General features: G+C 42.7%; 57 protein-coding genes and 3 pseudogenes (2 of these 60 cut by a window edge). 13 read left to right on the forward strand and 47 right to left on the reverse strand.

What is annotated here, in order from left to right; translation table 11 throughout:
• The 5 genes from ACSLGF_RS05095 to ACSLGF_RS05115 form a co-directional block, all read right to left on the reverse strand.
• Nucleotides 1-52 carry the 5' end (the start) of a YueH family protein gene (locus tag ACSLGF_RS05095; protein ID WP_456003084.1) on the reverse strand. The gene continues 197 nt to the left of window position 1, outside the view, so 52 of the gene's 249 nt are visible here — the first part of the coding sequence; it begins with the start codon at nt 50-52; the stop codon falls past the left edge of the window.
• Nucleotides 53-146: 94 nt separating this feature from the next.
• Nucleotides 147-368 (reverse strand): spore germination protein, encoded by a 222-nt coding sequence (locus ACSLGF_RS05100; RefSeq protein WP_456003086.1) that lies wholly within the window; start codon nt 366-368, stop codon nt 147-149.
• Nucleotides 369-469: 101 nt separating this feature from the next.
• Nucleotides 470-691, reverse strand: coding sequence for a spore germination protein (locus tag ACSLGF_RS05105; protein ID WP_456003088.1), 222 nt, complete (start codon nt 689-691; stop codon nt 470-472).
• A gap of 66 nt (nt 692-757) precedes the next feature.
• Nucleotides 758-1,861, reverse strand: coding sequence for an AI-2E family transporter (locus tag ACSLGF_RS05110; protein WP_456003090.1), 1,104 nt, complete (start codon nt 1,859-1,861; stop codon nt 758-760).
• A gap of 183 nt (nt 1,862-2,044) precedes the next feature.
• Complete coding sequence (locus ACSLGF_RS05115) at nt 2,045-2,281, reverse strand: YuzF family protein (protein ID WP_099681761.1); 237 nt, start codon at nt 2,279-2,281, stop codon at nt 2,045-2,047.
• A gap of 179 nt (nt 2,282-2,460) precedes the next feature.
• Here ACSLGF_RS05115 and ACSLGF_RS05120 point away from each other — a divergent pair, with 179 nt between their 5' ends.
• Complete coding sequence (locus ACSLGF_RS05120; protein ID WP_456003092.1) at nt 2,461-3,945, forward strand: esterase/lipase family protein; 1,485 nt, start codon at nt 2,461-2,463, stop codon at nt 3,943-3,945.
• On the opposite strand, the gene ACSLGF_RS05125 is transcribed toward ACSLGF_RS05120, so the two are convergent.
• The 8 genes from ACSLGF_RS05125 to ACSLGF_RS05160 all read right to left on the reverse strand — a co-directional run bounded on the left by ACSLGF_RS05125 (nt 3,942) and on the right by ACSLGF_RS05160 (nt 15,475).
• The gene (locus tag ACSLGF_RS05125; protein ID WP_456003094.1) at nt 3,942-4,475 is read right to left on the reverse strand and encodes an HD domain-containing protein; all 534 of its coding nucleotides are present in this window, start codon (nt 4,473-4,475) and stop codon (nt 3,942-3,944) included. The two genes, ACSLGF_RS05120 and ACSLGF_RS05125, sit on opposite strands and share 4 nt — an antisense overlap.
• Nucleotides 4,476-4,782: 307 nt before the next feature.
• Nucleotides 4,783-5,526, reverse strand: a complete 744-nt coding sequence (locus tag ACSLGF_RS05130; RefSeq protein WP_456003276.1) for a (S)-benzoin forming benzil reductase — start codon at nt 5,524-5,526, stop codon at nt 4,783-4,785.
• 99 nt (nt 5,527-5,625) lie between these two features.
• Nucleotides 5,626-6,111, reverse strand: coding sequence for a type VII secretion protein EssA (essA, locus tag ACSLGF_RS05135; RefSeq protein ID WP_456003096.1), 486 nt, complete (start codon nt 6,109-6,111; stop codon nt 5,626-5,628).
• Nucleotides 6,101-8,995, reverse strand: coding sequence for a type VII secretion protein EsaA (gene esaA, locus ACSLGF_RS05140; protein WP_456003098.1), 2,895 nt, complete (start codon nt 8,993-8,995; stop codon nt 6,101-6,103). Before esaA ends, essA begins: the two co-directional genes overlap by 11 nt.
• Nucleotides 8,992-13,467: a type VII secretion protein EssC gene (essC, locus tag ACSLGF_RS05145; RefSeq protein WP_456003100.1), complete on the reverse strand. Its 4,476-nt coding sequence runs from the start codon at nt 13,465-13,467 to the stop codon at nt 8,992-8,994. The genes esaA and essC overlap by 4 nt, the downstream gene beginning before the upstream one ends.
• Before the next feature lie 51 nt (nt 13,468-13,518).
• A complete protein-coding gene (essB, locus tag ACSLGF_RS05150) occupies nt 13,519-14,832 on the reverse strand; it encodes a type VII secretion protein EssB (protein ID WP_456003102.1) in 1,314 nt (437 codons plus the stop codon).
• 14 nt (nt 14,833-14,846) lie between these two features.
• On the reverse strand, nt 14,847-15,086 hold the full coding sequence (locus tag ACSLGF_RS05155; RefSeq protein ID WP_003213579.1) for an EsaB/YukD family protein: 240 nt from the start codon (nt 15,084-15,086) through the stop codon (nt 14,847-14,849).
• 95 nt (nt 15,087-15,181) lie between these two features.
• Nucleotides 15,182-15,475 carry a WXG100 family type VII secretion target gene (locus tag ACSLGF_RS05160; RefSeq protein ID WP_003213769.1) on the reverse strand — a complete coding sequence of 98 codons (294 nt, stop codon included), beginning with the start codon at nt 15,473-15,475 and terminating at the stop codon, nt 15,182-15,184.
• A 404-nt stretch (nt 15,476-15,879) separates the two neighbouring features.
• Between ACSLGF_RS05160 and ACSLGF_RS05165 the strand changes: the two genes are divergently transcribed.
• The 3 genes from ACSLGF_RS05165 (at nt 15,880) to ACSLGF_RS05175 (ending at nt 19,068) form a co-directional block, all read left to right on the forward strand.
• On the forward strand, nt 15,880-17,109 hold the full coding sequence (locus ACSLGF_RS05165; RefSeq protein ID WP_456003104.1) for a PucR family transcriptional regulator: 1,230 nt from the start codon (nt 15,880-15,882) through the stop codon (nt 17,107-17,109).
• A gap of 109 nt (nt 17,110-17,218) precedes the next feature.
• On the forward strand, nt 17,219-18,355 hold the full coding sequence (gene ald, locus ACSLGF_RS05170) for an alanine dehydrogenase (protein WP_099727066.1): 1,137 nt from the start codon (nt 17,219-17,221) through the stop codon (nt 18,353-18,355).
• A gap of 116 nt (nt 18,356-18,471) precedes the next feature.
• A complete protein-coding gene (locus ACSLGF_RS05175; RefSeq protein WP_456003106.1) occupies nt 18,472-19,068 on the forward strand; it encodes a biotin transporter BioY in 597 nt (198 codons plus the stop codon).
• A 175-nt stretch (nt 19,069-19,243) separates the two neighbouring features.
• Here ACSLGF_RS05175 and ACSLGF_RS05180 read toward each other — a convergent pair whose 3' ends face one another.
• Both ACSLGF_RS05180 and ACSLGF_RS05185 read right to left on the reverse strand, forming a co-directional pair.
• The gene (locus ACSLGF_RS05180) at nt 19,244-20,572 is read right to left on the reverse strand and encodes a Na+/H+ antiporter family protein (protein ID WP_456003108.1); all 1,329 of its coding nucleotides are present in this window, start codon (nt 20,570-20,572) and stop codon (nt 19,244-19,246) included.
• A 141-nt stretch (nt 20,573-20,713) separates the two neighbouring features.
• The gene (locus ACSLGF_RS05185; RefSeq protein ID WP_456003110.1) at nt 20,714-22,204 is read right to left on the reverse strand and encodes a leucyl aminopeptidase; all 1,491 of its coding nucleotides are present in this window, start codon (nt 22,202-22,204) and stop codon (nt 20,714-20,716) included.
• Between the two features lie 328 nt (nt 22,205-22,532).
• Between ACSLGF_RS05185 and ACSLGF_RS05190 the strand changes: the two genes are divergently transcribed.
• A complete protein-coding gene (locus tag ACSLGF_RS05190; protein WP_099681780.1) occupies nt 22,533-23,009 on the forward strand; it encodes a divergent PAP2 family protein in 477 nt (158 codons plus the stop codon).
• Nucleotides 23,010-23,049: 40 nt separating this feature from the next.
• Here ACSLGF_RS05190 and ACSLGF_RS05195 read toward each other — a convergent pair whose 3' ends face one another.
• The 4 genes from ACSLGF_RS05195 to ACSLGF_RS05210 form a co-directional block, all read right to left on the reverse strand.
• A complete protein-coding gene (locus ACSLGF_RS05195) occupies nt 23,050-23,694 on the reverse strand; it encodes a 3D domain-containing protein (protein ID WP_456003112.1) in 645 nt (214 codons plus the stop codon).
• Nucleotides 23,695-23,793: 99 nt separating this feature from the next.
• A complete protein-coding gene (locus ACSLGF_RS05200; protein ID WP_456003114.1) occupies nt 23,794-24,114 on the reverse strand; it encodes a YuiB family protein in 321 nt (106 codons plus the stop codon).
• 81 nt (nt 24,115-24,195) lie between these two features.
• Entirely contained in the window at nt 24,196-24,321 is a 126-nt protein-coding gene (locus ACSLGF_RS05205; protein ID WP_456003116.1) for a YuiA family protein, read from the reverse strand.
• A 311-nt stretch (nt 24,322-24,632) separates the two neighbouring features.
• Nucleotides 24,633-25,850, reverse strand: a complete 1,218-nt coding sequence (locus ACSLGF_RS05210; RefSeq protein ID WP_456003278.1) for an NAD(P)/FAD-dependent oxidoreductase — start codon at nt 25,848-25,850, stop codon at nt 24,633-24,635.
• 391 nt (nt 25,851-26,241) lie between these two features.
• Between ACSLGF_RS05210 and yumC the strand changes: the two genes are divergently transcribed.
• Entirely contained in the window at nt 26,242-27,240 is a 999-nt protein-coding gene (gene yumC, locus ACSLGF_RS05215) for a ferredoxin--NADP reductase 2 (RefSeq protein ID WP_099727059.1), read from the forward strand.
• A gap of 46 nt (nt 27,241-27,286) precedes the next feature.
• Here yumC and ACSLGF_RS05220 read toward each other — a convergent pair whose 3' ends face one another.
• The 4 genes from ACSLGF_RS05220 to ACSLGF_RS05235 all read right to left on the reverse strand — a co-directional run bounded on the left by ACSLGF_RS05220 (nt 27,287) and on the right by ACSLGF_RS05235 (nt 29,513).
• Nucleotides 27,287-27,493 carry a hypothetical protein gene (locus ACSLGF_RS05220; RefSeq protein WP_099727058.1) on the reverse strand — a complete coding sequence of 69 codons (207 nt, stop codon included), beginning with the start codon at nt 27,491-27,493 and terminating at the stop codon, nt 27,287-27,289.
• Between the two features lie 223 nt (nt 27,494-27,716).
• Entirely contained in the window at nt 27,717-28,079 is a 363-nt protein-coding gene (gene erpA / locus ACSLGF_RS05225; RefSeq protein ID WP_456003118.1) for an iron-sulfur cluster insertion protein ErpA, read from the reverse strand.
• A gap of 73 nt (nt 28,080-28,152) precedes the next feature.
• On the reverse strand, nt 28,153-29,007 hold the full coding sequence (dapF, locus tag ACSLGF_RS05230; RefSeq protein WP_456003120.1) for a diaminopimelate epimerase: 855 nt from the start codon (nt 29,005-29,007) through the stop codon (nt 28,153-28,155).
• Between the two features lie 269 nt (nt 29,008-29,276).
• A complete protein-coding gene (locus tag ACSLGF_RS05235; RefSeq protein WP_230030790.1) occupies nt 29,277-29,513 on the reverse strand; it encodes a YuzB family protein in 237 nt (78 codons plus the stop codon).
• Nucleotides 29,514-29,768: 255 nt separating this feature from the next.
• Between ACSLGF_RS05235 and ACSLGF_RS05240 the strand changes: the two genes are divergently transcribed.
• The gene (locus ACSLGF_RS05240; protein WP_456003122.1) at nt 29,769-30,836 is read left to right on the forward strand and encodes an NAD(P)/FAD-dependent oxidoreductase; all 1,068 of its coding nucleotides are present in this window, start codon (nt 29,769-29,771) and stop codon (nt 30,834-30,836) included.
• A 50-nt stretch (nt 30,837-30,886) separates the two neighbouring features.
• Here ACSLGF_RS05240 and ACSLGF_RS05245 read toward each other — a convergent pair whose 3' ends face one another.
• Together ACSLGF_RS05245 and ACSLGF_RS05250 are read right to left on the reverse strand one after the other, a co-directional pair.
• Nucleotides 30,887-31,117, reverse strand: a complete 231-nt coding sequence (locus ACSLGF_RS05245) for a hypothetical protein (RefSeq protein ID WP_456003124.1) — start codon at nt 31,115-31,117, stop codon at nt 30,887-30,889.
• 100 nt (nt 31,118-31,217) lie between these two features.
• Entirely contained in the window at nt 31,218-31,547 is a 330-nt protein-coding gene (locus ACSLGF_RS05250; RefSeq protein ID WP_034317069.1) for a YuzD family protein, read from the reverse strand.
• A 120-nt stretch (nt 31,548-31,667) separates the two neighbouring features.
• Here ACSLGF_RS05250 and ACSLGF_RS05255 point away from each other — a divergent pair.
• Nucleotides 31,668-31,967: pseudogene (locus ACSLGF_RS05255) on the forward strand (NifU family protein).
• A 45-nt stretch (nt 31,968-32,012) separates the two neighbouring features.
• On the opposite strand, the gene ACSLGF_RS05260 reads toward ACSLGF_RS05255, so the two are convergent.
• From ACSLGF_RS05260 to yutH, 6 genes are all read right to left on the reverse strand, one after another.
• Complete coding sequence (locus tag ACSLGF_RS05260) at nt 32,013-33,983, reverse strand: S9 family peptidase (protein ID WP_456003126.1); 1,971 nt, start codon at nt 33,981-33,983, stop codon at nt 32,013-32,015.
• A gap of 313 nt (nt 33,984-34,296) precedes the next feature.
• Entirely contained in the window at nt 34,297-35,217 is a 921-nt protein-coding gene (thrB, locus tag ACSLGF_RS05265; protein WP_456003128.1) for a homoserine kinase, read from the reverse strand.
• Nucleotides 35,214-36,275, reverse strand: coding sequence for a threonine synthase (thrC, locus tag ACSLGF_RS05270; RefSeq protein WP_230030786.1), 1,062 nt, complete (start codon nt 36,273-36,275; stop codon nt 35,214-35,216). The genes thrB and thrC overlap by 4 nt, the downstream gene beginning before the upstream one ends.
• Nucleotides 36,275-37,576 carry a homoserine dehydrogenase gene (locus ACSLGF_RS05275; protein WP_099727048.1) on the reverse strand — a complete coding sequence of 434 codons (1,302 nt, stop codon included), beginning with the start codon at nt 37,574-37,576 and terminating at the stop codon, nt 36,275-36,277. The genes thrC and ACSLGF_RS05275 overlap by 1 nt, the downstream gene beginning before the upstream one ends.
• 225 nt (nt 37,577-37,801) lie before the next feature.
• Nucleotides 37,802-38,770, reverse strand: a complete 969-nt coding sequence (locus ACSLGF_RS05280; protein WP_456003130.1) for a 2-hydroxyacid dehydrogenase — start codon at nt 38,768-38,770, stop codon at nt 37,802-37,804.
• Between the two features lie 74 nt (nt 38,771-38,844).
• On the reverse strand, nt 38,845-39,885 hold the full coding sequence (gene yutH, locus ACSLGF_RS05285; protein ID WP_456003132.1) for a spore coat putative kinase YutH: 1,041 nt from the start codon (nt 39,883-39,885) through the stop codon (nt 38,845-38,847).
• A gap of 115 nt (nt 39,886-40,000) precedes the next feature.
• Between yutH and ACSLGF_RS05290 the strand changes: the two genes are divergently transcribed.
• Complete coding sequence (locus ACSLGF_RS05290; RefSeq protein ID WP_456003134.1) at nt 40,001-40,501, forward strand: phosphatidylglycerophosphatase A family protein; 501 nt, start codon at nt 40,001-40,003, stop codon at nt 40,499-40,501.
• A gap of 46 nt (nt 40,502-40,547) precedes the next feature.
• Here ACSLGF_RS05290 and ACSLGF_RS05295 read toward each other — a convergent pair whose 3' ends face one another.
• The 3 genes from ACSLGF_RS05295 to ACSLGF_RS05305 are packed head-to-tail and all read right to left on the reverse strand — an operon-like array spanning nt 40,548 to nt 42,063.
• The gene (locus ACSLGF_RS05295; protein WP_230030878.1) at nt 40,548-41,315 is read right to left on the reverse strand and encodes a TIGR01457 family HAD-type hydrolase; all 768 of its coding nucleotides are present in this window, start codon (nt 41,313-41,315) and stop codon (nt 40,548-40,550) included.
• 18 nt (nt 41,316-41,333) lie between these two features.
• Nucleotides 41,334-41,768 carry a DUF86 domain-containing protein gene (locus ACSLGF_RS05300; protein ID WP_456003136.1) on the reverse strand — a complete coding sequence of 145 codons (435 nt, stop codon included), beginning with the start codon at nt 41,766-41,768 and terminating at the stop codon, nt 41,334-41,336.
• A gap of 19 nt (nt 41,769-41,787) precedes the next feature.
• Complete coding sequence (locus ACSLGF_RS05305; protein WP_099727043.1) at nt 41,788-42,063, reverse strand: YutD family protein; 276 nt, start codon at nt 42,061-42,063, stop codon at nt 41,788-41,790.
• Nucleotides 42,064-42,183: 120 nt separating this feature from the next.
• Here ACSLGF_RS05305 and ACSLGF_RS05310 point away from each other — a divergent pair, with 120 nt between their 5' ends.
• Complete coding sequence (locus ACSLGF_RS05310) at nt 42,184-42,819, forward strand: YhcN/YlaJ family sporulation lipoprotein (protein WP_456003138.1); 636 nt, start codon at nt 42,184-42,186, stop codon at nt 42,817-42,819.
• Between the two features lie 39 nt (nt 42,820-42,858).
• On the opposite strand, the gene lipA is transcribed toward ACSLGF_RS05310, so the two are convergent.
• Complete coding sequence (gene lipA / locus ACSLGF_RS05315; RefSeq protein WP_456003140.1) at nt 42,859-43,755, reverse strand: lipoyl synthase; 897 nt, start codon at nt 43,753-43,755, stop codon at nt 42,859-42,861.
• 324 nt (nt 43,756-44,079) lie between these two features.
• Between lipA and ACSLGF_RS05320 the strand changes: the two genes are divergently transcribed.
• Nucleotides 44,080-45,027 (forward strand): M23 family metallopeptidase, encoded by a 948-nt coding sequence (locus tag ACSLGF_RS05320; RefSeq protein WP_456003280.1) that lies wholly within the window; start codon nt 44,080-44,082, stop codon nt 45,025-45,027.
• Nucleotides 45,028-45,055: 28 nt separating this feature from the next.
• On the opposite strand, the gene yunB is transcribed toward ACSLGF_RS05320, so the two are convergent.
• The 4 genes from yunB to ACSLGF_RS05340 all read right to left on the reverse strand — a co-directional run bounded on the left by yunB (nt 45,056) and on the right by ACSLGF_RS05340 (nt 48,557).
• On the reverse strand, nt 45,056-45,820 hold the full coding sequence (gene yunB / locus ACSLGF_RS05325) for a sporulation protein YunB (protein WP_456003282.1): 765 nt from the start codon (nt 45,818-45,820) through the stop codon (nt 45,056-45,058).
• 75 nt (nt 45,821-45,895) lie between these two features.
• Nucleotides 45,896-46,201: a YunC family protein gene (locus tag ACSLGF_RS05330; protein WP_099681807.1), complete on the reverse strand. Its 306-nt coding sequence runs from the start codon at nt 46,199-46,201 to the stop codon at nt 45,896-45,898.
• 67 nt (nt 46,202-46,268) lie between these two features.
• The gene (locus ACSLGF_RS05335; RefSeq protein WP_456003142.1) at nt 46,269-47,642 is read right to left on the reverse strand and encodes a bifunctional metallophosphatase/5'-nucleotidase; all 1,374 of its coding nucleotides are present in this window, start codon (nt 47,640-47,642) and stop codon (nt 46,269-46,271) included.
• 63 nt (nt 47,643-47,705) lie between these two features.
• Nucleotides 47,706-48,557 (reverse strand): DUF72 domain-containing protein, encoded by an 852-nt coding sequence (locus ACSLGF_RS05340; RefSeq protein ID WP_456003144.1) that lies wholly within the window; start codon nt 48,555-48,557, stop codon nt 47,706-47,708.
• A 361-nt stretch (nt 48,558-48,918) separates the two neighbouring features.
• Between ACSLGF_RS05340 and ACSLGF_RS05345 the strand changes: the two are divergent.
• Nucleotides 48,919-49,095 (forward strand): annotated as a pseudogene (locus ACSLGF_RS05345) (NPP1 family protein); the annotation flags it as partial.
• Nucleotides 49,096-49,616: 521 nt separating this feature from the next.
• Here ACSLGF_RS05345 and ACSLGF_RS05350 read toward each other — a convergent pair.
• Both ACSLGF_RS05350 and ACSLGF_RS05355 read right to left on the reverse strand, forming a co-directional pair.
• A complete protein-coding gene (locus ACSLGF_RS05350) occupies nt 49,617-50,816 on the reverse strand; it encodes an MFS transporter (protein ID WP_456003146.1) in 1,200 nt (399 codons plus the stop codon).
• 97 nt (nt 50,817-50,913) lie between these two features.
• Nucleotides 50,914-51,234, reverse strand: a pseudogene (locus tag ACSLGF_RS05355) (hypothetical protein); the annotation flags it as partial.
• Nucleotides 51,235-51,382: 148 nt separating this feature from the next.
• Here ACSLGF_RS05355 and ACSLGF_RS05360 point away from each other — a divergent pair.
• Nucleotides 51,383-52,261 carry an endonuclease I family protein gene (locus ACSLGF_RS05360; protein ID WP_456003148.1) on the forward strand — a complete coding sequence of 293 codons (879 nt, stop codon included), beginning with the start codon at nt 51,383-51,385 and terminating at the stop codon, nt 52,259-52,261.
• Nucleotides 52,262-52,276: 15 nt separating this feature from the next.
• On the opposite strand, the gene ACSLGF_RS05365 is transcribed toward ACSLGF_RS05360, so the two are convergent.
• The 6 genes from ACSLGF_RS05365 to ACSLGF_RS05390 all read right to left on the reverse strand — a co-directional run.
• The gene (locus ACSLGF_RS05365; RefSeq protein WP_456003149.1) at nt 52,277-53,020 is read right to left on the reverse strand and encodes an IucA/IucC family C-terminal-domain containing protein; all 744 of its coding nucleotides are present in this window, start codon (nt 53,018-53,020) and stop codon (nt 52,277-52,279) included.
• Between the two features lie 21 nt (nt 53,021-53,041).
• Nucleotides 53,042-54,079 (reverse strand): FecCD family ABC transporter permease, encoded by a 1,038-nt coding sequence (locus tag ACSLGF_RS05370; RefSeq protein ID WP_456003150.1) that lies wholly within the window; start codon nt 54,077-54,079, stop codon nt 53,042-53,044.
• Nucleotides 54,072-55,088 carry a FecCD family ABC transporter permease gene (locus tag ACSLGF_RS05375; RefSeq protein WP_456003151.1) on the reverse strand — a complete coding sequence of 339 codons (1,017 nt, stop codon included), beginning with the start codon at nt 55,086-55,088 and terminating at the stop codon, nt 54,072-54,074. The genes ACSLGF_RS05370 and ACSLGF_RS05375 overlap by 8 nt, the downstream gene beginning before the upstream one ends.
• A gap of 72 nt (nt 55,089-55,160) precedes the next feature.
• Nucleotides 55,161-56,117, reverse strand: a complete 957-nt coding sequence (locus ACSLGF_RS05380) for an ABC transporter substrate-binding protein (RefSeq protein ID WP_456003152.1) — start codon at nt 56,115-56,117, stop codon at nt 55,161-55,163.
• Nucleotides 56,118-56,603: 486 nt separating this feature from the next.
• Nucleotides 56,604-57,032 (reverse strand): phosphate-starvation-inducible protein PsiE, encoded by a 429-nt coding sequence (gene psiE / locus ACSLGF_RS05385; protein WP_456003153.1) that lies wholly within the window; start codon nt 57,030-57,032, stop codon nt 56,604-56,606.
• Nucleotides 57,033-57,069: 37 nt separating this feature from the next.
• Nucleotides 57,070-57,671 carry the end of a HAMP domain-containing sensor histidine kinase gene (locus ACSLGF_RS05390; protein ID WP_456003154.1) on the reverse strand. The gene runs 706 nt beyond the window's last position, so 602 of the gene's 1,308 nt are visible here — the last part of the coding sequence; its start codon lies beyond the right edge, outside the window; the stop codon is at nt 57,070-57,072.

Consider the following 57,671-nt stretch of genomic DNA (forward strand, 5'->3'; position numbering starts at 1 on the left):
CATTGTAGGCCTTTGGCTGCCCGCTTGTGATGTGTGCTTTTCTTATTTTCATTTGACTCTTTTCACACCTCTTTTTCTTCTTACATCCATATCCATTGTACCATAAAAAAAGACAGCTTCTGAAAAGGAATCCCTTTCAAAGCTGGCTACGCATTAAAGCTTTTTTGCTGACTAATCAGGTCTGAATCCCAGACAAATGAGACGTTTGGACTGTTGTAGAATTGAGCAAAGTCCCCCGCATTATAAGTCCCTGAGCCTCCGGCGGAGTGATCGACACTTTTTGGAGAAATGGCAAAAACATCACCGAAATATGCTGCTCCGTTGCCACTCACACGATCAATATGAATTGGTCCAACAATTGCTGGCATCTTTCCACCACCTTTACTACCCTCATCATATGCCCAGGGCAAAAATACGTGTATATCCAACATAAAAAAGACAGCTGATACGTCTTATCATCAGCTGTCTTCTATGCATTAAATGATTGAGGCTGGTCAAACAGTGTAAAGTCCCACAGCATGGTGGCATTTGGATCACTTGTGAGGGACATATAATCGCCTGAATTAAAGGCTCCCGCCCCGGCAGTAGAGTGGTCTACGGCCAAAGGTGCAATGGCCAGAACATCACCGAAAGTAGCCGCACCGTTTCCTCCTAACGACTCGATATGAATAGGTCCAACGATTGCAGGCAACAGAATCTCCCCCTTTCTGCTTATGTAAATCATCTTATGCAAAAAGGGGGAATTTGTGCATCTGTCCTAGACGTTTAAATGCTGTTCTTTTCGAGAACGCTGGCGCAGCTGAACCAATCTCACAATATTCAGTGTGATGGCTTTGAGCAGCGCATATACAGGCACCGCAAAGATCATGCCTAGTATTCCGCCAAAGCTTCCTGCCCCAATTAATAGCAGGATAATGGTCAATGGATGTGTATTAAGACGTTTCCCAATGATCAATGGAGAAATCACGTTTCCATCGATTTGCTGGACGACAAGAATGACAATTACTGTTACAACCGCTTTTCCAGGCGAATCAAGAAAGGCAATGAGCACAGCTGGTGCCGCGCCAAGATATGGTCCAAGGTACGGAATCACGTTTGTAACCGCAATGATAATGCCGAGAATGAGCGCATATTTCACACCAATTAATAAGTATCCGATAAAACAAGCAACTCCGACAAATAAACAGACAACAATTTGCCCCTGTATGTAAGCAGCGAGCGTGTCGTTTAATTCTTTGAAGATTTTCAGCCCTTCCTTGCGGTAAGGCATTGGCAAGAATTGAACGAGCTTGTCCGGAAACTTATGCCCGTCTTTCAGCATGTAAAATAAAATAAACGGAACCGTGATCACGGCAAGGGCAATATTTGCAATGACGCCAAACACCGCAGACATGCTTGAAGCAATATTTTCCGGTAAATCTTTTAATGTCGAAACGATCGTCTGTTCAAACTTTGAGACAGACACATAATCTTGGTTCATCATCCAAGTAAATGTTTTAGAATGCGAGAAGTTGTTGATAAATTTCTGCATATCCGTCACATATCCAGGGAAGCTTTTGACAAGTCCGCCCAACTGCATGGCAATGACAGGTCCGGCAGCATTGACAATGAATGTGATGAGTCCAATGAACAGGAGATAAATGATCAGGATGGCGAGTGTCCTAGGAATCTTCTTGGACAAGAATCGCACAATTGGATTAAAAATGAAAAAGAGAATGCCTGCCAGCAAGATGGGCACAAACAGTGTTGACGCAAATAAAATAATCGGCTGAAATAAAAACGAAACCTTTGTTGATACATACACAATGAGTAAAACAAGTAGTATTTGGAATGTCCAAAAATGAACTTTAGATTTTAACAAAGATGCTCCTCCTGTTACGTATTGATCTTATTAAAAAACTACTATTCAACCCACCTTCTGTCAACTGCTTCTTATTTTAGAACCACATTTTTTGAAAAAAAAAGAACAATTGGTATATCATGCACTTTTTGCAGATATACATTCTGTAAGCATGAAAAAAACAGACACCTATGCGTCTGCTTGTTACACTCTTTCACTGTGATCAGGCATCACCGACACGATTTGCTGGATCCGCACATAAAAAACTGACTTTGTCCCCGCCTCAATCACAATATGATCCGGCATGACTTCCTTCAATTTTCCACGCACAGTATCTTTCACTGTTTGAACAATCAATCTCATACCGACCACTTTCTGCAATGTTTGATAAACATATGGATCGACTAATGAAACAAGCTGTGGACTTCCCTGTTGTGCCATCCTACCTGCCCCTTTACTTGTGTATTTACCACAGCGTATGCAATGACCCATGTGAATGTCACTCGGCAAACCCACAACATTACTACCATATTTTTACAAATTATATTTTTTTGCATTTTTTAGAAGTATAATAGATTGGTGCTGCCAACAATTTAAATCATTTGAAGAGGTGAATTATCTTGAAAAAATTAATCTGTATCGTTGCTGTCATGCTCTTTCTATCCTCTGCAAGTTATGCGTATGCAGGCACAATTGGAGATGAACCTGGTACACCAGGAAAGTGGTTTAAAGGAGAAGAGCCAGTTCAAAAAGAAGAGTCAAAACCCCCTCTTGTCTTTGTTCATGGCATTAATAGCTCTTCCTCCACTTGGTTCGGTCGAAACGATATGGCAAAACAAGCTGTTCTGAATGGATACGAGAGCGCATTCATAGATTTGCATCCAGATCAGGACATGAAAAAGAATGGCAAACTATTAGCGGAAAAGCTAAAAGAAATCTATGATTTTTTCGATAGAAAACTCATTGTGATCGGTCATAGTAAAGGCGGGGTGGATGCACAGTCCGCACTCGTGTATTACAATGCCCATCCATATGTAGATAAAGTCATCACACTCGGCTCTCCTCATTACGGAACGCCGCTTGCGGATTTAGCCTATAGCAAGGGCGGGAGCTGGCTCGCGCAAATTCTTGGACAAAAAAGCGACGCACTTTATTCTCTGCAAACGGGTCTTATGGCGGCTTTTCGAAGTGAAACCGACCGATTAGAGACGTTCCCCAATAAATATGTCACCTATTCTGGTTCAGAATGGGGAACATTTGGCAGTGTGCTTTATTTAGGCGGCATGTATTTAAAGAGCTTTGGTGCAAACGATGGCGCTGTCACGGTAAGCAGCACAAGGTTATCGTATGCAAATAATATTTTAACGGGAAAATGGGATCACTATTCGATCAAAAACGGCACAAGCATGTTCCCAGTGTTCCAACATCAGCTGCTAGCAAGTATCTCAAATGCTGAAAAAGAAGATAACCCGAAACAAGAGCCAGTCTCTGCTGAGGTGAATACAGATGTTTACGTAAAAGGCGGTGAAAGTGAAAAGGATAAAACAGAAGCGTTCTATGTAGAGGAAGGAACGAATGGCTTATCGATTCAGTGGTTAAATGAAAGACAGGAAGCAAAGCCGGAAATCGTCGCCCCAAATGGAGACGTCTTAACAAACCTTCAGACATCGGAAGCATCTTTCCCATATGAAGGCGCATATTCACACCATGTGCAGATCAATAAACCCGTTCCTGGAAAATGGACGATTCGATCGAATTCAGGAAAAAAGGCTCCTTATTTGCTGCTTGTATCCTTTGATTCACCATTAAATGAAGAAATCAAAATTGCTGCAGCGAAATCAGGGGATGCAGCAACACATTCGAGCCGTCTGATCAAACGGTTAAGCAAAACAGTGGAGACCGTTTACTTTAAGGATGCACAAAAGGATCATCCACTTAAAACAAGCTCTTCATCAGCCGTTCAATTGAAAAAAGAAGGTGCTTATTCCGTCACGGTTCATTACACGGGACTCACGACTTCAGGAACATCTGCGTTTAACCGTACCGTTATTCGCACATTGTATGTCGACCAGCATGGAAATATTCATGGAGACATTCCATACTAAACAGAGCGTTTCATGGGCTGAAGTGCCTGCTGCACCTTCTGATCCAAATCCGCAATTTTTTTCAGTGCAAGTGATTCGTCTATTTGTCTGTAATGATGGTGTCCGCCAGGCTCTTCATCCATTTCATCTGCTTTCTTCACAATTTGCTGGAGTGTGTCCTTGTGCAGGTCGCCCTCTGGCAAATAAGAATCCGTATGAAGCAGAATCGCCAGCGCAATATCTTTGGCTGCTTTTGGTTCCTCACCGAGACGTATGAGCAGTTTGTGGGCCCGCTCTGCGCCTTTAATGGCATGAATATCATTCCGTCTATATGTCTCGTAATCCCATTCTCCACCGGCTGTATACCATTCATAGTGACCGATGTCATGCAAGAGCGCTGCTTTCACAGCAAGATCTGGGTTAATTCCTGTCTGCATCGCCAGCTTGAATGCGTGATAAGCACAAGCAATCGCATGGGCTTTTCCTGAACGATTTAAATATTTTTGACCGACTGGGTGAGTATAAACATCCATTAATGTAACCTTTCTCATGGAAACCCCTCCTTATCTATATTTTTAGCATCCTAACATATTCTGAAAAGAAACTCAAATGTTCTGTCATAATTCCTATGAGTCTCAAGATTAGCTTATGCCAAATCTGCCGTTCTTGCTTGTACCATAAGAAAAATCAGTCGTTATGAATTCTTCCAATTGTTGACAACGAGCTAAAATGATCTTTATTTTAGCCCTTTGTCTTCTTTTCAGCGTGATATGAAAACCCTTGAAGTCCAGAAAGGACGAGTACTGGCGCTCAGGACTGACACCGAATGCGAGGGTTTGCCTTCACGCTGAGCAGTCGTTATGACTGCTTTTTCACATACTCACGTGCATCGTATACGCATCCGCCAGCTGGATTCTCCGATAAAAGGTCGAGCAAGATACCTGCGACTTCATCTGGACTCTTCAGCGTGCCTGTTTCATATAATTGCTGAAAACGTTCAATTTGTTCAAAGTCCTGTTTTGATGACTTCCGAATCTCTCCCTGCATATCTGTATCAATCGTCCCGGGTGAAAAGGAAAACGTAATAATAGGATGCGCCTCGTCTTGCTGTTCCTCATGTAAAGTCCTCATAAACATATCGAGTCCCGCCTTTGAGCTGCAATACGCACTCCATCCTTTATATGGGTTTTTAGCCGCTCCAGAAGAAAGATGAACAATCGTTTTCTTCCCTTTGAATGATTGAATCTCGTCGGCAAATACATGACTCAGCAAAACAGGAATGACAAGGTTCAACGTATAATGCTGATGAAGCGCTTCCCGTCCGCCTTGCCCAACGCGTTTGATAGGGGTCACCATTCCTGCATTATTGACGAATAAGATGTCATCAGCGTCTGCCAGTGTTTGCGGGGACAGAATATCTTGAAGCCATTTGGCAGCTGCTGCCTCATCTGTCAGGTCGACCTGTGTATGTGTAAGCTTTGGATGGGATATTGGCGACACACTTCTTGCCGCAGTGTACACATGATCCCCACGTGAAAGCAGCCGGTTCACAAGTGCTAGTCCAAATCCTTTTGATCCTCCTGTAACGATTGAAATTCGAATGACAATCTCCTCCTTTGATAACACTATTTTACGTAGTGAATCGGCATGACATCAAGCAATCTGCATAAAGAAAAGCCTGCCCCTTTTAAAAGAGACAGGCTATTTCTTTTCAGCTTTTACATTCACCTTTGGAATCAGGATGATCATCACGACGATGCCAGAGGCAATCAAGAAACCAAAGATGATAGGAAGCAGCGCCGATGTCTGCTTCTCATGATCATCGACAGAAGGTGCTGATACAGCCGAATCGCTAAAAGAGATGTTCATCTCTTTCATCATACGAGCTGGTGTTTTAGGCGGATTCTCTTTCAGATCACTGAATAGCTGTGGCGAAAGATGCCCACCCGACGTTTTAGGCGGTTCAGCAAAATGAATGTCTGTTTTGACTTTTTTCGTTGTTTTGCTTTGTTCGTATTTCGTTTGATCCCGCAATATACTCGAGTTAATATTGAGTTCCTTTTCCTGATATTCATTCGGCTTGACATTTGTATCCGTATCTTCACCAGCAGCGAAAGCAGCAGGGATGAGGAGAAAAAGGGATATGACACTAAGTGTCATCCCTTTCACGAACAGATTAAGCCTCATGTGTCACATCACGTTCCTCTGTCTTATCTTTCCATAGCTTTGTCACAAGTGGTATGGCCATTAAGAGGACAGTTACAATCACTAACCCTGTGATGCCCATTCCAAAATTGTCCCCATTCCCGTATTGGATCGACATATACACGTCTGTCACCGGATTTGTAAAGTGGAAATTCGGCATCACCAAATCAATTAACGGTGCGACAAAGAAGAAAATAAGCGCCGTTACTGCCATCCATCCGGCAATAGATCCGAAAAGGAAAGCCGTGCGAATAAAGGCTGAACAAGTCACCAACAGCAAAATCGTGAAAATCGACCATTGAATGGCTTGATCATCTGCGAGTTTGTAGATATTAAGTCCAAACAAGCTGATCATGAGTCCAACTAAAAGGTTCAAAATGCCAAACAGTGCACCTTTGACCAGCATCGGAGCCGCCGCATAATACGAGCTAAAAAAGCCAATCAATAAACTGCTGATCATCACAATGACCAAAATGACCACTGGCGGTACAGTCTGCATTTTTTCTTCCGGTACATCCCCGCTAATTTTCAGCGGGTTGGCTAAGTGGTTATATACATAGTTGCTATTGCCTTGACCGCTTAATGTGTTTCCTAAAATACCATTTAAATCATGCTGAACTAGCTTCGTTGAATCTACATTCTTGCTCCAGTTTTCATTCAGCGTATCCGCCTTTTCTTGAACCGTTGTCACACTTTCTTCAATGTTATTCGTATAATCTGCCACACCTTTTTGGCGGTCGGTTAACGAACTCATATTTTCAGAAAGACGAAGCACTTCCTGACCGATTGAATCCTGCGCACTGACAACAATTGAACTGCCTGCAAGGTCTGCCGTATACACCGCATCTCCTTGATCAGCCATTTGCTCAGCTACATTGTCCGCACTTTCAGAAATCATCTTTAATTCCTGTTCCATACTTGCCTGCTGCGTCGAAATATATTCTGCATAGCCATCTGAAAATTTCTGCATCTCATTAATAAAGGCAGACACATCATCGTTTGAAGTCAGCATTTGGCTTTTTAGTGTATCCCAGCTTTCTGTCTCATCTTTTTTGATGGATAGGATGGACTGGATTTCATCTGGCTTGGTGTCGACCAAGGATGAGTTATTTGATGATTGATAGACATTACCGAGCATCATCTCTAGCTGTGAGAGTTGATTGGAATACTCCATTAACTTTTTGGTGCTTGTTGTTTTTGTATTGAATTCTTCATCAAAAATTTCCTCATTAAAGGTGTTTCCAATCGGCGAGTTTCTACGTTTCAGCTCCTTCATCTTATTTAAGATGGAAGATTCCTGATTTTTGATTTCATTCGAGATTACATTATATCGATCTTGTAACCTTTGAATCTTCTTTTCAAGCTTCTCTACTTTTTTCGAGAGGCTCTCAAGCTCCTTACTCAACTGACTCACCTTGTCCTTCAGTTGGTCATTATGAGTAGTGGCTTTTTCTTGAATCTTCTTTTTCACTTCTTCCAAACGTAAGGAGAGTGCTTTTAATTCATCTTTTGATTGATTCGTACTGTCGTTATCTGGCTGAGCAGGATCATCACCATCTGTTGCGTTTTCTGCTTCTGTAGAAGGCGGCGTCTCCTGCTCTGCTAATTGATCAGCCAAATCGTTCATCTCTGTTGAAATTTGGGTAAGTTCAGTTGTTTCCTCGTCCAAATTAATGCCAATCTCTTCTGGATTCTCATTATCTTGACCTGATGGCTCATCATCACCAGGATCAGCTGGCGGTCCAGGCGCGTCCATTAGCTCTTGCCTTTTTGCCTTTAACTTAGTCTGCAAGGCTGTTACCTTATTTTTATAGTCTTCCAAGTATTGAGCTTCATACTTTTTAATCAGCTCTTCTTGGGACGCCTTCACAAGGTCCGTTAATCCAGTTGATTGTACTGGAATTGCGTCTTCTCTCGATTTCTGAACAGATTGAATGGCGCTGTCAGTTGTTTTCAGCTGGCTTTGTACCCCATTCATGTCTGTTTTCAGCCCGCCCATTTGATCACTAAAGCTGCGGGCATTTTGGTTTTGAATCTCAGCAAGCTGCTTAAGCCCCTGCTGGATTTGTTTTTTGCTTGTGGATTGCGCTTTGATCAAGAGATCCTTTTGTTTGTCCTGATACTGCTGGTATTGTTCCACTACTTTTACGAAATCCTTTAGCTGGCTTTTCGCTTCTTCTGTTGTACTTAAACCGTCTTTATACTGTTTTTGTGAATCGGCCATCGCATTTTTTAATTCTTCTATTTGTTTCTTCTGCTGCTGGACGGCATCAGACAGTTTGTTCGAATTTGGCTTATAGAAGTTATACATGGTGTTTTGGAATTCGACTTCTTTGCCGACAATATGCTCAAACTCTTCTCTCACATTGCCGATTTCCTGTGATACAAAACTCCAGTATAAGGTCGACATCTGTTCATTCATTTTCTTTTGCGCATTTTCCAGCTCTCTCTGCACTTTTTCTTTATTGACTGCATTGAGCTGATCTTGAATCGAAAATTGAATGGATGCCTTTTCAGGATGGTCTTTATCATAGCTCAGCACATTTTTAGAGAAATCAGACGGAATATAGAGGACAGCGTCGTACTTTCTGTTTTTCAGTCCATTTTCCGCCGCACTCCGATTGACTACGGTCCATTTATAATCAGGACGCTCTGATAATGCTGCAACCACATCCTGCCCAAAACGAGCGGTGTTTTCACTTTCGCTCGCTCCCATATCCTCATTGACCACAGCAATATTACGTGTAGCATTCTTCTTCTGTTTTGCTGGATCATCCCCAATGAGATGGAAAAATAAAACCGGCAAAACAAGAATCAATATCATGGTGGATACGATTTTGATGGAGCTTTTTTGCTGCTCTGTCATTGAACACTCTTCCTTTCTACCGCACATAAAGGAACCTGGATTTTCTTCTCTTTCCCGTTTTCAACCAAATACCCGAAGCCTGGCTGAATGTCTGGTTCTTGTCTTGCATACGGAAGCGGTATGATGTTTTGCTCTGATTTTTTCATGAGTAACATGGCATGACGAACTTGTTTGATTTCGTTTGTCAGTGCATCATAGCCCTTACTGAATTCGGTATGATTTCCTGATGCAATCAGGCTAAAGCCTAGGTGTGCATATGACTTCATGAAATCAGCCAATTGATCTTGCAAGCGCGGATCGATCGTCTGCTGAAAACGTGTGATGCCATCGATCACAAGCACAACTTGAGGAAATGACAACTGATCGGTCTCTCCCCGGCGTACAGCTTCAACGTATATCTCTTCCCTCACCTTGAATAAGCGGTCCATTTCCTCTGCCCATTCGGTGATATCATCCTTTGTTTCAAGGTAATCGATGTTCTCTTCTTTTGCATAATGGGAAAGACCCCGATCGATTGAATCAAAGACGGCCAGCTTTTCAGGCTTTGCCTCTAAAAGCTGATCAAGCATCAGTTTTGTCACATTTGTTTTCCCGCGCTGCGTTTGACCGATAATGAGGCAGTGTTTATTCTTTTTCAAATCAAAGTAAACAGGTACCACAGATTCTTCATCTAATCCTACTGGAATGTCGTAAGGCTGTTTTTGCTCATCTAAATGACTCTCAAGCTCCCAAACTGTCAGCTTATCAGGCAGCATTGGCACAGGCTTTGGTTTTTCAGCCTCTTGAAAGCGCTCATGAAGAAGCTGAATCTCTTGTTTCAGATGCTCAAACAATTCGAGATCGTCCTCTCCTTCAACTGGCAGGAACATTTGTGCAAAGTAAAGCTCTTCCTTGTTGATAATGACTCGTCCCGGAATCGGCTCTAAGCTGAATTTCGGTCTGCCAATAATCGAATACGCCTCCCCTTGATCCATCAAGTAATGAACAATCTTTGTTTTCAGGTTGTTCATAAGTGATTGGCGCACTGCGTTTACACGAGTCGCTGTGATCAAGAAGTAAATGCCCAATGACTGTCCATCACGGCTCAGCTGGATAAATTCAGATTCGAGATCATGCATTTCGTCTTTGACAATGTCAAAATTGTCGATCACGATAAAAATGAACGGAAGCTTTTTCTCATTCAAAGCATTATACATTTTGATATGACTCATTTCTTGCTGTCTGAATAACCGCTTGCGGTATTCAACCTCTTCACGCAGACGCTTCATCGACTTTTGAATTTTTCTCATTTGATCCATTAAGAAATAATCAGCCGTGTGCGGCAATTTGGCGAGCGGAAGCAAGGTCCCGTTTCCGAAGTCATAAATATACGCATGCCATTCTTCAGGTGAATATCTCTCCGCAAAGCTCATGAGCAGTGTCGTGGCAGCAAGTGATTTGCCGTAGCCAGAGGAACCGAAGATTCCAATATTCCCGTCTTCCATCATTTGATAAGAGAGCGGATGCTGGCTTTGCTGATCTGGCTCATCAACAAGTGCAAAATGGAAGACATGCTCTTCACTCGACGCATAACGCGTTTTTGGAATACGCTCTTCAAGCGGTGGAAGCCATGGACTCGGAAGCTTCTCAATCCCAAGCTCCTGCTGCATACGTTCAATTTCATCCACAACAGCAGAAATTTCTGTCACTGTCTCTTTTTTCACTGCCGGCTCTGTGCTTACCCCTGATAATGGGATGAGTCCAGTATCTGTCACAATGGCAATGTCATCTTCTGATCCGTAGCCATCTTCCATATATGGTGCACCGCTCCAAGCCGATTGGAACAATTCATAGATTTCATTGTTCCCAACTTGTAAATATCCCCGGCCTGTGACGGTAATCGACGCGGCATCACTATTTTTCAAAATTTCCTTACTGTCCGACGCATCTTGCACTTTTAGTGCGACCTTAAAGCGGGAGTTACTCCAAATTTGATCATCAATGACCCCGCCTGGCTTTTGTGTGGCCAAAATGAGATGGACACCGAGGCTTCGGCCAATACGTGCGGCACTCACAAGCTCCCTGATAAAATCCGGCTCTTCACTTTTTAATTCAGCAAACTCATCAGAGATTAAGAACAAATGAGGCATCGCCTGTTCAGCCTTTTTCTCCTTATAGAGCTTCGTATAATCATTGATGTGGTTCACATGATACTGATCAAACAACCGCTGTCTTTTCTTCAGTTCACTTTTAATCGACGCAAGCGCTCTTTCACTAAAGTTCTTGCTGCCTTCGATGTTTGTGATGGTGCCAAGTAAATGCGGAATATTTCGGAACGGCTGCGCCATGCCGCCTCCTTTGTAATCAATCAGCAGGAAGGCAACCTCATGCGGGTGAAAGTGTACAGCCAAGGATAATAGATACGTCTGTAAAAATTCACTTTTCCCTGATCCCGTTGTTCCAGCCAGCAGGCCGTGCGGGCCGTGTGCTTTTTCATGCAGGTTCAGGTCGACAATATCGTTTCTCCCTTTATAACCGATTGGCACAGATAATGACTTTGCTGTTTCAGATGTCAGCCATTTTTCACGAATGCCAATGTCGTCTACCTGTTTGGCATGAAACAAATCAAGGAATGAGACCGTTTCTGGGATCGAGTTGGTCATTCCGACTTGATGGTCTAACGTTCTCAGTGTTCTGGCAAACAGCTCATTGTCCGCGCGCTGATGTGCATCAAGCCGAAATGGAATCCGTACTGCCTTTTTGTGCTGAATGAGAATATCTCCTTCTTCTTCGTTAATATAACGGACAAGCGTTGAGATATTTTCAGCTAAGCTTTCCTTTGTTTCTGCGGCAAAGATAATTGAGATGCCGAGGTCTGTCCGGCTGCCTTCTAAGTATTCTAAAATGACATGTTCCGCAATGAGTTCATGGTTTGTCACGATGAACACAAAGTGAGGCGTAAAGATTTTTTTCTCTTTTTCTTCTTCTAAATCACGCTCACGTAAAACTTCATAAATAGAGGACAAAAGCTGATCGCGGGTTTGTTCGTTGTAAATAAACCCTTTACCGTATGTATGAGGCAGCTGGAAGTGCGGAAGCCATTTCATCCATTCCCAATTCTCATACTCCTGCTCATGAAAGATAAAGACAAATCTCAAATCGTGATAGCTGTGCGAGAAAGCAAGCTGGCCGACAAGCTGGTGAAGCTCATTTTTCACAATCGCTGGCTTTCCAATTAAGCCTGTAGGGCCGTCAGCAAGACCGAATGTAATCGGTACATCCTTCACCTCACGATAGACTTTTTGCATGTGCTGCGTTTGTTCCATTAAGTCATCAATGTCACGATTGGCCATATCGCCGCCGCTCGTCGATAATTCATAGATTGACGGAACTGCACCTGTCCCAAGACGCAGCTGCAAGAAGTCATCACTGACAAGCGTCTTTTCCCAAATCCGCCCACTGATTTCTGACGTCAAGTATTTCATTTGTTCAAATGATGGATAATGATACGTCAAGATAAATTGCTGACGGTCATACAGCTCTTGTAGCTCTTTCCGTTTATTTTCTAAGTAAAGTGAGTATACCCGCTGCCGTTTCTCTTCTCGTCTTTTGCGCTGTGACTTCTCTTTAAAGTATTGAACGGACGATGTAATTAACGTCATAATAAACATCGCCATCGACACAACAATAAAAATCCCGCGCGGCTGGATGAGTGCGACAATTCCCATGACAATAAGCATCACAAGCGGAGGGAGGACAACAAGCCAAAGCCCTCTGCTGCTATTTTCACTCTCCTGCGAAGGAAAGCTAAATGAAACCCGATCATCAGGCAGATCATAAATTAAACGTGGTGTTCGTCTGTATAAAGGGTATTTTTGTTTTGTTTCTGTGCTTGGTGGTCTTGTTTTATCTAAACGTGTTTGAAATGGTTCGTATGCTGTCACTTGCAATAAATCATCATCTTCAAGTGTAACCGTCAGAAAGTTCCAGAACAGCTCATCACCGGCATGAATCTTTTCTGGTCCGTGGATTTGCTTTCCGTTCACATAAATCGTCTCATTCTGAGGTATGACATACCAAGTTCCTTCGATTTTTTCTAAAGTGAACTGCTTGGCATCTTGAAACATAGCATGAGCTTGTTCTTTCCACACATCGATCTCATCTTTCTCCTCATTTGAAAAAGACACCTCGACTCTATTTCCTAGGTAATAAATGTGTTGATCATGATGTGCATCCAGTAAAATGAGTGTGAGTGATCCAATTTCACATGGCTCATGTGGAAGTAATTTTCCTTTCTTCTTCTCTCCCTGGTAAATTGAAAAACCATCATTCGATTCATCAGGTGATAAACGAATCGCTCCTTCATCAAATGAAAGTGAAGAGATTGTCACGGTATGCTCTATTTCAGGTCCAATCACAGCTTCTCGATTGAACTGCTCATCTAAACGGACGGTTTGATAATCCTCCTCATAAAAAACCCAAAGAAGACTCAAACGCTCCACCTCCTCATGGGACAGCACCAACTGTCAGTTGTATCGAAAGAATTATTTTTTCTCATCTTTTTTTGTCTGAGAGGGATTCTTTTTTGAATCAGATTCTTTCTCTTTTTTCTCCTGATCGGCTTTTGACTGCTCTTTTTGTTCAGCTGTTTCATCTGTTTGGCTCGCGCCTGAGGAGTCATTGGTGCTTGTCTCCGTTGTTTCTTTTTCTTCATATTTCGCCATTTCCTTAATGATTGGATCTAACTGTTTTTGTTTTTCTTCAGCAGAGAGACGATCATCATTTTGGATTTCATTGCGATAGGCGACGAGTGCAGTAAAAATGTACCGATCGTCCCCAAGTACCCGTGCAATATCTAGCGCTTCCTTGCTATTGCCTTGTCCAATGTGAATCCAGAAAAGGAAGTATTGCGGATCTGTCTGCAATGTGTACGTATCCGTGATTTCTCTTTTGTGCTGATCAAGTAACAGGCTGCCTTGGTTCGTTTGCACATACGAAATGGCCAGTTCATATTGAAGAGAGACTGGCATTTGATTAGCTGGATATTTTTCTAACGTATCCACCACTTGGCTGTACTGTTTGTTGAGATAATATTTGTTTGCCTCGACATACGCTTCTTGTTTCGGCATCGCGAAAAAGAAGGTGTAAATGGTATACACCAATGCGGGAATCAAAAGGACAAGGAGACCCAGTCCAATGTATCGTTCGATCTTCCATTTCTTTTTAGGAATGGTTAATAGCGTTTTTTCTTTCGTTTCGAGCACTTCGATCTTTTGCTGAATAAGGGCGGACAATTCTTCCAGCGACTGCGTTTCACTGATTTCCTTTGCCAGCTCAGATAATTTCAACGTATCATGATAAGCCAAATATTCCTGAAACTGATACTCATGGTCAACCACTCGAAGAATGACGGCTTTGACCTCTTTTAACAGGCGATGCTCATCGGTTTCATACGGCGGGATGCTTTCTTTGACCCCGTAATGCAAAAATGCAGGAGCTAAGCCTTGATGAAAAACAATGTTTTCAGGAGAAACAATAGGATGCAGCCGCTTCACGTCGTGTTTGCAAACTGCATCGACAAGCTGGTATGAAAAAATCCATTTGCTTTTTTCATCCTTGGCATGGATGAAACGAAATTCCTGATAGGCAGGAGGCGGTTCAATTGAGATCATGACCTCACCTTCAGTTAATTGAATCTCTTTTTTAAATGAAGGATTGATGTCTTTGATCGGTGCCGCTTCTAAACCGTCTAAGAGTTTAATCGTCTCTCTTTGAAAAATGAAGGTGTAGGTGCCTTCCTCTTTTTTCATGACTGCTTCTAATTGTTCTTCTAAATAGGAACTCTTTTTATCTGCCATTTACAAAAGTCCTTTCATAGTATTTCCAGCCTGTCCCCTGTAGTGATCCCACAGTCTGACAGCTTATATTCGCCTGAAAACACAGCTTTCTTATTGACTACACGCACCCATCCGCCTTCTCGCTTAGGAAGTGAGATTTGTTTTGCCTGCCAGGCGATATGGATGACTTGCTTAATATGTAAATAATTTGATAGTCTCAAATCAAACACACTGCCATCATAATTTTTTAAGTCGATGGTAATATCGATATACACAAATTTCCACCTCACAAAATAGAAAGAGCGCCGGCATCAATTGACAGACTCGGCGCTTTTTCTGCTTTTTACACTTAGAAAGGAAATCACTTTGATTAGCCGCGGATTTGGCTTGCGATGTCTTGGTCAGTGCTTTCAAGTGTATTTGCAGTTTGATCAAGCTGATTGCTGACATCTGTTAATAGATCAGACATTTTGATGAATGAAGGCTTTAGCTGTTCATATTGATCAGCAAATGCTTCACTAGAAGCACCTTCCCACATTCCTTTTAGATCAGAGATCATTCTATTGAGACGATCAACTTGGTTTAACACTTCTTGACTTTCAACACCATATTGCTTAGCGGTCGCTCTTAGTTCTTCTGGGGTTACGCGAATAATTCCTGACATATTCCTCATTACCTCCCGTGCATAGCCGCCATATAATGGGCTAATCCACTTATTTTTTGACGTTATTATTATAAAAACAGAAATGATACACAGTCAAACAAATCTGTTTTTATTTTACAAAATGAGTCTATAGAATTACTGTTTTTTCGCTTTTTATCTAGTATTTAACATTTTTTAGTCATATATTCTTAATAAGTGCACACGCACTCGGATGAATCTTTTCACCTATTGATTTTTTACTACGTTATTATTGTACTATTTCTTTTTAGTATCCATTTATGACCAAATCACTCAGATCTATCGCTTTCTGTTTTTTTAAGTTTATGGCATTTTTTTATTGATTTACGTACCTCATTCTCTTCATAATGTAAGTATGTGAAATATTCGAAAAAGCAGGGGTTTTTATGACAAAAAAGACAGATCCATTTAAGTATAGTCTTGATCGTTTAGAGGATGTGGCAGACCAAATTAGTGATGTGCTCAATTGCCCTATTACTATAGAAGATACTCATCATCGTTTATTGGCATATAGCACACACAATGATTTCACTGATCCCGCCAGAACTTCAACCATTATCTCCCGCCGTGTACCGGAAAAAGTCATTAATCGGCTTTGGAAGGACGGCATCATTCCTACACTACTTAAAACAGATGAACCGCTTCGTGTACCTCAAATTGCAGAAGTAGGTTTATCTAGCAGGGTCGCCATTTCAATATGGAAGGACAAAGAGGTGCTCGGATTTATCTGGGCCATTGAATCCACGCAGCCTTTTTCAGAAGAAGAAATGGACCTTCTCAAAATGGCAGCCCATGCCGTTAAAAACAAATTACTCAATTTACAAATTCGAAAAACGAAAACAGAGGAACGCAATCAGGAGCTTTTTTGGAAGATGCTCACAGGTCATATTCATGAAAAGAATGAGATGCTTGACCTATTTTTGAGACTTGGCATGAGATGTCCAGACACGTATGCCATTATCATCTTTCGCCTTCGTGACGAACTCACAGAGGCGACGGAAAAAAAGCTGTCCTATCTGCTTGAAACAACGCAGCAAGTGCAGGTGCTATTAACGACTGTTGATTTTCACGAATTCATTATTCTTGTCTCACCAAAAACGGAGCACCCGCTTCAAGATATTAAACAATTCACAAGCGGCATGCTGCAGCAGCTGTCTGATCGGTATCATATCCATCACGTTCAGGCGGCCATTGGAGGAATTTACGATAACATCTCTCAGATTCAGCCGTCCTATAAAGAAGCACTGGCTGTATTAAAAACAAAAGAACGCTTTCCTGTTGAAACGGAACGTTTAAACAGCTTTTCTGAACTCGGCATTTATCAATATTTAGATGTGCTGGCTGAAAAGCGAAAGGGCTCGTCTTATTCCAGTTACTCTTTATCGAAGCTGGAGGATTACGACCTAAGGCATCATTCCAACCTAGTCGAAACCCTTGAACGGTTTATTGATTGTGACAGCAATGCCAATATCGCCGCAAAGCAATTAAACATTCATATCAACACATTGAATTACAGACTAAAGCGGATTACAGACATTGCAGAAATTGATTTAAAAAACATGAATGAGAAGATGACCATTTATCTTGATATGAAGCTAAAAAACGTCCGTTTGTGAAATTTCACAAAGAGGCGTTTTTTATTTTTTATTTCAACCGAAGAATTTTCTAAACTTTCAGGATACACTAGACATACAATATCAATAGATAAGCATAGGAGGAATAAACATGATCATCGGCATTCCGAAAGAAATTAAGAACAATGAAAACCGAGTGGCATTAACACCAGGAGCAGCTTCTCAATTGCTTTCAGCTGGACACCAGATTTTAATTGAAACAAACGCTGGTTCTGGAAGTGGATTCACTGATGACGATTATGTATCTGTTGGTGCAGAGATCCTTGATCAGGCGAAAGATGTATGGGCATCTTCTGATATGATCATGAAGGTAAAAGAACCATTACCTGAGGAATATCTATATTTCAGAGAAGGACTCATCTTATTTACGTACCTGCATCTTGCCGCAGAGCCCTCCTTGGCTGAAGCATTAAAACAAAAAGGCGTCACAGCCATTGCTTATGAAACGGTAACGGACGGAAAATCACTTCCCCTGTTAACCCCTATGTCTGAAGTGGCAGGCAGAATGGCCGCTCAAATCGGTGCACAATTTTTAGAAAAGCCAAAAGGCGGGAAAGGCATTTTGCTCGCAGGCGTGCCAGGGGTATCGAGAGGGAAGGTCACCATTATAGGCGGCGGTGTTGTTGGAACAAATGCAGCGAAAATGGCCGTCGGACTTGGCGCAGATGTGACACTCATTGATTTAAACGCGGAGCGATTACGTCAGCTGGACGATCAGTTTGGTCATCAAATGAAAACGTTAATGTCTAACCCTGTCAACATTGCAGATTCAGTCAGTGAGGCAGACCTGCTCATTTGTGCCGTTCTAATACCAGGTGCCAAAGCACCGACCCTTGTGACAGAAGAAATGGTGAAACAAATGAAGCCTGGTTCCGTCATTGTCGATGTAGCCATTGACCAAGGCGGGATTGTGGAAACAGTTGATCATATCACAACACATGATCAGCCTACTTATGAAAAACACGGCATTTTACATTATGCTGTCGCCAATATGCCAGGCGCGGTACCGCGAACATCGACTGTTGCTTTAACCAATGTCACCGTTCCATACGCGCTGCAAATTGCAAATAAAGGCGCTGCAAAAGCCATCAAAGAAAACAATGCCATCGCAGAAGGCGTCAATGTGATGAACGGACATATCACATATGAAGCCGTTGCTCGTGATCTTGGCTATGATTATGTGCCTGTCAGTAAAGCCATTGATACATCTTCTATGACCGAAGCTTAATATCCAGCCCGCCCTTTTCAGGGGCGGGTTTTATTGTTAACCTAAAATGAAAACAGGTTGACAAAAAATCCTCTTCCCCTTAATCTATTTGTACAGATAAGACAGGGGGAAACATCATGCAAAAGAAGACAAGAACGGCTGACTTTGTGCTAGTCGGAATGTTTGCTGCACTGATGGCCATAGGAGCCAACATCACATCGATCGTACCATTTTTACAGATCGGCGGAATTCCACTCACCATGCAGCCGTTTTTTTGTGTGCTTGCTGGTCTTTTGCTAGGCAGACGACTTGGCGCATTAGCCATGATTGTCTATGCCTTAGTTGGGATTGCTGGCGCACCTGTATTCGCACAGTTCTCTGCGGGCCTTGGTGTCATTTTAGGTAAAAGCGGCGGTTTTGTGTTATCGTACATTCCTGCTGCCTGGCTTGCCGGCTTCATTCTTGAAAAGAGACAACACCCTGGCTTTGGCCGCTTTTTGCTTGCAGCCATTGCTGGAACGACCGTGATGTATGTGATCGGGACAACCTATACGTACATCGCGTTAAATGTTTGGCTGAATGCACCAATTTCTTATCAAACCACATGGTTCTTCATGATCTGGTTTATGGTCAAAGACTATGCTTTGACTATTGTCCTTGCGATGCTGGCACCTAAAATTTATCGCTCTGTTTCAAAAGCTACATCCTTTCGAAAAGAACAATCAGCCTCATAAAGATCAAAAAAGGTTCCTCTCCATCGAGGAACCTTCATATTGTTGACAAAGGGCTAAAATGTACCGGAGCGGAGCGAATTTGACATTCGTGAGCACCGGCACGCAGGACTGACACCGAATGCGAGGGTTTGACTGTACGCTGAAAGGTTCCTCTCCATGGAGGAACCTTTTCATGTTATAGGATAATTGCCGCAAACCATCCGAACAGGACAAGCGGAATATTATAAAAGACGAATGTTGGGACACAAGTACCCCAAATGTGGTGATGCTGTCCATCCATATTCAGCCCAGATGTCGGCCCAAGCGTACTGTCACTTGCAGGTGAACCTGCATCCCCAACAGCCGCAGCTGAACCAATGATTGCAATGGTTGCCATTGGACTAAATCCTAAGTGTAAACAAAGTGGAACAAAGATGGTCGTAATAATCGGGATCGTTGCAAATGATGACCCGATGCCCATTGTCACAAGCATTCCAACCAGTAGCATTAAAATCGCCGCTACACTTTGACTGTTTCCGATGAACTGAGAAGAAGCTTTAACTAGTTCTTCAATATCTCCTGTTTTCGTTAATACGTTGGCAAATCCAGCCGCTACAAGCATCACAAAACCGATAAATGCCATCATATTCATTCCAGAAGTAATAAGCGCATCTGCTTCATCACGTTTCATCATACCTGTGACAAACAGAACAAGAAGTCCTGCCAGTGCTCCAAAAATCATTCCTTCGACTCCAAGGCTTTGAGATAAATAGAGCTGGACGATGAGTGAGACAAGGATCGCAAGCCCAGCAAAGAACAAGCTTTTTTTCGTGTAAGCTGATTTTTCTACATCCGTAATGTCACGATTCTCATATGTTTTTGGCTTACGATACACAAAAAGTGAAACGATCAACCCAAGAACCATGCCCCCTACAGGAATCAGCATCGCATACGGAATGTCTGCTAAGTTCACTGTCAAACCCGCTTCCTTCATGTTGTCACGAAGCATCCCATGGAAAATCTGTCCAAAACCGACTGGAAGTAAAATATATGGTGCAGTGAGTCCGAAGGTCATAACACATGCTAGCAGTCTGCGGTCAATCTGAAGCTCGTTAAACACCTTTAATAATGGCGGGATTAAGACCGGAATAAAGGCAATGTGAACAGGAACGACGTTTTGTGAAAAACAGGATACGATCAAAATGACAAGAATGATGAGCACTTTTGATAATGTTTTTCTTCTTGAGTCGCCTTCTTTTCCTAGAAGCTTCACTGCTCCTTCGACCATGGCATCTGGAAGACCCGTTTTCGTCAGCGCCGCTGCAAAGGCTCCTAAAAGCGCATAACTAATCGCCACTGTCGCATTTCCACCGAGCCCATCAGTAAAGGCTTCAACCGTTCCTCCAAGACCTAATCCGCCTGCAAGTCCACCCGCTAAAGCGCCAAGTGCCAGCGCAATAACCACATTGACTCGCAGCAAGCTTAATATCAACATTAAAATAACCGCTATAACAACTGCATTCATGGTGAAACCTCCGAAATCCTTTAGTTTACTAATGTAGTAGATAATTAAAGTACCAACGTATGTTACCATAGAAAAAAAACTTCGTCAAATGGCGTATGTCCTACATAAAAAAAGCCCCGCCATTTGGCAGAGCCCTATCCTTTATTTCTTTGCTTCGAATCGTTCCACAAATGTCGCCAATGATCTCACCATCACGCCTGTTGCCCCTGTTGGCCCAAAGCATGAAGGTTTTTCTGTTGTCGCTGTACCTGCAATATCTAAGTGAACCCAAGGGGTGTCCTCAGCGAATTCACCAATGAAAGCACCTGCCATGATCGCATGACCATCTCGGCCTGGAGAGTTATTGAGATCAGCCATTTTGCTGTTTCGTACTCGTTTTTTATCTTTTTCAGTGATCGGCAGCTGCCAAATCATTTCACCGCATTCTTCTGATGCTTCTTTAAACTGGGCATACAGTTCATCGTTATTGGTCATGACACCTGTTGTCTCATTTCCAAGCGCCACAACGACCCCGCCTGTTAATGTTGCAACGTCTACAAGAACAGAGGCACCATGCTGCTTCGCATACGTTACCCCATCTGCTAAGACAAGGCGGCCTTCTGCATCGGTATTGAGCACTTCGATTGTTTTACCGCTCAGTGACACAATCACATCATCAGGCTTCATTGCGTCTGCCGAGATCATATTATCTGTTGAGGCAATGACAGCAATCACATTTTGCTCTGGGCGAAGCTCACCGATGATTTCCATCGCGCCTAAAACAGAGGCTGAGCCGCCCATATCTGTTTTCATGCCCACCATGCCTGCTCTTGGCTTTAATGAATATCCACCTGTATCATACGTGATGCCTTTACCGACAAGACCGATGACATCTGTCCATTCTTCCTTGCCTTGGTATTTCAACACAATGAGCTTTGGTGGTTCTGTTGAGCCTCTATTGACAGCTAAAATACCGCCCATCCCAAGCTCTTCCATTTGTTCTTTATCTAAAATTTCAATCTCAAATTCGTATTTATACGCAAGCTCTGCCGCATAGGAAGCAAGATCAGAGGATGTCAGCATGTTCGGCGGCATATTCACAAGGGTGCGGGCCGAATTCACTGACTGTCCGTAGACTTCGCCTACTTTCAGACTTGCCTGAATTTCAGCTGTGTCATGATCCGTCGTTGCATAGACAAACTCGATAAAGCGATCAGGTTCATTCGTTTTATGTTTAAAATCTTGTAATTCATATGTAGCTAAGAGGCAGCTTTCAGAAAGGGCATGGGCTGCATCATGCACAGGCAGATCCTTTCCTACGAACGTATCAAGCAAGACCGAAACCGCTTGCTTTTTATCTTGATGAAGCTTTTTAAATAAATGCGCAAAGACTTCTTTTGCCTCTTCAAACGTGTAATCTGATTCCTTCCCAAGCCCGACAAAATAAATGCGTTTGATGCCTGTTTCAGGGGACGGGAAAAACTTCGAAAGCTGATTCCTTTTGGATGAAATATCGCCTTCTTTTAATAATTCAGTGATTCTTCCTTCAAGTAATTCATCTATTTCTTTTGCTTTTCCTGATAATTGGCTCTTTTGAAAAAGTCCGATGGCCAGTGTATCTTTATGTTGCAATTCATTTGTCGAGAAAAACATATTTATCACACGCTCCTTCAATGAACTCCATTTTTCACATTGGAACTTTTATTATATCAAAATTTGCGTGCCTATACGATCATTGCCAGCCTGCCTTCTCTTGAATGAGCAATTATATTTTGACACGCGGAAGGGCATCATGAAAAAGTGACGGTGCTCGATAGCAGTCTGTCCATGTTCTCCTCGTTCCACATCTACTTTCTTTAATGTTATAATGAACATGGACTTGGCAACATTTATTACTGCTATTATTTTTTTCATCTTACTAGGGTAAACAGACAATCATTTCGCACGATATTTTTTCTTACAGAGAGGATGTTTCTTGTTCATGAGCGTACTGACGAATTTTCCGCTGCTTGCCAGCCTTGCAGCCATCTTTTTTGCACAATTTGTAAAAGTACCCATTCAATTTATCATTTCTAGACGCCTAGATTGGTCGCTCATTACAAGCACAGGCGGAATGCCAAGTTCACACTCCGCAGCAGTAACAGCACTCTCAACAGCAGTTGCTTTAGAGCACGGGCTAGGAACATCTATTTTTGCCATTTCCGCCATCTTTGCTATTATTACGATGTTTGATGCGACGGGTGTTCGCAGACAGGCAGGAGAACAGGCGACTGTTCTCAACAAACTGGTGACAGATTTCAACCATTTTGTTGCCGAAGCAAAGAATTTCCCAAGTGCGGAAGAAAAAGAGAAGCAAAAGAAATTGAAAGAGCTTCTTGGGCATAAGCCGATTGAAGTCTTCTTCGGCGGCTTAACAGGAATCTTGCTGACACTCATCTTAGATTATTACTTCATGTAGAAGTGAAAAAGCTTTGGACCTCAAATGGCCCAAAGCTTTTTTATTCTTTATTGGCTTGAAACTGCTGCCGGAAAACTTGCATCGATTCCGCTTCATTCAGCTGATTTAAGTCTTTTTCTGTTAAAGTCCCTTCGCCCTTTTTGATAATATAGACATCCAGCACTTTTTTACCCCATTCTCTATACACATCATCAACGGTTTCATAGTATAAATCAAGCTTATGACCTTTAATGGCTTTACCGGTATCTGCTACCACACCGTAGCCATAGTTTGGGATAAACAGCACGGTTCCAATTGGAAAGACAGATGGGTCCGCTGCCACTGTTGAATATAAATCACGTTTCACTTTGACGCCTGAATATGTAATGCCATATGCATGATGTTCCTTCGTTTTACCTGTTGATTCCACACCTGCTGTATAGCCTGTGGCAACGACCTTTTGCTTTGGATAGTCATTCCAATTAAACGCTTCTTCGAGAGAAGCAGCTCGCAAGTCATCGCTTTTGACCACCATCGTTTGCCTTTTTTGATGTTGAAAAAAAGAAGATACTTGCGTGCCTACATCGGTCTCTTTCACCCATGCAGCTAGATCACTTGGTTCTACTCCAGATATGCCCGTGAAGCTCGTCATCAATGCAAGCATAAAAAGGGCTGTCATGAACAATCGTTTCATCCATGTTTTCATCTCTATTTGTCACTCCTCTACCCATCTATTTGTTTCCAAACAAAATGGAAACTATGCAAAGGAAAAACAAAAAAACCCACTTGCGTGTAAACAAGTGAGTTAAAACATTTGATACCCTCTTTTTCGAAGTGCATTGATGACAAAACCTGATGCAATGGCACCAATTAAGCCGCTTAATAAAATGATGATATCTGCCGCAGCGAGTGAGACGATGCGGTCTCCTATCCCTGAAAAGGCGATGCCAGGCTCTCTTACATAAGTCACCATCTTTTGATTATTGATAATGAAAAGGCATACAATTGGATATAAAATTGCCATAATCCATGACATTCTTAGCAGCATATTCAGCAAAAAGCCAATGCCGAAAAATAACACGAAAAATAAAATAACTGAAATGATAACGACTGGTAAACTGATCACTTCATCTCCACCCCCAAATATCCCATCATTAGTTTAACTTGGAAATAGAGATGAAGTCAATCAATGGAAAAAGCAGATAGATTAATGCTTCTTTCCTGTCCCTTTACATTCCTCACATGTTTCAGAGCCGCCGAGCAGTAGCTGAAAATATCCTTTTCCTGAACAATATTGACAGGTTGACGTCTTTTCTTTTGTTTGTGCCTTCATATGGCTCACTCCTTAGTCTAAATTTTCTGATAATTTATCATAACACATTTTTCTGTCCAGTACCAAGTGAGAAAATATTCCGTATTTCATAAAAAAACGTGTATCACGAGGATACACGTTTCAGATTGAAGACAAAGGGCTAAAATGATCTTTATTTTAGCCCTTTGTCTTCGTTTCAGCGTGTTATGAAAACCCTTGAAGTCTAGGAAGGACGAGTACCGGAGCGGAGCGAATTTGACATTCGTGAGCACCGGCACGCAGGACTGACAAAGAATGCGAGGGTTTGTCTACACGTTTTCGTCTATTACGGTTTAGAAGAACTTGAACTTTCCTTTTTTCAGAACAAGTCCTGGTCCGCCAACCATGAATAAAGAACGGTTGTCGATGATTTTCTTCATTGCAGAAGCTTTTGTCCCTTGAAGTTTTTTACCAAATGCAACACCTACAGCGTCGTGTTCGCCAAGAGAAGCAACTGTTCCTTTGATGTCTGGCTTAAAGCTTTCAAGTGTTCCACCTTTTACTAGTGCTGCAAGGTTTTTCGCTACTGTCTCACCTTGCTGCATTGCAATTTGTGCTGTTGGTGGGTATGGACGGTTGATTTCTTCATTGATGATCAATGAGCAGTCACCAATGATGAATACATCATCATTCTCTGGTACACGAAGATCTGGAGAAACTTTTACGCGGCCGCGCATGTTTTCAAATCCAGCTTCTTCAACGATTGGGTTACCGCGTACACCTGCAGCCCAAACAACGGTTTCAGCTTTGATTTCTTCCGTATCATCGTCTTTTCCAACAATGATGCCTTCAGGCGTACATTCTTTGATCGCTGTACCGATTTTGAACTCAACACCTTTACCTTGAAGGTAGTTCATCGCATAGTCGATCAATTCAGGGTCGAATCCTGGAAGAGCTGTTGGCGCAGCTTCTACACAGATAATACGCACGTCTTTTTGATCAATATCATATTCTTTGCAAAGCTCTGGCACACGGTTTCCAAGCTCACCAAGGAACTCAATACCTGTGAAGCCCGCACCGCCGACAACGATTGTCAGACGCTCTGGACGCTTTTCAGCTTCAGTATGATACGTCGCGAATTGAAGCTCAATGTGCTCACGAAGCTGACGAGCAGAGTTGATGTTAGAGATTGAGAATGCATATTCTTTCAGTCCTGCGATGCCAAATGTTTCAGGAACAGCACCAAGCGCGACAACAAGGTAGTCGTAAGAAAGTTCGCCATCTGATGTCACAACTTTCTTTGCTTCCTTATCAATGCTTTCAACTGTTGCTTGTACAAAGTTGACACGGGAACTATTAATCACATCTTTGATTTGATAACGACAGCGATCATGATGAAGTGTACCTGCACTTGCTTCATGTAGCCATGTTGTTTCGTAATGATAATTATGCTTGTTCACAAGAGTAATGTCCGCATCATTTGTGCCAAGCTGTTTTGTTAATCTTGTTACAGTCATTAATCCGCCATAACCTGCACCTAATACAACGATTTTCGGTTTATTCACTGGAATCACATCCACCTTTTTTAAATTTGCTGTAAAACGGATAAAGAATTACCTATCGTTATTCTCAACCGCTTTCCGGCATTTTATGAAATTTAAACAAAAAAATATGTATGTGAAAATCTGAACTTTCACCTACAAAAAACGAAAGCATTTGACCGTATCCGACAAAAATTCATAAAAAATTAATATTTAGTTCCCTTAACAATAATAGCGAGTTCTGCTCCTTTTTTCAAGGCTTTAAACTGAAAATCCTTATGATAAACGGTCTTTCTCACTTTTTCCTCTTTTTCTAAGCACCGGCATCAAAAAACGACAAGTTTTTCAAAACAAGTCAGACGACGATATGTGGTATGATATGATATAGTGATAACAATTTTCATTTGGGAGGATTAAAGGAATGCAAGAAGATTCTAAGGTATATGACATTACCGTTATCGGGGGCGGCCCAGTTGGGTTGTTTACTGCATTTTACGGAGGCATGAGACAGGCAAGTGTGAAAATCATTGAAAGCCTTCCTCAGCTCGGCGGTCAACTATCCGCTCTTTACCCTGAAAAATACATTTATGATGTGGCAGGTTTTCCAAAAATCCGCGCACAAGAATTAGTTGATAACTTAAAGGAACAAATGGATAAATTTGAGCAAACCATTTGCTTAGAACAAGCTGTTGAAACGGTTGAAAAGCAGGCAGATGGTATTTTTAAACTTGTCACAAATCAAGAGGTTCATTATTCTAAAACGATCATCATTACAGCTGGCAACGGTGCATTCCAACCGAGAAAGCTTGAACTTGATGCAGCAGAATCATTTGAAGGCAGCAACCTGCATTACTTCATTAATGACTTGAACCAATTTGCCGGCAGACGTGTCGCTGTTCTTGGCGGTGGAGACTCTGCGGTGGACTGGGCACTGATGCTTGAGCCAATTGCAAAAGAAGTATCCATTATTCACCGCCGCGATAAATTCCGCGCGCATGAGCACAGTGTAGAAAACCTGCACAACTCGAAAGTCAATGTGCTGACACCATTTGTGCCTACTGAGCTCATTGGTGAAGACCGCATTGAACAAATTGTGCTTGAAGAAGTCAAAGGCGACAAAAAGCAAGTACTTGATGTGGACGATGTGATCGTCAACTTCGGTTTTGTTTCCTCCCTTGGACCAATCAAACAATGGGGCCTTGAAATCGAAAAGAACTCTATCGTGGTGAAATCCACAATGGAAACAAACATCGAAGGTTTCTATGCGGCAGGAGACATCTGTACGTATGAAGGAAAAGTCAAATTGATTGCCAGCGGATTTGGTGAAGCACCAACTGCTGTAAACAACGCAAAAGCATACATGGACCCAAAAGCCCGTGTACAGCCGCTTCACTCCACAAGCTTATTTGAAAACAAATAAGGACGGATTAAAAAAAGGAGTTCCACCAGCGGAACTCCTTTTTCGTTTATTTAAAAACCCCAATATAGGCATTCGCCATCCCAAGTACCATTGCAGCAAGCAGCACCACAACAATCCCTGCCACAACCAAAATCACCCGATCCTTCACACGTTCCTTTTTCGGAAGCGGCTTGTCTATCCCGCAAGATGGACACGTTTTTGAACGATACGGAATCAGTTCATGACAGTTCCTGCAATTGATTTGTTCACTCAAACCTCAGCAACCTCTTTTCTGACTACAGTTTATATTTGATTCTCATGATACTCTTTTCAAGTGGAAATAGCCAGTTGTGAGAGCAAGCTGTAACAAAATTGAGCGATTTACAAGGTCAGTGGTTTTCGATAGTATTTCAAAAGAAACAGAAAAAGCCTCCTCGATCGCTTTGTTTAACAAAAACAAACGAACAAGAAGGCTTATCTTTATTCATGATCAATGTTTAACACTCTTCCGGCGAACCGGTATTCGTGGCAGTTCTGAAAGAAGAACCACATCCACATGACGCGATGGCGTTCGGGTTGTCAATCGTGAAGCCGCCGCCCATTAGTGATTGTTTGAAATCAATGATGGTGCCGTTCATGATATCAAGGCTTTCAGAGTCGACAAGGACCTTTATGCCTTGCTGTTCGAACTGCGTGTCTTTCTCTGAGACTTCATGGTCAAAGCCCATGCCGTACGAAAGACCGCTGCATCCGCCGCCTTTTACGCCCACTCGAAGGAACGCATTTTCTTCTTCATGCTCTTTCATCATATCTTTAATCTGCAGTGCAGCAGCTTCTGTAATAGTTACTGGTGTACTCATGATCATCCCTCCTTTTGACTGGATGTTTCTTTTCAATTATAAACGTGATGGTGCCTTTTCTCAAATAAATGGTTTAGAGATAAAATTGGCCGTCACAAATGGTTTCAGCAGGTCCTGTCATGAGCACATGGCCATTGTCTTTCCAGCGAATGATGAGATCTCCACCTGCTAAATGAACCGTCATGTCCGTTTCTTTTTTCGCATGTCCATTCATAATGGTTGATACAGCCGCAGCGCAAGCCCCTGTTCCGCAGGCCTGCGTAATCCCTGATCCTCTTTCCCACACTCGAAAATGCAGCTCGGTTTCACTGACGATTTCAACAAATTCCACATTGACGCCTTCTGGGAACGTCTCGTGCTTTTCAATGATCGGTCCAAGTGTACCGAGCGGAGCTTTCTCAATGTCCTCTAAATAAAAAACGATGTGCGGGTTACCCATTGAAACGGCCGTTCCATTTAAAGTCGCAGTGCCAAAATCAAGCGGCTCATTGATCGTTGTGCTGCCTGACTCTCCCAGCATCGGCATCGCTCCTTTTTCAAAACGAGGTTTCCCCATATCTACTGTGACTAAATGAACGTGACCATCCTGTAGATGAACAGTAGCTTCAACGAGTCCTGACAATGTCTCAATCTGGAACGTCGTGTCTGTCACAATCTGATGCTCATACACATATTTTGCGACGCATCGCAGCCCATTGCCGCAGTTTTTCCCCTCTGATCCATCATTGTTGAAAATGCGCATTTTCACAGGTGCAACATCTGATGGGCAAATGAGGATCATCCCGTCGGAACCGATTCCTGTATAAACAGAAGAAACACGGATCGCCATCTCTGATAGCTGCTCTTCTGGAAGCTGTTCCTTCATCTGATTGACGTAAATATAATTATTTCCTAGTCCGTGCATTTTCGTGAATTGAAATGATGTCATGAAAGTCCTCCATAAATGTTGTTTCTTATAGTATAAAAGGAGTCGATTCAGGAGACAATCTTATCATCCCCCGTTTTTCATACATAGAAGCTCTTTGCTGCCATGGCAAAGGGCTTTTATTATGCATATGCCTCTTTTTCAATCGTGTGTTGCTTCATTTTGATGATATTTTATTAGCATAACATATTGGATGCGCTTTCTATTCATTCTCCTTAAAAATGGAAGCTGAAAGTGTAAAAAAAATGCACCTCATGACCCATGTGGTGCATCTAAAACATCTCATTTTCCTCTATAAAAGCATAAATACGCTCAACTAGCTGCTCTGCATTTTCTCCTGAAACAAATTCTCCATTCACAAGTGCGAATGGGGAGTCCATGCATTTGCCGCAGTAGCTTAAACAGCCGTATTCCATTACGTCTAGGTTTGGGTCTTTTTCAAGCTTCTCTTTTGCTTCTTGAGACCCTTGTGCAAGATTACTTACACAAAATTCGATCAGTGGAAACACTGTGCTTCACCTCACATTGCCTTTACATCCTACCGAAATTTCTTCTATTAGTCAAAACATGAGCTTCTTCTACATCGTTACGCCTATTCCTCGTAAAATGTTTTACTATTTAGGACTAACTAATGAATATGTAGGTTATTTTGAAACAATTATTGTGGTTTCACAGTAAATTCGATATAATTTTATTTGGTATTTTAACTTAAAGTTTTTTAGTATAAGTGTTTTTCAATGTCTAGGGGGAAAAGGAGAATCGTCATGAAAAATTTAGTCTTGATCGGCGGAGGTTACGGGAATATGCGGGTTCTCCACCGCTTATTGCCAAATCAATTACCTGATGATGTTACTATCACATTAATTGATCGAAATCCTTACCACTGTTTAAAAACAGAATATTATGCACTTGCTGCTGGAACGATCTCTGATCATCACATTCGAGTATCTTTTCCAGAGCATCCGAAGCTGGATATTCAATATGGGGAAGTAGAAAAAGTTGATATTGAAAACAAACAGATCTTATTCAGCGACCGTGAACCCATTCCATATGATGACACGGTGATTGGACTCGGCTGTGAGGACAAGTATCATAATGTCCCTGGTGCGAAAGAACATACATACAGCATTCAAACCATTGATCAGTCAAGGCTTGCGTATAACAAATTAAATAATTTAAGCGCAGGTGCAACGGTTGGTATCGTCGGTGCTGGACTTAGCGGGGTAGAGCTAGCCAGTGAACTGCGAGAAAGCCGCACTGATTTAAACATTATTCTTTTTGACCGTGGAGAGCTTATTCTATCAAGCTTCCCAAAAAGATTAAGTTTATATGTGCAAAAGTGGTTTGAAGAAAATGATGTACAGATCATTAACTGCGCCAATATTACGAAGGTTGAAGAAGGCGTTGTTTACAACCATGATGACGCAATTGAAGCAGAAGTCATTGTGTGGACAGCAGGCATTCAGCCAAGCAAAGTGATAAGAGACATGGATGTTGAAAAAGACGCACAAGGCCGCGTCGTATTAACTCCTCATCACAATCTCCCTGGAGATGAGCATGTATATGTCGTGGGTGATTGCGCAAGCTTGCCGCATGCCCCAAGTGCACAGCTTGCCGAGGCACAGGCAGAACAAATTGTCCAATCTCTACAAAAACGCTGGAAAAACGAGCCGCTTCCTGAGGCTTATCCTCAGTTTAAGCTAAAAGGGGTACTAGGCTCTTTAGGGAAAAAAGCCGGCTTTGGCTTAGTTGCGGATCGTCCACTTGTTGGCCGTGTGCCAAGACTCCTAAAATCTGGACTTCTTTGGATGTACAAGCATCACAATGGCTAAGCTCATGTGATTTTTTTCTCAAAGCTCCTTCCTGGCGAAGGAGCTTTTTTCTATGAAACGGCATGTGCCGATGGAGTGGTCAATTTGATCGGAGCAAGGGCAAGGATGCAGTCTTTACGAAAAGTTCTCATTGTCTTCTTCGATAAACAATACGCTTGTATGAGCTGTTCCGTTTGACGGTGTACAATGATTTTTCGCTTTGTGCACTCTCCGTTTTTCTTCATATAAATCATGTCAATCGGTATTTGCTGATGAAGAGATTGTTTCAGTAAATAATTCATGATGCTCACGCTCCTTTCATTCCATTATATACGAACAAACGTTCTTTTTCAACATAAAAAGGAACACTCGTTCTATTTATTTTCTCAAAAAAAGAACAGCTTATTCACTGCTCTCTTTGTACCCGTATTTCTCCATTTCTTGATAAATGTCTTTTAATTTCGGATTGCCCTCTCCAACAATTTGATCCTCCACTAGGACAAGTGGATAAAAGAATTCATCATCAAGAATTCGTTCAGACAATTCCTTTTGGCGTTCGTTTTCTGGCGGGTGCTCAATATCAATATATGTGATGCGAAACGGCTGATTCGGATATTTTCGTTTTAACGCTGCATCTAACCACTCAAATGTATCTTTTGAAGAAGGCAGATTCACACAGCTAGCACACAGGACATCTCTTCCATATACATAAAGGTCAACAGTTTGGTTCATTTGACAAGCCCCCTATTCTCCTTTATTTTAGCTGAATTTTCTGTATGAAAAAAGTCAAAATCACTTTTTGTTTCAAGGTGAGATTGTGCTATAATGAGAAGGAAACTTTGAAACCAATCAATAGATTTTTATCGTCCAGATGAATATAATGGTGATATGTTGTGAAAGGAGCGATTATATCTAATGACTGAAGTCGAAATGAAAGACCAAGTACAGGAAGTACTGGACAAACTTCGTCCATTTCTATTACGTGATGGTGGAGACTGTGAGCTTGTAGACATTGAAGATGGCATTGTGAAATTACGTCTTCTTGGTGCATGCGGCAGCTGCCCAAGTTCAACCATTACATTGAAAGCCGGTATTGAGCGCGCATTATTAGAAGAAGTGCCTGGCGTTGTAGAAGTTGAACAGGTTTTCTAATTCATATATGACATGAAAACGACCCAAATCGGGTCGTTTTTTTCATTAGGATAACTTTTCTTTAAACCATTCTTGAATAAAGCTCAGTCTTTGAATGCGCTGCGCCGGGTGGCCGCTTCTGGATAAATCATGAGATGCTTTCGGGAATTTGACCAATCTTGTGTCTTTCCCAAGCTCCTTCAATGCCACAAAAAGCTGCTCTGCTTGATCGACTGGGCAGCGATAATCTTCATCGCTGTGCAAGATGAGAAGCGGCGTGTTCACCTGGTTCACATACTTAAGCGGCGAACGATCCCATAGCTTATCGGCCGAATCATAAATATCCCCATCAATCTGCCACCTTGTAAAGAAATAACCGATATCACTGATACCATAAAAGCTAATCCAGTTCGAAATGGACCGCTGTGTGACGGCTGCACGAAAGCGGTCTGTCTGTCCGACAATCCAGTTGGTCATAAAACCCCCATAGCTCCCGCCTGTCACTCCAAGCCTCGTTTCATCGAGGAAATCATAGGATTCTAGCACGTGATCAACAGCCAGCATGACATCCTCATAATCAACGTCACCATAGCTGCCTCTCACACGGTCGGTAAACATCTGTCCGTACCCATGACTGCCATGAGGATTGACGTACACAATGGCATAGCCTTCAGCAGCGAGCATTTGAAATTCATGAAAATACGTATGACCATACATCGCATGCGGTCCGCCATGAATTTCTAAAATGAGCGGATATTTTTTCCCGTCCTCCATCTGAGAAGGCTTCATGAACCACCCATGTACATCGTCGCCCTCTTTCGACTGAAGCGAAAATGGCTCCGGTACTGAGAGGACATGCTCCTTGAGAAAGGTATCATGCTCGAATGTGATTTGCTTTAGTGATGTTTCCCCTAATGTCAGCTCATACAGCTCACTTGGTGTGACGGGTGACAGCCGGCTGAGCAGCAATTTTGATTCATTTGGATGAAGGCTGAAGTTCGTAATATGTTCTGCCTCTAGTCGAACAGGATAGGCTAAACCTTCAATGGAAAAATAATAAATCCCTGTACTTCCTTGATCAGAGACAAGCGCATAAAACCCCTGACTATCTTTTGTCCATTGGGGAAGCTGATTGGCTTCACCCATGACACTATCTCCTGCCATACAGTTGCCCACATACATATCGAGCATTTCTGATAGCTGAATGGCCTTTTTTTCCTTCAGGTCATACAGCCATAATGATGGGAAAGTTGCATTTTGAAATTCGCGCTCATGTCCAATGTACAAAAGGCTTCCTCCATTTGGAGAAAAAGATACGGTGGAGTAGGCGCCGGTCGATTGTGTCATTTTGTTTGATGTACCATCCTCTAATGAGAGGAGACACACATCACTTATATAAGGTGTCTGAGGATTTGTTTGAATATAGGCGAGCCATTTTCCGCACGGAGAGACCACATGATTTATATGATGATGCTGCTGGCTTGTAACAGGCTCTACCTCGCCCGAACGGACATCGACTTGAACGATCTGCGTCAAACGCCCATCTAAAAAGCCTCTTCCATCTGCCTTATAAGTCAACTCATCATATACTGCCGGAGCAAAGTCATCTCGCTCCTCCTTTTTTTCATCATGAACAGATTCTGTTTGTTTTAATGACACAGCCGCATAAATGAGAGATCCATCTGGAGAAAATACAGGATGAGATACCCCATACGGAATATTCGTTAAGATACGCACGCCGCCTCCTTGACTCTGAATGAGTGCCAGCTGAGGAACGTCCTTTGGCTTTTGCAAAATAAAGGCAAGCTGTTTACCGTCTTTTGACCAAACAGGATGATGGTGCTTTCCATCCTCAAATGTCCATTGAGACAGCTCTTCTGTCTCTTCATCTCGAACCCATAAATGGATATTGTAATCATCCTTTTTCTCATTCACAGTGACTTTTGTAAAGACCGCCCTTTTTCCATCTGGCGAATAGACTGGATGAGAAACAGAAACAATCTTCGTTATATCTTCAGCAGTTATCAATTTCTTCATGAATGTATCTCCCCCTTTTATGTATAAAAAATAGTTCGATCCTCTAAATAATAATCCCTGCTTCTGCCCTTAAAAACAAGTATAAAAAAGAACGTGCGTCTTCACCGCACGTTCCAGATTGTTGACAAAGGGCTAAAATGATCTTTATTTTAGCCCTTTGTCTTCTTTTCAGCGTGATAGAAAGCCCTTGAAGTCTAGGAAGGACGAGTACCGGAGCGGAGCGAATTTGAGATTCGTGAGCACCGGCACGCAGGACTGACACAGAATGCGAGGGTTTGTCTACACGCTGGAACGTGCGTATTCACCGCACGTTCTACACTTGATTGACAGGATGATGTTCGACGACGACACCTTCTACCGGCACCGTCAGCAAATCTACTTCGCAATGAGGGAAATTTTGAGCAAGCTGCTCTTTCAGCGCGTCTCCCTTCCCTTTTTCAACTAAGGTAAGGATCGTCGGCCCGGCACCGCTTAGTGCTGTTCCATACGCTCCTTTTAATGAAGCGACATGCTCCACCTTCGACAGCTCTGGGACAAGCATGGTGCGATAAGGCTGATGAAACAAATCTTTATTCATCATTTCCCCTACAAGCGGCCAGTTCTGCGTCATTAAGGCAGCGACAAGGACGTTACTCACCGCACTCGCACTGACGGCATGCTTATAGGAAAGATCCTCTGGCAGGACATCACGGGCATCCTTTGTCAGCACTTCATAAAAAGGAATTACGACCACTACATCTATATCCACATGCTGCACTTTAACGGCATGTGTCTTTTCTTCTTCATGAAGGCCGATGAGTAAACCACCAAATAGCGAAGCACCAGCATTATCTGGATGACCTTCTACCTCACTTGCAAAAAAGAGCTTCTGATCATCTGACAAATTTAATTCAAGCAGCTGATTGGCAAGCTCAATGGCGGCCACGATGGCGGCTGCACTGCTGCCTAGCCCCCGAGCCAATGGAATATCACTCCACACTTTGACATGAACAGGCGGGAGTGTTTTTCCAAAGTCATCTGCGACCTTTTTGGCTGTTTGATAAATCAGATTGTCGGTGCCTGATGGAATACCAGACACGACATCTGTTTCTGCTTCAAACAGCCAGCTATCATGGTCATAGACCGATAGCTTTAAATAGCGGCTGAGCGCCATTCCGACTGAATCAAAGCCTGGTCCTAAGTTGGCAGTGCTTCCCGGTACTGTGATTGAAAAAAGCATGGAGGCTTCACTCATACGCGTGCGGCCTTTTCTAAATGTTCGAGAATTTGATCTTCATCTGCATCGAGTGTGACCGGTTTGATGTGTGAAATATCAATGGCCGTATTCGGATCTTTCAACCCATTTCCTGTTAATACAGCAACCACTTTACTGCCTGGCTTGATTTCTCCAGATTTCACCTGCTTTAGTACGCCCGCAATGGACGCACATGATCCTGGCTCTGCAAACACCCCTTCTTCACGTGCAATCAATTGATACGCATGAAGAATTTCCTCGTCTGTCACTTCATCAATTTTTCCGTTTGATTCATCGGCGGCTGCCACAGCTTGCTTCCAGCTTGCTGGATTTCCGATACGAATGGCTGTTGCTACTGTTTCTGGCTGCTCAATTACTTCATTTCGAACGATCGCTGCTGCACCCTCCGCTTCAAAACCGCGCATGACAGGCAGCCCAGTACCTTTTTGCTCATGATATTCTTTGAACCCTTTCCAGTAGGCTGTGATATTCCCTGCATTTCCAACAGGAATCGCCAGTACGTCTGGCGCAGAGCCTAGCTGTTCACAGATTTCAAATGCCGCTGTCTTTTGTCCTTCAATTCGGTAAGGATTGACGGAGTTAACGAGTGCAATCGGCGCTTTTTCACAGATGCTGCGGACAATTTTAAGCGCATCATCAAAGTTGCCGTCAATGGCAATGATCTCTGCTCCATACATCACAGCCTGCGCGAGCTTACCGAAGGCAATTTTCCCATCTGGAATGATGACAATACATTTCATATCAGCGCGAGCCGCATAAGCCGCAGCGGCTGCAGAGGTATTTCCTGTCGAAGCACACATGATCGTATCATTGCCTTCTTCTTTTGCCTTTGCGACTGCCATGACCATTCCTCGATCTTTAAAAGAGCCCGTTGGATTGACGCCCTCTGTTTTCACATGCAGCTCAATCCCCAGCTTTTCAGAAAGCTTGGCGAGGTGGATCAGCGGTGTATTCCCCTCATTTAATGTTAGTTTTGGTGTATGTTCGTTTACTGGTAAGAATTCTTGGAATTCTTCAATGAGTCCATTCCACTTCATCAGCTTAAACCGTTCCCTTCTACTCGGTACGTGCTCTTCACTTGAACCACCACGTCGAGATCGTTTAATTTTTGCAGGATATTTGAGAAATCTTCTTCTGAAGTCTGATGTGTAATAATCACAATTTCAGCCAGCTCATCATGCCCTTTCACAGGAAGCTGAAGGATCTTTTCAAAGCTGATGCCTCTTTCAGAAAAAATAGATGTAATCCGGGAGAATGCCCCGACTTGATCTCTGACATGTATTCTTAAGAATTGCTGAGCAAATACTTCCGATGATGATTTGATTTTCTTCTCAAATTGGGCTGCGATAAATCCGCTTCCGTTCACGCCAAGACGCATGTTTTTCATCACTGCGACTAAGTCAGATACAACAGCTGTTGCCGTTGGCAGACTTCCTGCTCCAGGTCCGTAAAACATCGTTTCTCCCACAGCACTTCCGTAGACATACACAGCATTGAATTCATTGTTGACGGATGATAGTGGGTGATGATCAGGGAGTAAGGTTGGCTGTACACTAACCTCCACTTTCTCTCCGTCTCTTTGGGCAATACCGATCAGCTTCATTGTATAGCCAAATCGTTTGCTAAAATTAATGTCCTCATCAGAGATTTCAGAGATGCCTTTGACCTTCACATCTTCTAAATCAACATTCATCGAAAAGCCAAGCCTTGCAAGAATGGCCATTTTCCTTGCCGCATCCAGTCCTTCTACATCAGCTGTTGGATCTGCTTCTGCAAAACCGAGATCTTGCGCTTCTTTTAATACATCTTCATATGCGCTTTTATTGACATTCATTTTCGTTAAAATAAAATTCGTTGTGCCGTTCACGATACCCATCATCTTTGTGATTCGATCAGAGGCTAATCCTTCCTCCAGTGTACGAAGAATCGGAATTCCTCCGGCGACACTTGCTTCATAATAAAGATCACAGCCATTTTCTTTCGCAACATGCAAAAGCTCCGTTCCGTAAAGTGCCATTAAATCTTTATTGGCTGTAATGACATGTTTCTTCTCGTTTAACGCATCTATTAAATATTGTTTTGTATCTTCAATGCCGCCCATCACTTCAATAATGACGTCGACCTCTGGATCTCTAATCACATCGTATACTTCAGTTGTGAAGACCTCTCTTGCTACATCCACATCTCTTTTTTTGTCGGGATTGCTCACAAGCACTTTTTGTATTAATACCGGACAGCCGATCTGGTGCATTAATTTATCCTGATGATCTTGGATAATCTTAACGACACCGCTCCCCACTGTTCCTAATCCTAATAGTCCAACTCGAATTGCCTTCACCTGAAATTCCACCTTTCTCCGTAAATGTCCTCTCTAAAAAGACATTTGTTAACCTAACACAGACATTCAATGTACACACATTATAAAGGGGTATCCTCATTTTGACAAGGTAATAAAATATGAGAATGTAGGAATGAAACCGCTTAACAGCTATTTATATCAAGATTCTATATTTTCAAAATATTTTTGTCAGAAAAGCTCCCGAAAGTCGGGAAGCCTTAACATTTATGGATGAACCGGCGTTTTGGCCTGCTGATCTTGTAAGACAAGCGCGATATTTTCCGCACATAAATGCATCATCGTTTTTCTCGTTTCAACACTTGCGCTTCCGATATGAGGAAGAACCGTCACGTTAGGTAATGTCGTTAACGGATGAGCCGGGCTGACAGGTTCCTGTTTAAATACATCCAGACCTGCTCCTGCAATTTTTCCTGTTGTGACAGCCTCATATAAAGCATCCTCATCCACTGTCTGCCCTCTTGATACGTTGATAAAGTAAGCCGTGTTCTTCATCTGATCAAATGCTTTCTCATTAAACATTTCTTTCGTTTCCGGAGTTAAAGGGGTCAGACAGACGATGAAATCAGACTGCGTGAGCAGTTCATCAAAGGTGGCATAGGTCACACCTAGCTGCGCTTCTGCCTCTGGCTTTCTTGAACGGTTATGGTAAAGCACCTTCATATCAAAGCCCGCTGCCCGCTTGGCAAGTGCTGTTCCAATACTGCCCATTCCGACAATTCCAAGGGTTTTGTGATGAACATCGGCGCCGGCAAGAAGAAGCGGTCCCCAGCCTGTCCATTTTCCTTCCTTAATCCAATCACTCGCCTCCACAATCCGTCTAGCTGATGCCATCAGCAGGGCAAAGGCTAAATCAGCTGTGGATTCTGTTAATACGTCTGGTGTATTACACACTGTGATACCATGTTTTTTAGCTGCTTCAAGATCAATATTGTCATAGCCAACAGCAAGGTTCGCCACCACTTTTACATTCGGGGCATTTGATAAAAGTGCCTCGTCCACTTGATCTGACAGCATCGTGAGAAGCCCATCAGCCTTAGCAGATTGTTTTTCTAACTCTTCTCTTGGACATGGCTCATCCTCGCTCGGCCACATCTCAATATGAGCGACTTCTTTTAATGGTGTAAGTGATGTTTCATCTAGCTTTCTTGTGATATAGACATAAGGTTTCGTCAAGAAGAACACTCCTTTTGTTGATTTCTTTAAGCATAACGAAAAACGCCTCAAGAGAAAAGAGACGTTTCGTGTGTTTACTGAAACTTCAAATCAGCGGATGGTTGAATCCATCCAACAGCCGGAATGAGGCTCCCGCCGCTTCGCATGGCACTCATCTCTTGAAAGACCTTCAGAAAGTATTCATAGCGATTGGCATCATTTAAGACGTAATCTAACCGCTCTTCATAATATGATTTTTCATTTTCTCCAGACATGTAGTAGCCTTCCACAATTTCAAAATAATGAAGCGGGAACAAAAGGCGGCTGTATAACAATCGCTTTGAAAAGGATGAAAGGGGTGTCACCTGCTCATATTGCTGCAGAAAGGAAAATCCTTCTTCAATTAAATCTTCCTTATGCTGTACAAAGGTTTCTCTTAAGTATTCGGCAATGTCCCGGGTTGGATGATCAAAGACCCAATCAACAGGTAAACGAAGCGGCTGCTCATGCGGCCATGTCTTACGTGAAAAGCGCTGATGACAAACAGTACCTGAGTCACATTCTTTCGGTTCATCATCAAGCTCTGTATCAACTAAATATTGAATGGCATTTTCCGTTAACCCAAGATAATACGGAAAGGATTCAATGAATTTTTTTTCAAATCGTTCAAGCGGTTTTTGATGCATTTGCTGCATCCAAAAGCCTTCAAGCTGATCTAACCGTTTTGCCCATAATTCCTTCCAGGCTCCCACCCGTTTTGTTTCAGATACCTCATAAGGAAACCCTCTTCCCCTTACATGAAAGGCCGCCAGCTCTGACGCATGCTGAAACGAGCGGCTTGTGACCGGCGGTGCTGCCTTTAATAAGGCGTACAGTTCCTTTCCATGAGTAAAGGTCGGTTTCTCTTCATTCGTTAATTCAAACACAGCGACGTATAGGTCACCGTCATTCAGTAAATACTGACTGATATGATAAAGCTCTGTGAGTTCTTCTTCTCGCAAATGAGACACAGGAACAATGAGGAAGAGAGCCTTCGCCGTTTGAAAGCTCTGATAGCTGCCATATGGCATAAATTGACGAACATCAATACCAAATGTGTGATAAATGGTTTCTTTCATATTTTCACCTGCGTTCATATGATCAGTCTCTTATCATATCGTAGTCGCAGGTTGAGGGATTTATGAATACAATTTACTATCCGAAGCTTTTTAACACGTTGTGGACAAATTACGAGAATTGGGTGAGGAATACATGCCGCATCATCATGAGATGAACGAAGTAGAAAAAACAGCAAGACGACGTTTACAAGAGCGAGGCGTAACCATTCAAGATATAGCAGACCTTGTCTACTTTTTACAGGAAAAGTATCATCCTCGCTTAGACATGACAGAGTGCATCCACAATGTGGAGCGTGTCATCGCAAAACGTGAAGTCCAAAATGCGATATTAACAGGCGTCGAACTAGACGTACTGACTGAGCAAAAAAAGCTGACCGAGCCGCTGCAATCGATTCTTGAAACAGACGAAAGCCTGTATGGCGTCGATGAAATTTTGTCCTTTGCCATCGTCAATATTTATGGATCGATCGGCTTTACGAATTACGGATATATCGATAAAGAAAAACCAGGAATCCTTGGAAAACTGAACGATAAATCCACAGGCGAGTGCCATACTTTTTTAGATGACATTGTCGGCGCCATTGCTGCGGCAGCATCAAGCAGGCTGGCACATAGTTCGAGAAATGCGGAATAAACCAAAAAAGAGGACGCGCGCGTAACGCTTGTCCTCTTTTTTATGATCATCGCTCGATCCACTCGGATAAAGAATCAATGACATAGGTTGGCTGTTTGTCATACTGCTGAAGCAGCTCTTTTGTTGTCACGCCTGTATGAACGAGCAATGTATCCATTCCTGCATTCATCCCTGCCATAATATCGGTATCATAGTTATCACCGACCATGAGCGTCTCAGACACATCTGTCCCGAGCACCCGCATGGCTTGTTCCATGATGATCGATTCTGGCTTTCCAATAAACGTTGGCTGGACCGTTGTGGTGACTGTCAGCACAGACGTTAACGAGCCGTTCCCTGGTAAAAGCCCTCTTTCTGTTGGAATGGCAATATCGCCATTTGTTGAGACAAATTGTGCTCCTTGACGAATGGCAATAGCACCTACTGCTAATTTTTCATAAGTAATGCCTCGATCAATTCCAACAACGACGAAATCAGCGTCTTCCTGACCAAACGTCAGCCCTTTTTCTTCAATGGCCTGCCTGATTCCTTCTTCGCCGATGACGTAAACAGACGCATCTTTCTTTTGTTCCGCAATATAGTTTGCCGTCGCCATACTTGTTGTAAAGACTTGTTCTTCCGTTGCTGGAATATCGAAAGAAACAAGTTTTTCCGCTACCTGCTTCGGGGTGCGTGAAGAGTTATTTGTGACAAACAAATAAGGGATGTTCAACTCATTTAACTTTTGAACAAATTGACCCGCCTCTTCAATCTTTTCTGTTCCTTTATACATCGTCCCGTCTAAATCAATTAAATAGCCTTTGTATTTCATGATGCTCACAACTCCAATGGTTTATTTAAACGCTGATACTGGTCCAAGCTCCTGCTCCAAATAGGTACGGATTCTGTTTGGAAATACTTGAAGCGCCTGTTCTACCTCACTGATCACCTGCAATAAGTCGTGATGATCCACTTCCTGATATTGCTGAACAAGCGTTTTGCGGCACGAGACAAGCTTTTTCAGCTGCCTGCCTTCCTCTTCTGGTACGACTTTTTCGTCGACAAGAATATCCATGATGTCATCATAGCTTCCTGGATCACGCATAATAAAGCCATCAATCATGTCATTCCCCGTATCAAGAATACATTCGACGAGCAGATGAACGATTCGTTCCAGCGCTTTTTTCTCTAGAGGACTTGTCCATGTTTGATGACTGCGCATCAAATCATATTGCTCCTCGAAAAAACGTAATGTCTCTTCAATCTTCTTTCTGTCTACGAAATACATCATGACGCTCCCCTTTGCGTTATTTTCTCATTCGTTTTAAGACAAAATAGGCACAGCCAAAATTACAGTATTCATAAATGTATTCATCGAGTGTGCTGATTTTTGTATCAAATGTGGCCTTTTGGTTTTGGTCATCAAAGAACCCTTTCAGCCTAAGCTGATTGTAGCCCCAATCTCCCACAATATAATCATACTTATTTAAAATATCTGAGTACCTTGCTTTAAACGCTTCCTCATCAAAGCCGTCTTTGATATCTCTCACAAGATCAAAGGTAGCATTCTGAATAACGATCATCTTCTCACCTCTTTTTAAACGATCCATCTTTAATGATAATTCATTGGAAGAACTCCATCAATTGCTAAAGCATGTTTTTTCCGTTTTAGCCGAAGCTAAAGAAAAAAGGAGGTCACATTTATGATGAAACAACTGACAGCCACTATTCTCCTCTGCATGCTTTTAGGCGGATGCGGCTTTCAATCAGGTATGAACAGGCAGGTGGATGAGGATTCTTCAAGTAAAACCATCCGGCTGTCTGATCGTCATGAAGGAAATAATTCCAACATGCCAAAAGCAGACACAAACAGAGCAGGATATGTTCGTTATCAGCGGCAGCAAGTAACGGATCAGAAAGAAAAGACACCTGCTTTAAATCGTGAGCACCTTGCCCACGTCATTACAAGTTTAGCTGTGCAGCTGCCAAACATCAAAGATGCAGCGACTCTTGTCACAGATGAGGATGCACTGATTGTGTATCGAACAGGAAACAAAAACCGAGATGAATCAGCCGATCAAGTGAAGAAAACGGCGGTTTCTGTTCTCCCTCGTTATTATCATGTATACGTCTCTGATAATCCAGAGCACTTTCAATCCATTGCCAATTTTTCACGTCTTCAAACCAATTCACGTGATTTTGATCAAATTTTAACAAAAACAATTCAACAAATGAAATATTCCCCTCAAGGTGGAGTTATTTCAAATCAAGAAGATGCAAATGGTATGACAAATTCCGACCGCACCATGAGAAGAAACGCCCCTTACGGCCAAAATTAATACGAGAAAAAACGCCAGAGAGCTCTGGCGTTTTCTTTGTTATGCTTGCGCCTGACGCTTTTTAGACGCTTCGTTTACTTGTTCGTCTGCATGATAAGAAGAGCGGACAAGCGGCCCAGCTTCACAATGGCTAAAGCCTTTTGACATTGCAATTTCCTTCAGCTCTGCAAACTCATCTGGATGGTAGTATTTTTGAACTTTCAAATGCTTTTTCGAAGGCTGTAAATACTGACCAATCGCCATGATGTCGACGTGACTGGCAAGAAGATCATCCATGACTTCAATGATTTCTTCCTTCGTTTCACCGAGTCCAATCATAATGCTTGATTTCGTTGGAATGTCAGGCTGCATTTCTTTTGCACGACGCAAGAATTCTAATGAACGATCATATGTCGCACGTGCACGAACCCTTGGTGTTAATCTGCGTACTGTTTCGATATTGTGATTTAAAATGTCAGGGCGTGTATCCATCAATGTCTTCAAATTATCATAATTGCCACCCATGTCTGAAGGGAGAACTTCAATTGTCGTGAATGGACTTTTTCTTCTAATAGCACGCACTGTTTCAGCAAAAACGCCTGCTCCGCCATCTTTTTGGTCATCCCTTGCAACCGCTGTTATAACGGCGTGCTTTAAGTTCATCAAAGCCACTGAATCTGCAACGCGTTCCGGTTCTTGCAGGTCAAGCTCAGTTGGAAGTCCAGTTTTCACCGCACAGAAACGGCATGCGCGCGTACAAACAGAACCAAGGATCATAAATGTAGCGGTTCTTCTAACTGCCCAGCATTCATGAATATTCGGACATTTCGCTTCCTCACAAACGGTATTCAGGTTGTTTTCCCGCATCATTTTTTTCAAACCGGTATAGTTTTCATTCGTATTCAGCTTAATTTTAAGCCAGTCCGGTTTTCTTACGTGCTCTTCCTTCTTTGCCAATTCCATCATCTCCATATGAATTCGTTAAAGGTGCATATACAAAAATCTTCCTGCTATATACGATGGATGCAGCCAGCAGCTGCAAAAAATTGAATCTTCGGCCTAAAGCCTTTTCTTTAGACACTTTAACATAGTACAGATTGAACAACAAGGGAATGGGCTGCAAAAAAACCAAAAGCCTCCTAAAACAACAGAAGAAAATTACTAACATTTTCTTCTTATGAAATACAGCGATCTAACCACACTAAACGGTAGAAGATGATGCTCGAAGAAAGGAGATGGACGTTTGTGAAAGTGGTTTTAGCCATCATCATCGCTCTTTCAATGATACCTTTACCTATTCATGCAGAAGGGGCGAGCAAGCAGCCAGATGAGTTGAAGCAGCGAATGGCACTATACGAAAAAGTCGCCATCACGACACAGGTTCCATGGTATGTACTTGCTGCGGTTGATCAGTATGAACACAATATTCGAAAAAGCAGAAAAGATTTACCGAAACAAAAAGGCATCATTGGCATCTACATTCCCCGGGAAATGTGGATCGGACCAGAAAACCCGAATAAGCAGGATACCTCCCCCTTAAGCATTAAAGTGTTTGACGGCATTGGGCTTGATGGAAATGGGGATGGTAAAGCTGAAATCGATAACGATGAAGATGTACTGTTCACGTTTGCTCAATACTTGCTTCACTACGGCAGCAGCATCGACCAATTAAAAATTGCCTTATGGGACTATTATGGACGTGATCAAACCGTTGGAATCATTTCATCTTTTATGAAGCTCTATAAGCACTACGGCCATCTTGACCTCGGAAAGCATGCGTTTCCTCTTCCGGTCGGAGCTGACTACAGCTACAGGAGTACATGGGGTGATGCGAGAGGCTTTGGAGGGAGAAGAATCCATGAGGGCACTGATTTATTTGCCCATTATGGTCTTCCCGTTCGTGCGACATCATATGGCATTATTGAAATGAAAGGCTGGAACCGCTTTGGCGGCTGGCGGATAGGCATACGAGATATTCACAATCACTATCATTATTTCGCTCACTTAAATGGCTTTGCAAAAGGGCTAAAGACTGGCCAAATTGTTGAGCCTGGACAGGTCATTGGGTCTGTCGGAAGCTCCGGTTACGGCCCTCCCGGCACAGCTGGAAAGTTTCCACCACACCTTCACTATGGTATGTATAAGGACAACGGACGAACTGAATGGTCTTTTGATCCATATCCTCACCTGCGAGCGTGGGAAAGAGCCGAGCGGAAAAGCAAATCATAACAAACAGCCCAATTCTTTCATTGGGCTGTTAATCTTCTTTCTCCTTTTTCTCTGGCAAAACAATCGATGGAGCACCGGAATTCGTCCCGCTGCCATTATAATAATCTGGAACATCTCCTTGAACGGCTTGTATGGATACAGGAACAGAATTTTTGACGACGATGGTTTCAGATGCAAACGGAATGATGACTCTCACCTTCACCTCGATCAGAACACTAATATCAATCAAGGCATTGTTAATGCCATAGGGTTTAATGTTTTTTTCAACGTCCGTATGCGGATCACCAATGGCACTAAATCGTACAGGCACTTTTGGTCCTAGGTTTGCGATCAGTGCATTTCCGGACGCTTGCCCAAGTGGAATATTGTATATAATGCCGTCATGGCCATCCGTTTGATCTTTTAATACCTCTTTCGCTTCCTTTTGAAAATTCCCCTTTTCAATGTCCTCTAAATTTTTTTGAAGGTGACGTGACAGGTCAGCCATTGCTTTCGATGTTGCTTGCGCATTGAAATCAATGGTCGTTACTTTTCCGTTCTCACTTGTATTCATGACCACCATATCTTTCATATTCTCTTGATCGTCTGCAAAATCTTGAACAGAATATTGAATGAGATGATTGGCGATTCGCTCTGTTTCTAGTTCAGCAATGTGAATCAGGGTTGGTTTAATAGAACGGTTAATGAAGAATAGACTAATGACAGTTGAGAGCACAAAAAATAATATGGCAAGCAGCATGACGTAACGAAACGGCAAAGGGCCCTTTTTGTAGGGGCGATAACGGCGGTTCATTCTCAATAAAAAATCCCCCCTTCTCCATTACAAGTGTATGCAGACAGGCGGGGGGATAGGAATCATCTCTCTATTTTATTTCACCATTTTTAATAATGCGTCTCTTCCGATTGTTCCAGCTTGAATCCCTAGCGCTTCTGCGGCGTATGTCACAGATTCTAAAGGCGCATCCAGCAGCTGGTCAATGGTTCTCACACCAACCGCTCTTCCTGCGATGATTCCTCTATCTGCAAGCTTTTCATTTAAGAGCCCGACATCAAGTGCACCGCACATAATATAACCATGCTCGTTTGTCACTGCCATAAAATTGGTCTTCGGCAGTTTGACGGTGACGGCTGTAAAGGAATGGCCATCAATTGTAATCGGTGTTAAATTCACCAAATCCCTTCACTCCCTTCATCACAATCTATGTGAAGAGAGGGCGAGTGTTGTTAGGCTGAAGCGGATTTCATCTTGCTTCCTTCAAGCGCCAGCTCAGCACATCACGTAAAAATTCCGGCATGAAATAGTCAATATGTTCATGATCACGTATATGAGGGAACAGGGAGCCGAGTGTATACATATCTACTGTGCCAATCGTATATGAATCAGCCTCTTCGATCAATTGACCATGGACAAAGACTTCCTTCACCCGTTTGTTTTCGCCTTCTTCTAATGTATAGGTGAGTCCGCTGTATAGCATTTTCCCCATCAACTCACCTCTAAAGCCGAAGCCTTTGATGCGCAGCTGTTCCATTTTTTCTTCACATGCCCGCTGAACGGTTTCTAGCAGCTGTTTACCGGTAAGCGTCACCCGAATTGGATTAATTGGATGCGGGCATATTCGGTGGATCTCTTCTCTTGTCACGACCCCAGCCTCTAATGAATCAAGCACCATGCCTGCATTCATCATGCCGATATCTGCCCCGCACCAATCTTTAATGGCATCTGTTAACAGCTGGGGAAGCGGAGAATCATCAAACCACTTCGTTTCAAGTTTCGTCTCGATCGATGTCACTTTTTCCTGCATCAGTGATTTTGCTCTTCTTTCAGCTTGCTGTAAGGTCGTGATGGCTTCATCCGATTCACTAATGAGCTGATCCACTGATTGCACTGTCGCTTTTTTCTTTATGAGCTCGTTGCGAGTTGTGTCAATGGTCAGCTCTACACAGCCAATGTAATGCCCATACTTTTCAGCACATGCAAGCAGCACACCATTGTCCATCTCACCATGTTCTAAAAGATGATGCGTGTGTGAGCCTAAGATGATGTCAATTTCGGGAAAATCATGGGCTACCTCCCGATCATGGATGATACCAAGATGGGAAAGGAGCACAATAACATCAGCCTGTCCCTTCACTTCTTGCAGCATGTCCCGTATGCTGTCAAACGGGTCTGTAATGTCCCAGCCCAGCTTTTCATATACAGGTGTATAAGCAATCGTTACCCCTAAGAGGCATATCTTCAGTCCATTTTTCATTGTGATCATATGATAAGGCTTTGCCCACGATGGTCTTTTGCCTTTCTCAAATAAATTAGACAAAATCACTGGAAATTGAGCCTCTTTGTATAATTGATCCAGTTGATCATGAGGCAGCGTAATGCCCTCATTATTCCCAATCGTGACCCCATCATAGCCGAGCTGATTGAGGAGCTTGACGTTTACCTTTCCATAATCAGCTTCTGACACTAGGTTCACTCGGTCCATATGGTCGCCAATATCAAACAAAAGCATCTGATCGTGAACTTGACGCTTTTCTTCAATATAAGCGGCGATTTTTGGCCAGTTCTCAAAGTGGCTGTGCAAGTCGTTTGTATGATATAACCATAGCTTCTGCAGCATGTTGATCTCTCCCTCAAGTTGTCACTGAACCGTCTCATTCAGGTTGAAAGCCGCAGCTCTCATTTAACTAAATAAATCTAACTGCTTCGGGGCTAAGCTTGAATAGGTAATATCCAGCAAATCAATCATTTGCTGGCCATTCGCCGCTGCATCTCCGCCGGAGTTATTATTAAACACGACATATACATCTTTCGATTGCTGATGCAGGATGTCGAGATTCTTTTTCCATTCCTTTAATTCAGCTTCATTATATAAATATAAGTAACGCACTTCTCGCCAATTCTCATGGTCTGCCGGGTGAAGCCAGCCCTGTTTATTTCTTCCGTGAAAACGGACTAATGTTTTATCACGGTGTGTGGCTTGTATGACTGGCGGAATGGACCCTTCTCCGACTTGTGGTTCATCACAGACGGAATGAATCCACCCTTCTTTCTCCATAAAGGACAAGGTTTGCTCATAAAATTCGTTTGAAAACCATGTCCGGTTTCGGAATTCGAGGGCACACGGAATGTCACCCATCTTTTCCTTACACCATCTTAAATATTGGACATGCTCTTTTTTACAATCAAACCATGGTGGAAATTGAAACAGGACCATGGCCAGTTTCCCTTCTCGAATGAGCGGAGTCAATGAGAGGATAAAAGCGTCAAACATTTCTTCCTTCGAAGCAAAAGGAATCTCGCCTCTTTGATGTCCGGTCATTCCTTGGTATGCTTTCACGACAAATTGAAAGGTGTCCGGTGTGTCCTTTATCCACTTTTCATGATTGCGCTCAGGCTGAACAGCATAAAAGCTTGCATCCAGTTCCACAATAGGGAACGTTGACGCGTAGTGAAACAGCTTTTGAGAGCTTCCTATTTTCGGCGGGTAAAGACTGTCATGATCCCCCCAGCCAGTTAATCCGATATAAATCATGTATCTCACCTCTTGCCACTTATGGGTATAGGCGGCTTTCCCACATCAAAGCCTTTGTCTCTTGGGATACCCATATTTCTGAAAGAAATTCTTCTGTCTACAACATATCACATTTGCCCGTAATTCTGAATGAAGATGACTGTTGGCACGCGATTGTGTCCTGTCCACCCTGTTTGCTTGTGATATTAGTTGACAACTTCCTATGTAAAATGATTTTAGCTGATAACATAATGCATATCAGAGATGTTAACAGCGCTTGTCCATTTTTTTATTCCTCTTCACCAACAGCTTTGGCTCTCAATAAAGGAGATGGAGTGGATATGAACATGAGATAATCCTTCTCCAGGCTTTGGTCATCGTCATGATTGATAACCCGGCTGTTGCCAACCCGCATGTACATTCTATTGCCTATTCTGGTCATGGAAAGTATAAAAACGTAACACCGAGTGCGGCAAGTATTTTAGGGACAAATCCATTGGTAGGTTATGATAGCAACTGGCCATTGAATCACGAGTTAAACGTAAGCGGCAATGTGAGCGGAAAAGGGATGCAGCCTTTAATTGGGTGGGATGATTTGACGCCTGCTGCAAGACACGCAAATATCTGCGAACCGATCACTTTTAAAAATTTCTAGAAACCAAAGGCTCGTTTGGCCGATATTTTGTATCAATTCTGGGCTTGTCATCATTGTGTGCGAGGTGTAGAGAATGCGTCCATATTTCAGCCGCATGAACTGCTGGTGGCACTGCTGCACTAAACATGGTGACGACAAAAAATATAATGAAAAAATAAACTTTTTCATTCTCTCAATCCCCTTTTGTCTTGATTTTTCAGTTACCTCATGCTGTCGAGATTGATATTACCATTGTGGAAAATACCAACCAACTTTTTACACAAAATGTATAATTCAGTATTTCATTAACAACTTTTTAAAGGTTAAAAAGATCTAAATCTATTGTTTTCCTCTCCTCTAATTTTCACCCTAGATAACATGTATACTATTTCTAGTTGGAATTTTTCTAAATAGACTTTGTTCATTAAAAAAAGACTGTAGATCAACTACAATCTTCTTGGCATCGCGTGAGTATGCTCTACTTTTTTCGCCCATACGATAGACGCTATGAAACTGGCGCAAAGCACAAGTGTCCCAAACATAAAAGGAAGCTCAATATTCACATCAAATAAAATTCCCGCAAGGCTTGGTCCGACGATGTTGGCAAGACTCATAAAGGATGTATTGAGACCGCCTGCTAACCCTTGCTGATTCCCCGCCATCTTGGACAGCAATGTATTGAGGGCTGGACGAACAAAAGAGGTAGCCGACAAAAATAAAATCGAACCTGTAAAAATCAACCAAAAAGACGGCGCAAAACGGCAGGCGATCAGCATGACAGCTGCACCTAGCAGCGCATAACGCACGACACGCATCTCACCAAATCGTTTCACACAGATATTCACTAACGCACCTTGGACAAGTACTCCGGCAAGTCCGGCCACCGTAATCACAAATGCAATATCCTTCGGTGTAAATCCGTGTTTTTGGTCTACATATAAACCGAAAATCGATTCAAAATGAATGATCCCAAAATTGAGGACAAAGGCCAATATAAACAAAAAGCCATAGGATGTCTTTAAAGCTTGAATCATCTGCACAAAAGGATTGAAATGAATGTCTTTGTTCAACCGCGCTTCTTCCTGCTTTTCCTTTGTTAGTGTTTCAGGTAAAAACAGGATGGATAACAGGGTAGATAGTGCTGCAAAAGAACCTGCGATGAGAAAAGGAAAAGCGATCCCGAACTCAACCAAATATCCGCCTACGCCCGGTCCAATGACAAAACCTAGTGTCATCGCTGCACTAAATAAGCCCATCCCTTTCCCCCGGTCCTTTTCACTTGTAATATCAGCGATGTATGCAAACATGGCCGGCATCAGCAAAGCTCCTGCAGCCCCGCCTAAAAACCGAGACACAAACAGCATCCAAAGCTGATCGGCAAACGCAAAAATAAATTGGGCAATGGTAAAGCCAGCAATCCCGGCAATAATCAATTTTCTCCGTCCAAATCGATCGGTCAGTACGCCGGCGATCGGTGATAACGCAAATTGTGTCAGACCCGTTGCAGCAACGAGAAAACCAAGTGTTTTTCCTGTTGCCCCAAAGGCTTCAATGTAACTCGGCATGACAGGAACAATGAGGCCAAAGCCAAGCATGGCAATAAAAATATTGAGCATCAAAATATATAATCTGCCCATTTTCTTCATATCAAAAAACCTCTTTCTGCAAAATAAATGAAAATGCTGACAAAAATGATAAGAACTTCTCCAGTATAGCGATACCGCCGCCTATAAGTCTAGTTTTTCAAAAATTAGTGTTCTTTTCCAAATAAAAAATACCCGCAGATTGCGAGTATGAGAAATCACTTTTTTCAGCTTGTTCATAGATAGAAAGAGCCGCCTGTAGCCCAGCTCCGCATGTAATGGCCGCGCCGTATTTGATCAACATCGCTTCAAGTCCCGCTAAAACAAACAGAACATTTTCCTTTCGGCAGCTATAGCCCATTGTGCCGATTCTCCATATAGGCCCCGCAAGCGGTCCAAATGAACTCGCAATTTCAATCCCAAAATGATGGAGCAGATCGGCACGTACCGCTTCGCCATCAATACCATTTGGAATCAGAACATAAGCCCACTTATACAGCAATGCTTCTAAAATAGCAATCTCTTTTCCCACGAATTGATTACATAAAATTTACGATAAATCCATTTATTTCTTCATGACAATATGATAGAAATAAAGAGAATACATTCTCTATCAAGGAGGAAATAGAATGAAAAAAACATTATTTGGAACTGTGGCCGCCGGGATCATGATTTTCGGCACGCTAGCCACTCCGCTGCCTCCAGCTGCGAATGCTCAAGGCTTCTCTCTAAATGAACCGAGCCAAACGATCACCTTTTCCCCGTTACAGCTTCAAAACGAAACATCTGCACAACAAGCGCAAATAAACGCCACAAGCCAAATCAATTCCTATTATCAATCTGCTAATGGCAAATCAGGACCCGCTCTTAAGAAAGCTTTACACGATATGATCGATGATCATACGCAGCTATCCTACAGTGAGGTATGGAATGCATTAAAGAAAACGGATGAAGATCCAAATCAGCCAAACAATGTTCTTTTACTCTATAGCGGAGTCTCCCGCTCAAAGCAAGCGAGTGGTGGAAATGTCGGCCAGTGGAATCGAGAGCATGTGTGGGCAAAGTCTCATGGCAATTTTGGGACAAGCCAAGGACCTGGGACAGATCTCCATCACCTTCGTGCGACAGATGTGCAAACGAATAGCACACGCGGAAATTTAGATTTCGACATGGGCGGAAATGAATACAAAGGAGCGCCTGGCAACTTCTACGATAGCGACTCCTTCGAACCTCACAGCCGGGTCAAAGGGGATGTGGCGAGAATGCTCTTTTATATGGCGGTTCGATACGAAGGCGATGACCGCTTTCCAGATTTAGAATTGAACAACAATGTGAATAATGGAAGCGCCCCTCTTCACGGCAAAATGTCCGTGCTTTTGAAATGGCACAAGCAAGATCCAGTCGATCAAATCGAACGGAATCGCAACGAGATTATTTATCAAACATATCAGCACAACCGCAACCCTTTCATCGATCACCCTGAATGGGCAAGCGCGATTTGGGAATAAAACGAAAAGGCACTGCTACGAGCAAGCAGTGCCTTTCTTTTTTTCAAGCGGACAGACGAGACAATAATCGAGACTCTCCGATTTTTTCTCAAGCTGATAATACATACAGCAAGTCTTCCGGTTGGATGTTTCAAGTAAACGGTCATCTAAGTTTAAGCTGTGCTGAAATGGATTTTGTTGAGCTCCAAATACATCCCCAGCCGCTTGCTTCAGAAAAAGGTAATCCTCCTGAACGCGCTGTTTCACCGCAGGCTCTTCTACTTCCCGTATCATGCTGCGGTAAAGAGAGTTGATACGAACCGCTATATTCTCCCACAAAATAGAATATGGAAGTCGCGATGTGCGGTTCAGCACGTCTAAAAGAGGTGTGACACACTCCGTAAACAGCGTGCGCACGACCTGCACTCTCCATTCATGACGATCTCCTTCTAGTTGAACAAATGAACATAGCGTTTCATCAAGCGCGATTTTCCGATCCTCTCTAAATGCACAGGCCGACGGTGGAAATTGATAGATGCCATCATACAACGTCATCAAGTACAAAGAGGAACTGACAGCTAAGTATGCATAGCGCTTTGAAAACATAGAGGCTGCCACCGCTAGATTTGGTGCGTGCATGGCTGTCTTTTCAGCTTCCAATAAACGCATGACGGATTCTTCTGAAAAAAGTGCACCAAGTGTGCGATCAGACGTGATTGGTCCATTTGTGATGTGTACCCCGAAATCAAGTAATTCTCTCTCAACCCACTCTGGCCTCATATCAAAACCCCCATCTTTCGTTTATCGATTTCGCTGTTGATATAACAAATAAATAAAGAATGGTGCACCAATTGCCGCCGTGAATACACCTGCTGGTACATCTAACGGTAGAAAAGCAGTTCTGGCAACAAGATCTGCCAGCATCACTAGAATACCTCCAACAAGCGCAGAAGCTGGGACAAGCGCAATGAAGGAACGGCCGATGATCATTCTAGCGACATGCGGCGCCATGAGTCCGACAAATTCAATACCGCCTGCAAATGCCACCGCAATACCAGCTAATGTCACACTCATCAGCAAGAAGAATAACCGCTTGGCCTGTACCTTTACCCCAAGACCTGTTGCAAGATCATCCCCAAGCTCCTTCACATTCATCGTTCTTGCTAACACCATGACGATCGGTAAAATGATCATCACCCAAGGAAGCATCGAGGTGACGTCCTTCATCGTAGAACCATATAAACTGCCCGTCAGCCATATGTATGACTTTGTCGTCGTCATCGTATCACTGAGAACAAGCGTAAACGTCACACACGCCTTCATAATGGCGGAAATACCGATTCCCATCAGGACAAGTGTGATAGGTTTGACCCCTTTTTTCCATGAAAGCAAATAGATCAGGCACGATACCACAAAAGCACCTGCAATTGCCCACAATGACTGATAAGCAATTGGCACGGTGCCCATCCAAAAGACGATGAACATAATCGCACCAAACGAAGCACCACTCGTAATTCCAATAATATCAGGCGATGCAAGCGGATTTCGAATTAATCCTTGTAAAATGAGTCCTGATACCGCTAGTGCCGCTCCAACTAAGACAGCAAGCAGCGTTCTTGGGATTCTCAGCGTATTTAATACAAAGGTATTTCCCTCTCCCTGCCCGATTAAATGAAGCAGCACATCCATCGGCTGAATGAATCGGCTGCCCATACAGAGACTAAGAATAAATAAGCCAAAGGCAATGGCCGTCAATAAAAGTAAAATGAGAAAAGTCCGCTTTGAAAATTGAAATGAAATGCGTCCACCCTTTGAACGCACTGTATATGTTTTAGCCACCTGTCTTCAACCCCTTGCGCACGAGATAAACAAATAGAGGCGCTCCTGCTACCGCCGTCATGACACCAATCGGCACTTCCTGCGGCATGATCAGAAAACGAGCCGCAAGATCTGCGACAAGTAAAAGCGACGCCCCCACGACGGCACAATACGGCAGTACCCAGCGGTGGTCAGGTCCGACAAGCTTTTTCACAATATGCGGCACAATAAAACCAACAAAACCAATCGAGCCTGCAACAGCGACGGAACCTCCTGCTAAAAATACGACCAGCACCCCCATCGTGATTTTCAGCAGCAGCGTACGCTGACCGAGCCCTTTGGCAATATCATCTCCCGACAAAAGAACATTAATCGAACGCCCAAGAAGCAGTGCAACAACAGTAGCGCCTACAATATAAGGTAAAACAGGAAGCAACATATCAATACTTCTTCCTGACACTGAACCAGCCATCCAAAAAAGGATACTTTGAATCGACTGTTCATTCACGATTAAAAGACCTTGAGTAAAGGATGCAAACAGTGCGGATATGGCAGCACCTGCGAGCACAATTTTAACCGGCGTCAGTCCATCTCTCCCAATGGAGCCCAATAGAAAAACGAGCATCCCTGCAATCGCAGCGCCTAAAAAGGCTGTCCACATATAGCCTGTTAACGACTCTGTTGAAAAGAAAACAATCGAAATAACGATAAAAAATAGTCCACCCGCATTAATTCCTAATAAATCAGGCGCAGCAAGCGGATTTCTCGTCAATGCCTGCATCAGTGCACCTGAAATGGCTAGACTTGATCCAACGACCGCTGCAATTAAAGCTCTTGATAATCTGGATGTCATGACAATGACACTGTTTGGATCCGATTCATCAAAATGAAGAAAAGCATGGATGGTGGCTTTGAGGGAAATCGAGGTTTGCCCAAGGGAAATACTGAGCATAAAAAAGACCAACATCAATACGATGAATCCAGCAAATAGCAGTGCCTTACTCGAATCCTTTTTTAATAAACTTCTCATCTGATTCCCGCTTTCAATCTGTTATGGAAAAAGGAGAAAATGATGTTTTCACATTTTCTCCTCTGGTATGTCTTATTTATCAATTCCTAGACGATCGTAAATATCATCAAGCATCATGTTCGCAGCAATGATACCGCCTGCCATGTTCCAAGTGATTTCATCGACTTTATGCACTTGTTTTGCTTTCACTGCGTCAAGCTGCTTCCATAAAGGATGACTTGTCCACTCTTTATATGCTTTTTCAACCGCCTGATCCTGATCATCCATGAAGTAGTAGATCACATCCGCATTCATTTGTGGAATGCTCTCTTTGTCTGTTAGCGTCACGATATCTTGCTTTTTATCTTTGATATTCTTAGGACCTTCAAAGCCAAGCTCTGTTAAAATCGACCCTGCGAAACCAGTTTGATAGATTCTTGCATGATCTGCACGGAAGTTGACAACTGCCACATTCATTGGCCAGTTTTTGATGTCTTTTTTCGCCTTTTCTTTGAAGTCAGCGACACGATCATCCCACTTCGTTAGCAATTCTTTCGATTTGTCTTGCTGATTTAACGCTTCGCCCATCAATTTCACTGTATCTTTAAATGTGAACACTGTTTCTGTTGCAACAGTTGGAGCGATTTCTTGCAGCTGATCAAAAATTTGCTCGTGGCGAACTTTTGATGCAATGATCAAATCTGGTTTTAGCTTTTCAATTTCCTCTAAATTTGGCTGCGTTTCCTGCCCAACAATTTTGACATCCTTTAAATCATCTCTTAAATATTTATAAGTAGGTGTTTCAAGCCATGATTCTACAACACCAACTGGTTTAATGCCCATAGCGACTGCTGCATCAGTTGCTCCTTGGTACAGTGTAACAATACGCTTTGGCTTCTCCTTAATATTATCAGTTGAACCAATAGCGCTTTCAACGGTTCTTGTTTTCTCTTTACTATCTGACTTGCCTTCACTGCTATTATTCCCGCAAGCCGCAAGTAAAACGATGGAGAGCACAACTAACAACGACCAAAAAGATTTTCTGAACATGTACCTCACCTATCCATTCTATATGTAGTCATATCATTTGATAACGATTCTCATTATCACAATTTGATTTTATCATAGAAAAGGATGGTGTCAATGTAAATTTTTAAGAAAAAGGGAGAGTGTTGACTAGTTGTTCTTATTAATTGGAATGATTGGTCTCTCTTCGTTCCTCTAGATAATCATTTACATTGAATTCCTTTTTCGTAAGAACGAGCAGCCGTTCTACTAAAAAGCTTTGAATACTTCGCATACGATCGACCCCTGTTAATAGAATAGTGACGATGATGTCTATGAAAAGAAAGGCTTTACTTTTTCTAAAGCAAACCATAAGAAAACGTGAATCAAGTCAGCGCCCTTAAATCCTCCATCATATTGCACACCTCTCCATTAATATTAGGTAATAGACAGTTGATGACTTATTGTTCATGATCAGACTTTCTCTATCAACATAAAAAAAGACGAACGGTCATCGTTCGTCTTCTTCCCTCATTTCATATCCTCATGCTCTTGAGCAGAATGTCTTTTATTGGCGATAAAGAGTGCACACGTCATGGCTAGAATGGTCAGCGCCCACCAGAACGTCGATACAGCCTCTTCATGATCGATGATGATCAAACGGATGACGGCTGTGATTCCAATATAAATAAAATAGCGAAGCGGAAAATGAAAGTTTGATTTAAAGTACTTAATAATTAAGGCAATAAACTCAAAGTACATAAAGAAGATCAGCAGCTCACCAAGCATTTCATAATAGCTATCCCCTTTGTTGACCACATTCTTGTAGACGAATTGGACAATATACCAAGTTTCACTAATTAAGAGTACGCTTAATGCAATGGCCAGAAAGAATAGACAGATATTCAGAAGACCTTGCAAGAGATCGGGTACCTTTTGGAAGTTGTTGAATCGTTTCATTAGATTGTCTCTCCATTCCATGTTATTCATTTGTCGTCTATATTTTGATGTGCCAAAATCGCAGCACGATGTAGTAAACAGCGTTCTTTTCCATCCGTTCAAACTGCCCGTGCATGCGGGACATCATTCGTTTCATGCTTCGTTCACCAAGTCCAGTGCTTTCCTGTGTGCCGTTTGTCTCTTTTATCGCATTGCTCACATGAATCTCAAAGACTTCTTGATCGGATAAAAACGTGAAATTGATGTCTTTTTTCGGATCGGCGTATTTCAGTATGTTGGACATCAGATTATCAAACACTCGGCCAAGTTCCTCGACATTCACGTTAATATAGCTGTCAGGCAGCTCTCCTAAAAGATGAACCTTGAATGTCTCTTGCTGCAAGATCGCCACTTGATCTGATAAGAGATCATAAATCACCTCTTTGACTGCAACGGTCTCAAGCTCAGATTCATGTTCTTTATCAAGCAGAAAATAGGCAAACAAATTGTCAGACAGATTTTTCAATTGCAATGCTTTACCATACGCATTGGTGATATATTGATCTTTGCGGGTATCCGCTCCAGCCTCCTCTTTTTTCGCAAACTCCAGATTCATCATCAGCGACGTCAGCGGTGTCCGCATATCATGAGACATTTCGG

The sequence above is a fragment of the Bacillus sp. A015 genome (assembly GCF_053851875.1).

Coding starts and splice junctions, on each gene's coding strand:
- ACSLGF_RS05100 (WP_456003086.1), bottom strand. CDS start 368: ATGCCAGCAATTGTTGGACCAATTCATATTGATCGTGTGAGTGGCAAC.
- ACSLGF_RS05115 (WP_099681761.1), bottom strand. CDS start 2,281: ATGGCACAACAGGGAAGTCCACAGCTTGTTTCATTAGTCGATCCATAT.
- ACSLGF_RS05125 (WP_456003094.1), bottom strand. CDS start 4,475: ATGAGAAAGGTTACATTAATGGATGTTTATACTCACCCAGTCGGTCAA.
- essA (WP_456003096.1), bottom strand. CDS start 6,111: ATGAGGCTTAATCTGTTCGTGAAAGGGATGACACTTAGTGTCATATCC.
- esaA (WP_456003098.1), bottom strand. CDS start 8,995: ATGACAGAGCAGCAAAAAAGCTCCATCAAAATCGTATCCACCATGATA.
- essB (WP_456003102.1), bottom strand. CDS start 14,832: ATGGCAGATAAAAAGAGTTCCTATTTAGAAGAACAATTAGAAGCAGTC.
- ACSLGF_RS05160 (WP_003213769.1), bottom strand. CDS start 15,475: ATGTCAGGAATTATTCGCGTAACCCCAGAAGAACTAAGAGCGACCGCT.
- ACSLGF_RS05165 (WP_456003104.1), top strand. CDS start 15,880: ATGACAAAAAAGACAGATCCATTTAAGTATAGTCTTGATCGTTTAGAG.
- ald (WP_099727066.1), top strand. CDS start 17,219: ATGATCATCGGCATTCCGAAAGAAATTAAGAACAATGAAAACCGAGTG.
- ACSLGF_RS05175 (WP_456003106.1), top strand. CDS start 18,472: ATGCAAAAGAAGACAAGAACGGCTGACTTTGTGCTAGTCGGAATGTTT.
- ACSLGF_RS05180 (WP_456003108.1), bottom strand. CDS start 20,572: ATGAATGCAGTTGTTATAGCGGTTATTTTAATGTTGATATTAAGCTTG.
- ACSLGF_RS05185 (WP_456003110.1), bottom strand. CDS start 22,204: ATGTTTTTCTCGACAAATGAATTGCAACATAAAGATACACTGGCCATC.
- ACSLGF_RS05190 (WP_099681780.1), top strand. CDS start 22,533: ATGAGCGTACTGACGAATTTTCCGCTGCTTGCCAGCCTTGCAGCCATC.
- ACSLGF_RS05195 (WP_456003112.1), bottom strand. CDS start 23,694: ATGAAAACATGGATGAAACGATTGTTCATGACAGCCCTTTTTATGCTT.
- ACSLGF_RS05205 (WP_456003116.1), bottom strand. CDS start 24,321: ATGAAGGCACAAACAAAAGAAAAGACGTCAACCTGTCAATATTGTTCA.
- yumC (WP_099727059.1), top strand. CDS start 26,242: ATGCAAGAAGATTCTAAGGTATATGACATTACCGTTATCGGGGGCGGC.
- erpA (WP_456003118.1), bottom strand. CDS start 28,079: ATGAGTACACCAGTAACTATTACAGAAGCTGCTGCACTGCAGATTAAA.
- dapF (WP_456003120.1), bottom strand. CDS start 29,007: ATGACATCATTTCAATTCACGAAAATGCACGGACTAGGAAATAATTAT.
- ACSLGF_RS05240 (WP_456003122.1), top strand. CDS start 29,769: ATGAAAAATTTAGTCTTGATCGGCGGAGGTTACGGGAATATGCGGGTT.
- ACSLGF_RS05245 (WP_456003124.1), bottom strand. CDS start 31,117: ATGAATTATTTACTGAAACAATCTCTTCATCAGCAAATACCGATTGAC.
- ACSLGF_RS05250 (WP_034317069.1), bottom strand. CDS start 31,547: ATGAACCAAACTGTTGACCTTTATGTATATGGAAGAGATGTCCTGTGT.
- ACSLGF_RS05260 (WP_456003126.1), bottom strand. CDS start 33,983: ATGAAGAAATTGATAACTGCTGAAGATATAACGAAGATTGTTTCTGTT.
- thrB (WP_456003128.1), bottom strand. CDS start 35,217: ATGAGTGAAGCCTCCATGCTTTTTTCAATCACAGTACCGGGAAGCACT.
- thrC (WP_230030786.1), bottom strand. CDS start 36,275: ATGAAGTGGAATGGACTCATTGAAGAATTCCAAGAATTCTTACCAGTA.
- yutH (WP_456003132.1), bottom strand. CDS start 39,885: ATGAACGCAGGTGAAAATATGAAAGAAACCATTTATCACACATTTGGT.
- ACSLGF_RS05290 (WP_456003134.1), top strand. CDS start 40,001: ATGCCGCATCATCATGAGATGAACGAAGTAGAAAAAACAGCAAGACGA.
- ACSLGF_RS05300 (WP_456003136.1), bottom strand. CDS start 41,768: ATGTATTTCGTAGACAGAAAGAAGATTGAAGAGACATTACGTTTTTTC.
- ACSLGF_RS05305 (WP_099727043.1), bottom strand. CDS start 42,063: ATGATCGTTATTCAGAATGCTACCTTTGATCTTGTGAGAGATATCAAA.
- ACSLGF_RS05310 (WP_456003138.1), top strand. CDS start 42,184: ATGATGAAACAACTGACAGCCACTATTCTCCTCTGCATGCTTTTAGGC.
- ACSLGF_RS05320 (WP_456003280.1), top strand. CDS start 44,080: ATGATACCTTTACCTATTCATGCAGAAGGGGCGAGCAAGCAGCCAGAT.
- yunB (WP_456003282.1), bottom strand. CDS start 45,820: ATGAACCGCCGTTATCGCCCCTACAAAAAGGGCCCTTTGCCGTTTCGT.
- ACSLGF_RS05335 (WP_456003142.1), bottom strand. CDS start 47,642: ATGCTGCAGAAGCTATGGTTATATCATACAAACGACTTGCACAGCCAC.
- ACSLGF_RS05340 (WP_456003144.1), bottom strand. CDS start 48,557: ATGATTTATATCGGATTAACTGGCTGGGGGGATCATGACAGTCTTTAC.
- ACSLGF_RS05350 (WP_456003146.1), bottom strand. CDS start 50,816: ATGAAGAAAATGGGCAGATTATATATTTTGATGCTCAATATTTTTATT.
- ACSLGF_RS05360 (WP_456003148.1), top strand. CDS start 51,383: ATGAAAAAAACATTATTTGGAACTGTGGCCGCCGGGATCATGATTTTC.
- ACSLGF_RS05365 (WP_456003149.1), bottom strand. CDS start 53,020: ATGAGGCCAGAGTGGGTTGAGAGAGAATTACTTGATTTCGGGGTACAC.
- ACSLGF_RS05375 (WP_456003151.1), bottom strand. CDS start 55,088: ATGAGAAGTTTATTAAAAAAGGATTCGAGTAAGGCACTGCTATTTGCT.
- ACSLGF_RS05380 (WP_456003152.1), bottom strand. CDS start 56,117: ATGTTCAGAAAATCTTTTTGGTCGTTGTTAGTTGTGCTCTCCATCGTT.
- psiE (WP_456003153.1), bottom strand. CDS start 57,032: ATGAAACGATTCAACAACTTCCAAAAGGTACCCGATCTCTTGCAAGGT.